Genomic DNA, 50,882 nt, shown 5'->3' with positions numbered 1-50,882 from the left:
GTGGGGGGGGGTTGCCGGCCAATCGGGTTTATTCACAAAAAAAATCTTTTCACCGTCCCGCCCCGTCGGCCACAACCCCCGCTCCCACATTTGTTTTGTGTTGTTTTTTCATTGTGTGAAAAAGGAGATCCAGCTTGTCCTCTCCCATCCCGGTCACGATCCTCAGCGGCTTCCTCGGCGCTGGCAAGACCACCCTGTTGCGTCACCTGCTCAAGGCCGAGCACGGCCTGAAGATTGCCGTGATCGAGAACGAATTCAGCGACGCCGGTATCGACACCCAGTTGTTGGGCGATGAACCGGTGCAAGTGATGACGCTCTCCAACGGCTGCGTCTGCTGCACCATCCATACAGACCTGACCAAAGCGCTTTATCTGTTGCTCGAGCGTCTGGACCAGGGCGACATCGCCTTCGACCGTCTGGTGATCGAGTGCACCGGCCTGGCCGACCCGGCGCCCGTGGCGCAAACCTTTTTCATCGACGAAGAATTGCGCGAGCGCTATATCCTCGACGGCATCATCACGCTGGTCGATGCGGCGCATGCCGACTTGCACCTGACCCAGACCATCGCCCAGGCGCAGATCGGTTTCGCCGACCGCTTGCTGGTGAGCAAGCGCGATCTGGTGGACGAGCTGACCTTCACCGCGTTGAGCGAACGCCTGACCCGCATCAACCGTCGCGCCCCGATCCGCGTGGTCGACCATGGCAAGATCGACCTGGCCGAATTGCTCGACGTGCGCGGTTTCAATCTCAACGCCGACCTCGGTGGCGGGGTGAGTTTGCGACCGGTCAGCCAGGCACCGTCCATCGACCGCATTTCCAGCCTGGTGCTGCGCACTGAAAAGCCGCTGGATATCGACAGACTCAGCGAGTTCATGAACGAGCTGCTGGAGGAGCATGGCAAGCAGTTGCTGCGCTACAAAGGTGTGTTGAACATCCTCGGCGAACCGCGGCGCATGGTGTTCCAGGGTGTCTTGAAGCTTTATGGATTCGACTGGGATACCGAATGGGCCGACGATGAAACCCGCGAAAGCGTGATCGTGTTCATTGCTGATGATTTGCCGGAAGAAAAGATTCGAGAGGGGTTTGCGCGGGTGGCGGCGGTCTGAAGTTTTATGGCGTCTGTGAGGGCGCCATCGCGGGCAAGCCCGGCTCCCACAGGTTTCTGGTTGAACACAAAGTCTGTGCTTACCCTCGAACACTGTGGGAGCGGGCTTGCCCGCGATGCAATCTAGCCAGCAACACAATGTTCACGGGGTGTACTGAGCAGTGTCTGCTCCAGATGATCCAGATGCCGGTTTATCAGCATGACCGCTGTCGCAGCATTTCCACGTTCAACAGCATCAGCAATCGCCAAATGCTCCTGCCACGCGCAACAACTGTGCGTCTGCTCCTCACACTGTGCAATCGCCAATGAGGTCAGCGGCACCAGGCTGCCAAGAAAATGCGCCAGCGGTGCATTTCCAGCCATTTCGGCCAACTGCAAATGGAACTCTCCCGACAAACGAATTGCCCGGCCGCGCTCAGCGCATTCACGCTCGTTATCGACTAGCGTCCGCAGTTGCTTCAGGTCTTGCGCGCAGGGTTGCTGACACGCCAGCCGCACCAGCATGATCTCGGCGAGCCGCCGGGCATGCAGTGTCTGCCGGGTCTGCTCGGCATCAAGTTCGGCGACGCGGGGACGATGGTTGACTCGAAGGAGGATGATTTGCTGATGGGACAGTCGCGTCAGTACATCGCGCACATCGCTGCGTCGAGCACCGAACATCTGCGTCAGACTTTCTTCCGTAAAGCGGCTGGCCGAATGGATGCGCTGGTCGAAAATGGCATCGAGGATCCGCGAATACAGATCATCCACCGAAGGGCGGATGGGCAGGGTAACGAGTGTTTGTGGCGAGGCGAAGCCGGTCATGGCCAATCTCCAGTTCGAAGAGGTTTCAACTGCCGAGGTTGTCTTCCGGAATGTTCAGTTCGATGCCCATGCGCTGGCCTTCGCGCAAAATGTGCCGACGCATCTCGGCACTGGCCTGGGCGCTGTTCTTGCTGCGGATCGCGCGCACCACGGCCTCGTTTTCTTCAAGGCGTTCAGCCAGATGCTCCGGGGAGTTGCGCAACACTTCGGCGCTTTGCTTGAGGGCATTGCTGGTTTGCTGGACCACGCTCTGGAAGATCGGGTTCGAGGTCAGGGTGAACAATTCCTCGTGGAAGGCGATGTAGGCGCTGACTCCGGCTTCACTATCGCCAGCCTCCAGGGCTTCGCGCATGTCCATCAGGGTCAGGCGCAGTTGCCCGACTTCCTTGCTGCTGATGGACTGCGCCACGAGGCCGACGATGAATGGTTCGAGGGTGTAGCGCAGTTGCAGCACATCTTCGAGGCTGGCGCCGGCCACGGCGCTGTCATGGCTGGCGTTGTCGCTGAGCTGCGCGTCGAGCACCACAACGCCTTTGCCCGGCATTGAACGCACGAGGCCGAGGGTTTCCAGCACGATCACCGCTTCGCGCAGGCTCGGGCGGCTGATGCCCAGTTGTTCGGCCAGTTCACGCTGGCCCGGCAGCATGTCGCCGGAGCGCCACTGCCCCCTGGCCAAAGCGGCCCGAAGTTTTTCTACCACTGAGTTGACGACGGTTGATGAGGTAATCACTTGTTCGCTCCGTGAGCCGTGCCTGCGGGTCGGCAGGCACGGCGGTCATTCAGAATTCTTTGGCTGCCGCTTGAGCAACCGGTTTTCGTGGCTGGAAGGTATAACCCGCCTGGCCGGAAAGCACCTTGTTCGCCCGTTGTACATCGATGTCCTTTTCCCACCGTGCGATGGCGACGGTCGCTACGCAGTTGCCGATCAGGTTGGTCAGTGCCCGGCCGATGCCCATGAACCAGTCCACGGCCAGCACCAGCACCAGACCCACCACCGGAATTGCCGGAATGGCGGTCAGGGTGGCCGCCAGAATCACCAGCGCCGAGCCCGGAATACCGTGGGCACCCTTGGAGGTGATCAACGATACCAACAGAATCGTCAGCAGGTCGGTCATGGCCAGCGGCGTGCCGGTGGCGTTGGCGATGAACACGATGGCCAGGGTCAGGTAGATCGAGAAACCGTCGAGGTTGAACGAGTAACCCGTTGGAATCACCAGGCCGACTGTCGAACTGCCGATGCCCAGATGCTCGAGCTTGCGCATGATTTGTGGCAGAACGGCATCGGACGAAGCGGTGCCCATGACGATGAGCAGTTCCTCGCGAAGGTATTTGAGCAATGGCCACATCTTCAAGCCAGAGAGACGCATCACCAGGCCGAGAATCAGGGCAACGAAGGCCACACAGGTCAGGTAGAACAAGCCGACCAGGCTGCCCAGGTGTTGCAGCGAGTCCAGGCCATATTTGCTGGTGGTGAAGGCGATCGCGCCGAATACACCGATCGGTGCCAGTCGCACGATCATGCCCATGATGCGGAAGATCACGTGGCTGAGTTCATTGATCAGCCGCGAAATACCCGATGCCGCCTCGCCCACCAGATTCAGTGCACTGCCGAACAACACTGAAAACAGCAGGACCTGCAGGATATTGTTATCGGCAAAGGCGCCGATCACCGACGTCGGAATCAGGTCCATCAGGAACTGTGTGGTGGTGTGCATGTGCTGGCCGCGCTGGGCAATGTCGCCCATGTCGGCAGCGGAAAGCTGTTCCAGGTGAATGTTCGCGCCACTGCCGATACCGGTGCTGAAGGCGAACACCAGGCCGATCACCAGGGCGATGGTGGTCAGCACTTCAAAGTAGATCACCGATTTTAGGCCGATGCGCCCGACCTTTTTCAGGTCGCCGGCACCGCTGATGCCGCTGACCACCACGCAGAACACGATCAGGCCGATGAGCATTTTGATCAGCTTGATAAAACCGTCACCGAGCGGCTTGAGCTGAGCGGAGTATTCGGGAAGGGTCAGTCCGCAGACGATGCCGAGCACCAGTCCGAGAACCACTTGGAGGAAGATTGAACGCGAGCACCATCTGAGCATGGGAGGAATCCTGGTCGGTGTCCTGGCTGCCGTGCGCAAGGCGCATCGACTTCAGGACTTAATTATTGTGGTCTTACCGGTATGTCCAGTGCAGGCGCAGTCTAGGCGCTATTTTTAGATGTTCGCAAGTAAAAATTAGAAAATTGGCATGACCGGTCTTACCAGTTGTGCTGATCCTGTAGGAGCGAGCGTGCTCGCGAAGGTCGTCAACGATAACGAGTGCTTGCTGGATCAACGCATCATCATTGAAATCATCGCGAGCAAGCTCGCTCCTGCAGAAGCATTTCACGGGCGAAAAAAAACCGGCCATCTCTGGCCGGTTTCTCATGACTGCGGTTTAGCGGGGCTGATTAAGCGCCGTATACCGGCAGCTTCTTGCAGATAGCCTTTACCTTCTCACGAACGGCATCGATCACCGCTTCGTTGTTCAGGTCAGCCAGGATGTCGCAGATCCAGCCGGCCAGTTCCTTGCACTCTGCTTCCTTGAAGCCGCGAGTGGTCACAGCCGGGGTGCCGAAGCGCAGACCGGAGGTGACGAACGGGGAGCGTGGGTCGTTTGGCACGGAGTTCTTGTTCACGGTGATGAACGCTTTGCCCAGAGCGGCATCGGCGTCTTTACCGGAGATTTCCTGCTTGATCAGCGACAGCAGGAACAGGTGGTTCTCAGTACCGCCCGACACTACGTCGAAGCCGCGCTCGATGAACACGCTGGCCATGGCCTGGGCGTTCTTCACCACTTGTTGCTGGTAAGCCTTGAACTCAGGCTGCAGCGCTTCCTTGAAGCAGATCGCCTTGGCCGCGATCACGTGCTCCAGCGGGCCGCCCTGGGCGCCCGGGAATACCGCGGAGTTCAGCTTCTTCTCGATGTCGGCGTTGGCGCGAGCCAGGATCAGGCCGCCACGTGGACCGCGCAGGGTCTTGTGGGTGGTGGTGGTCACGACGTCGGCGAATGGAACCGGGTTCGGGTAGACGCCAGCGGCGACCAGACCGGCTACGTGAGCCATGTCGACGAACAGGTAAGCGCCAACCTTGTCAGCGATTGCACGGAAGCGCGGGAAGTCGAGGATCTGCGAGTAGGCAGAGAAGCCAGCCACGATCATTTTCGGCTTGTGCTCAACGGCCAGGCGCTCGACTTCGTCGTAGTCGATCAGGCCGTTGGCGTCGATGCCGTACTGGATGGCGTTGTACAGCTTGCCGGAGGACGAAACGCTGGCGCCGTGGGTCAGGTGACCGCCGTGGGCCAGGCTCATGCCCAGGATGGTGTCGCCAGCCGACAGCAGGGCCAGGTAAACGGCGCTGTTGGCTTGCGAGCCAGCGTGTGGCTGAACGTTGGCGTAGTCGGCACCGAACAACTCTTTGGCGCGATCGATAGCCAACTGCTCGACGACGTCTACGTACTCGCAACCACCGTAGTAGCGCTTGCCCGGGTAGCCTTCGGCGTACTTGTTGGTCAAGACCGAGCCTTGAGCTTCCATCACCGCAGGGCTGGTGTAGTTTTCCGAAGCGATCAGCTCAATGTGCTCTTCCTGGCGCTGAGCTTCTTGCTCCATGGCGGCAAAGAGATCGGCGTCGTACTTGGCAATAGTCAAATCACGGCTGAACATGGCGGTCCTCAAGGATCGGGGGCGGAAAAGGGGGGCATTCTAACCCAATGGGTTTTAGATGGCATATGAAACGGCATCATGTCGCAGACAAGTGGTGTTCATGCGGGGATTAGCGGTGATCGTGCCGGTCTCTTCGCGAGCAAGCCCGCTCCCACAGGGGAATGCATTCCAAAATGTGGGAGCGGGCTTGCTCGCGAAGGCGTCATCTGCGGCGCTGCAAAACCTCAGTCAAACATGAACAGCGCATCATTACTGAACTGCCCTTCGAACCGGCCTGCCGGCATCGGACGGCCGAACAGGTAACCCTGCACCTCGTCGCAACCGTGCTCCCTCAGGAAATCAAGCTGCTCGTGGGTTTCCACGCCTTCGGCGATCACCGCCAGGTTCAGGCTGTGGGCCATGGCAATGATCGCCCGGGCGATCTGCGCATCCTGTTCACCCGACGGCAGGCCGTCGACGAAAGTGCGGTCGATCTTCAGTACGTCGATCGGGAACTGCTTGAGGTAGTTGAGCGATGAGTAACCGGTACCGAAATCGTCGACCGCAATGCTCAGGCCGAGGTTTTTCAGGCCATCGAGTATCTGCATCGCCTCGCAGACTTCGCGCATCAGGATACTTTCGGTGAGTTCCAGTTCCAGGCACGCCGGCGGCAGGCCGGTTTCCTTGAGGATGGTGGCGATTCGCGTGCCGAGCTGGCCGTCGGAGAACTGCCGCGCCGAGATGTTCACCGACACCTTCGGCACCCGTACCCTGGCCTGATGCCAGGCCTTGAGCTGGCGGCAGGCTTCGCTGATCACCCAGTCGCCGACATCCACCACCAGCCCGAGCTCTTCGAGCACTGGAATGAAATCCCCCGGCGGCACCAGCCCGCGGCGTGGATGGCGCCAGCGCAACAGTGCCTCGGCACCGGTCAGGCGCTTGCCGTCGCCGCTGAACTGCGGTTGGTAATACAGTACGAATTCGTTCTGTTCCAGGGCATGGCGCAAGTCGCTTTCCAGCTCCAGGCGTTCCAGCGCACTGGCGTTCATGTCCGCCTGATAGAACTGGAAGTTGTTCTTGCCACGCTCCTTGGCGTGGTACATCGCGGTGTCGGCATTCTTCATCAATTGGCTGAGTTCGTTGCCGTCCTGCGGGCTCAGGGCGATGCCGATACTGGCCGTGACGAAGAACTCGCGGCCTTCAAGCACAAACGGTTTCACCAGGCTGGCGAGAATCTGTTCGGCCACATGAATGGCCCGGTTCAGGGCGATTTCACGGTTGGCCCGCGGTTGCAGGAGCAAGGTGAATTCGTCCCCGCCCATGCGCGCCACGGTGTCGTCATCGTCGACGCAACCGAGCAGGCGCGCGGCCATTTCCTTGAGCATGCGGTCGCCGGCGGCGTGGCCCAGGGAGTCGTTGATCGGCTTGAAGCGGTCGAGATCGAGGAACATCAGCACCACCCACGACTTCTGCCGTTCGGCCGATTGCAGTGCCGTGTGCAGGCGATCCTGGAACAGCGTGCGGTTGGGCAGGTGGGTCAGGGCATCGTAGTAGGCGAGGCGGTGAATCCGCTGCTCGCTGGCCTTGCGCTCGCTGATGTCACTGAAGAAACACACATAACTGGCCAGGTCGCCTTCGTCGTCGAGTACCGCGGTGATCCCGACCCAGGCCGGGTAGTGCTCGCCGTTGCGGCGCTTGAGCCAGACTTCGCCTTCCCAGGTGCTGTGCTGGCCCAATTGCTTGAGCACGTAACGCAGATGGGTATCCTGCTGCTCGTCGACGGTCAGCATGTTCGGCAACTGGTCGAGGACCTGCTCCACGGCATAACCGCTGACACGGCTGAAGGCTTCGTTGGCCTGGACGATGTAGCCGGCCGGGTCGGTGATCAGGATCGCCGAGGTCGAGTGTTCGAATACCGTGGCGGCCATGCGCAAGTCTTTTTCGGCCCGACGTTGCTGGCTGATGTCGCGACCGACGCCGAGCACGCCTTCGAACGTGCCGTGATCGTCCCAGACCAATACCAGGCGCAGCTCGATCGGGATCTTGCGCCCGTCGGCCCGCAGGCAATCGAACAGGAACAGTTGGGTTTGCACCTGGCAGCGCAACAGCGCCAGTTGGTCCGGCTGATCCAGCGCTTTGCTGACCCGGTCCATCAGGTGGTAGATGCCGGTCAGTTGTTGCGGGTTGGCAATGGTCGATTGCCAGCCATTCTGGAAAATCCACTCGGCGTTGTAGCCCAGCACGGCTTGCACCGAAGGGCTGACGTAATTGAGGTTAAGGCGGTTGTCGGTGGAGAAAATCACGTCGCTGATGCTTTCGGCGAGCATCCGGTAGCGCTGCTCGCTGTCGCGCAGCGATTCGCTTGCTTCGATCTGGTCGGTGATGTCCTTGGCCACGCCGATGATCCGCGTGACCTGATCCTCCTTGTCCCGCGCCAGTGCCTGTTCGCGAATCTCGAAGCGTCGCCACTGGCCGTCCCGATGGCGGAAGCGCAACTGGCACTGCATCAACTGGCGATAACCGGTCTGGCGCTGGACCTGGCGGGAGCGATGGTAATAGTCGGCGTCTTCGGGATGCAGGAGGATTTCCCAGAAGTATTCACCCATCTGCTGCAGTTCAGTGCGGTTGTAACCCAGGGTCTGGCCCAGGTGGTGGTTGCTGAAGATCATGCGCTGGCTGATCACGTCCTGCACATACAGGTGATCCGGCACCGTGCGCACCACATCCGACCAGAACCCTTCACGCTCCTGCAATGACAATTCGATGAGCTTGCGGCTGGTGATGTCGGTGATGCTCAGGATCACCGCGTCATAGTCGTCCGGGGTTTGCGGCAGGCGCAGCACCAGCCACAGGTGCTGGTCGCGACCGCTGGCGTCCTGGAGCTTGATTTCCAGCTCCAGCTGTTGCTGCCGATTGAGCATCGCGTCGAGCACCTGGTTGCCGATGGCGGTGCCGTCCTGCGGATTGCCGTCGACCAGCAGTTTCCAGGCGTTGTCGGTGCTATCGACATTAAGCAGTTGCAGCGCGACCTGGTTGACCTCGGTGATCCGCAGTTCGTTCAGCAATTGACGGCGTTGCTCCGGGATCGCCAGCCATGCTTGCAGTTGCTCGCTGCCCTGCAGCTGTGCCTTGTCGAAAAAGACCTTGAGCCCTGACATGTCGAGCACGCACAAAGCCACGCCGGTGCCTTCGAATATGTCCTGATAACGCCGGCGGCCTTCATTCAACTGGCGCTGACGTCGGCGCATGTTCAGCAAGGCAAGAAACGGCAGCATGGAAAACGCCAGGCCCAGCAGGCATTTGCCGATGAACGCCGGTAGCAGTTGCTCCAGCACGCGCTGACGGTCGAACAAGCCGCGCAATTGCCAATCGCTGCTGCTCAGCGGAACCGTCAGCACGCTGTTGGCGATGTCGTCGGCGGTCAGCGTCCCCGGGGTGACCGAGGGCAACGCTTCGTCACGGCTGACGATCTGATGATTGACACGGTTTTCCACCAGCCACATCGGACGGTCCACGGCCTCGCCTTGCTTGGTCAAGGACGAAAAGAAGGTGGGAGTCAGACGCAAGGCCCAATAGCCTCGGGAGCTGCCGCTGGCCTGATGCAACAATAGATGCACCACGGAACCGTCGGTGGCATTGCTGAAGTAGTGCGCCTGGGCGTGGCTGCGGCGTACCAGTTCACCCAGGTAGTGGCTGTCATCGCTATCGGGAGCGCTGTCACTGATGACTTTTCCGGAGGGGCTGAGCAAAGCCAGGCTGCGCAGATCAGGCAGTGACTGTTGCAGCTTGCGCAGCAGGGCCTGCAGCTCATCGGCGTCCTGCGGTTGTTCGACGATCGGCAACAGATTGAGGGCGATCTGCGCGTTGAGTGCCATGTTCAGGCTGACCTGCGCGGCCAGATCGGCGGTGTAGTCGATGGTGTACTGGCGCTGGTTCTTCTGGGTTTCCCGCAGTTGGTCGAGCAACTGCCAGAACAGCAGGGCCAGCAGCAATAGTGCAAGTGTCGCCAAGGTGCCCTTCAAAGTCCCGAGCAGGGGGGAGCCGGGCGTTGTGGCCGGCGCACTGGAAGTCAGAGGCGGGGGGACATTGGACAAGCTGTAATCCTGCGGTTTGGCTGGACCGACGCGACGTGCACTATAAGCCGGACGCCCGAAGGGCGGCTAGCATGCCTTGAGTTGTGGCGAAGTGCCAGCCCCTGTCCGTCGGCTGGACTGCCACTGGTCATTCAGGTAGCTTTGCCGGTTACGCGGGGGCCCAGACACTGCTAAAACTACTGCTCTCGGAAATACTGCGTTGAAAACAGGCTCGGACTGCTCATTTACAACTCGTAAACTCCGCGTCCTCGCCTGTTTTCGCCTTGTCTTTCCTTCGCTCATTACGTTTTAACAGCGTCTGGACCAGCTCCTAGACTCAGACTTTTTTCAGCGCGCACGTTTTGATCCCTTCAAGCGAGCGACGCGCACGGTCTGGCCGGGCATTGCCTGCGCTCCAATCATTCATCAGTCACTGACCCTAGGTTCTCCATGGCTCAATACGTATTCACCATGCATCGGCTGGGCAAAGTTGTTCCGCCGAAGCGGGAAATCCTGAAAAACATTTCTCTGTCGTTCTTCCCCGGCGCCAAGATCGGCGTACTCGGCCTCAACGGTTCGGGTAAGTCCACGCTGTTGAAAATCATGGCCGGCGTCGATACCGAATTCGAAGGCGAAGCCCGCCCAATGCCGGAGCTGAACATCGGCTACCTGCCGCAGGAACCGATCCTGGACCCGACCAAGACCGTGCGTGAAGTGGTCGAGGAAGCGGTCAGCGTGATCAAGGACGCCCAGGCGCGTCTGGACGAGGTCTACGCGGCCTACGCCGACCCGGATGCCGACTTCGACAAGCTGGCGGCCGAGCAGGCCAAGCTCGAAGCCATCCTGCAAGCCAGCGACGGCCACAACCTGGAGCGTCAACTGGAAGTCGCCGCCGATGCGCTGCGTCTGCCAGCCTGGGATGCCAGGGTCGAACACCTTTCCGGTGGTGAAAAGCGTCGTGTGGCCCTGTGCCGTCTGCTGCTGTCCGCCCCGGACATGCTGCTGCTCGACGAACCGACCAACCACCTGGACGCCGACTCCGTTGCGTGGCTTGAGCACTTCCTGCACGACTTCCCGGGCACTGTGGTAGCGATCACGCACGACCGTTACTTCCTGGACAACGTTGCCGGCTGGATTCTGGAACTCGACCGCGGCGCGGGCATTCCGTACGAAGGCAACTATTCGGGTTGGCTGGAAGCCAAGTCCGATCGTCTGGCTGCCGAATCCAAGCAGCAGTCGGCCCACGAAAAAGCCATGAAGGAAGAACTGGAGTGGGTGCGCAAAGGCGCCAAGGCCCGCCAGTCCAAATCCAAGGCTCGTCTGCAACGCTTCGAAGAAATGCAATCGCAGGAATTCCAGAAACGCAGCGAAACCAACGAGATTTATATCCCGGCCGGTCCGCGCCTGGGCGACAAGGTCATCGAGTTCAAGAACGTCACCAAGGGCTACGGCGACCGCGTGCTGATCGACAACCTGTCGTTCTCCATGCCTAAAGGCGCCATCGTCGGCGTGATCGGCGGTAACGGTGCCGGTAAGTCGACCCTGTTCCGCATGCTGATGGGCAAGGAAACTCCGGATTCGGGCAGCATCGAAGTCGGTGAAACCGTGCAGCTTGCGTGTGTGGATCAGAGCCGCGAAGACCTGGACGGCAGCAAGACCGTGTTCCAGCAGATCTCCGACGGTTCCGACCAGATCCGCATCGGCAACTACGAGATCCCGTCGCGTACCTACGTCGGTCGCTTCAACTTCAAGGGCGGCGATCAGCAGAAGTTCGTCAAGGACCTGTCCGGTGGTGAGCGTGGTCGCTTGCACCTGGCCCTGACCTTGAAAGAGGGCGGCAACGTCCTGCTGCTCGACGAACCGTCCAACGACCTCGACGTTGAAACCCTGCGTTCCCTGGAAGAAGCCCTGCTGGACTTCCCGGGCGCCGCCATTGTGATCTCCCACGACCGGTGGTTCCTTGACCGCGTCGCGACGCACATCCTGGCGTACGAAGACGACTCGCAAGCGGTGTTCTTCGAAGGCAACTACACCGAGTACGAAGCCGACCGCAGAAAGCGCCTCGGCGAAGCGGCTGCCCAGCCGCATCGTGTACGCCACAAGAAACTGGCCTGATTTCGGGTTGGTTGCATAAAGAGCGGAGCCTTCGGGCTCCGTTTTTTTATGCCTGTGTTTTTTCAATGACGCCGAGTCGCGCCATTCGCGAGCAAGCCCGCTCCCACAGTAGAACGCATTTCAAATGTGGGAGCGGGCTTGCTCGCGAAGGCGGTGTTTCTAATGGTGCAAGACTTGAATTGTTGATCCCTGTTCAGGTGCAAAAATGGTCAAGAAACCGGAGTTATTTATATCCTGTGCACCATTTAATTTCATAAGTGCGACATTTTGCGCTGTTCTTGTGCGCAAGTCGTTTGTTACAGTCCGGCTCAATCTCTTACAACGACAATCAATTTGCCGAGACTTTTCCATGATCGAATCCGTCGAATCCTTCCTTGCCCGCCTGAAAAATCGCGATCCGGACCAGCCTGAATTCCACCAGGCCGTGGAAGAAGTACTACGCAGTCTATGGCCGTTTCTTGAGGCCAACCCGCATTACCTGAGCTCGGGCATTCTGGAACGCATCTGCGAGCCGGAGCGGGCGGTAGTGTTCCGCGTGTCGTGGGTCGACGATCAGGGCAAGGTCCAGGTCAATCGCGGATTCCGCATCCAGATGAACAGCGCCATCGGCCCGTACAAGGGCGGCCTGCGTTTCCACCCGTCGGTGAACATGGGCGTACTGAAATTCCTCGCCTTCGAACAGACCTTCAAGAACTCCCTGACTTCATTGCCCATGGGGGGCGGCAAGGGCGGTTCGGACTTCGATCCGAAGGGCAAAAGCGATGCCGAAGTCATGCGCTTCTGCCAGGCCTTCATGAGCGAGCTGTACCGCCACATCGGTGCAGACGTTGACGTGCCGGCCGGGGACATCGGCGTCGGTGCGCGGGAGATCGGTTTCCTGTTCGGCCAGTACAAGCGCCTGAGCAACCAGTTCACCAGTGTGCTGACAGGCAAAGGCCCAAGCTACGGCGGCAGCCTGATTCGCCCTGAAGCCACCGGTTTCGGTTGCGTGTACTTCGCCGAAGAAATGCTCAAGCGCCGTGATCAGACCGTTGAAGGCAAGCGCGTGGCAATCTCCGGTTCCGGCAACGTTGCCCAGTACGCAGCACGCAAGGTGATGGACCTGGGTGGCAAAGTGATTTCCCTGTCCGACTCCGAAGGCACGCTGTATTGCGAAGCTGGCCTGAGTGAAGATCAGTGGCTGGCGTTGCTGGATCTGAAAAACGTCAAACGCGGGCGGATCAGCGAATTGGCGGCGGCGTTCGGCCTGGAGTTTCGCGCCGGCCAGCACCCATGGACGCTGCCGTGCGACATCGCGCTGCCATGCGCCACGCAGAACGAACTCGATGCCGAAGCTGCGCACACTCTGCTGCGTAACGGCTGCGTATGCGTGGCCGAAGGCGCGAACATGCCGACCACGCTGGAGGCTGTGGATATCTTCGTCGAGGCCGGCATTCTGTTTGCCCCGGGCAAGGCATCCAACGCCGGTGGCGTGGCGGTGAGCGGTCTGGAGATGTCGCAGAACGCCATGCGTTTGCTGTGGACCTCCGGTGAGGTGGACAGCAAGCTGCACGCGATCATGCAGTCGATCCATCACGCCTGTGTGCACTACGGTGAAGAGAACGGACGTATCAACTATGTCAAAGGCGCGAACATCGCAGGCTTCGTCAAAGTCGCCGATGCAATGTTGGCCCAAGGTGTGGTTTAAGACGGTTCGATGCGGATCACTTCAATCACTTGATCGCCAACAGGGCGCTGCCAGAGCACTTCATCGTTGAGTCGTGCGCCGAACAGCGCCCGGCCCAGCGGTGAACCCCAGTTGATCAGGCCGTGGGCGGCATCGGCCTGATCTTCGCCCACCAGTTGTACCCGGCGTTCGGTGTTGTGTTCATCGGCATAGGTCACCCAACTGCCGAACTGCACTTTCTCGGTCGAAGTCGCGGCGGGTACCACCTGGGCGCTGCCCAGGCGCTGCTTGAAGTAACGCAAATCACGTTCGAGATCCACCAGGCGCTGCTTGTCGGCCTCGTCGCCCTTTGCCGATTGTTCAGTGTGCAGGGCTTGCAGTTCGGCGACTTTAGCCTGCAACAGGCTGAGGCCTTGCGGCGTGACGTAATTGGGCTGCGCGCTGACCTGCCGTTCGACAGGCTGATCGGTTTGCGCAGCGGCGTTATCTTCATGGACGAAGGCACGGCTCATGGAATTCTCCCGGCATAGGGTTTGGATCATGGTCGCAGGCATCTGGTTTCACTGGATGTCTGAAAGCGACTTACGGCGAGTGATAGGCCCGGGCCTGTCACTCGCCACATTTCGAACTCCCATGCCCCAACGGCCCATAAGGAAAGTCTAGAAGCCGGCTCGCCAGGATGGTGTGCAAGGGCGGTGAAAAATCCACTCAACACCGCGTACCGCTTGTAGGAGCGAGCTTGCTCGCTCCCTCCCACAGGGGCGGTGGGTGTGTATCAGGTCAGTAGTGATACCACTTCAGCTCAAGCATCACTTCGTTCTCGGGCGTCGCCAGATGGCTGAACTCGCGCCGGGCACTCAAGCGCAGTCCGAGATTGCGGGACATTTCCCATTGCTGATTCAGGCTCAGGCTACGACGCACTTCGCCATTGGTGAAGAAATCACCCTTGGCTTCCAGGCTCAGGTTGCCCACCGGGTTTTTCCACAGCACACCACTGTTGAAGCCAGCGGCCGGCGCGATGAAGGCGGCGAAGTCGTTGTTGTGTTCGATACGCACAGTGCCCAGGGCAAATCCGAGCAGGTCATCGCCCAGTTGCCAGGTCCCACCGCCACCGCCGTTGACGTGGCTGACCAGGGTCTGGTCATCGTGCTTGCCCGGCACCCGCTCCAGACCACCGGTGACTTGCCATGACAGTGGTTGCAGCAATTGGTTGCGCGGGGTCAGGGAGCGAATGGTCGCCAGGTCCAGTTGCTGTACTTGCCAGTCATTGCCTTCGTACTGGCGCAGTTTCAATTGCAGGATTTCGATCTGCGCGCCCAGTGGAAAGCTTTCGCTGTTGTCATTGAGGTCGTGATAAGCCATGCGCAAGCCGTACTCGCCAAAGGCTCTGTCACCCCGGGTGCCGAGGCCGAGCTGCCAGGTACGGGACTCGTGACCGTCTTCAGGCAGGCCGGGTTGCGCGATGTCCAGCTCCGGCGCCGGGTTCTGGTTGATTGCCCGCAGCAGTTCGAAGCTGCGCTGGGCGCGCGCCGGGTCGCGTTCCTGGCCATTGGCGCGGTAACGCTCCAGTCGATAGGCCGCATCGATGATCAGCGCCTGGCGCTCGCGGGGTTGTGCCTTGAACGCCGGATCCTGCAATCGCTTCTGATCGGCGCTGACTTTCAACACCCATTGCTGCTCTTCAGGGTTGAGCGGCTCGGCGCGACTGAGCAACTCGCGCTCCCGGGACGGACGATACTGGATGGATTCCACCAGCCCGGCATTTTTCACCGCTTTGACGGTGTCGGTCGGGATGGCCGTGAGTGGAAATTGCCCGGTCAGGCGCAAGCTCGGGCGGGCTACTTGCAGCAGTTCCAGTAAACGGTATGAGCAGTTTTCGTCGAAGAAGAAATAGTCGAACCTGATCTGCTTCAGCTCCCAGACGTGCTCGACCATGCGCTCGGTTTCCTGCCGGGTCAGGTTCAGCCGGTATTCCCACAGGTCGCGGTTTTCCAGGCTGCGGTATTCCGAGAGTTTTTCCTGGTAGGGCACCATCGCGAACAAGCCGGGGTAACCGCCCATCAGGCCTTTCCAGGCATAGAGGATGCTGTTGTCCGAGCCCTCGATGTAGGCGCCGAAGTTGATCGCGTAACTGAGCAGCGAAGTCTTGTCGCTCTTCACTTCGGCCTGGTCGATGCGCAGCAGGGTGTGGCCAAACATCGAGGACGGGCTGTTCAGGTAGGCTGCCGGGAAGATCATCACCGCACTGTCCGGTGAGACGTCCTTGAACCATTGCCTGAACCCGGCGCAGTCCGGCGTCGGCAGGCCGGTCAGGCCGAGCTGTTCTTTCAGCCAGCGGGTGCGGGCAGGGTAGACGCATTGAGCGTGCGTTTCACCGGCACTGGCCGGGGCGTACAAGGCCTGTACCGTCGCCGCCAGTTCATGGTCGGGATGTTCATTGCCGTCAGCGGCGAGGAAGAATCTCCTGTCGCTGACATAGCTGCGCCAGCCGCCGAGCTTGGCGGTTTCGTAATGGCCCAGGGATATCCAGAAAGGGTCGTTGGCCAGTTGCTGCAAACGTTGCGGGTCGATTTGAGGCGCGGCGGACAGCGGGGCGCAGACACACAGCGCCAGCCAGGCAAGGCGTTTGAGCATAGGTGGCAACTTAAACAGGAAAAAATGAAGACCCAACGAGGTGGATGTCTTTTACCTGTAGGAGCTGGCTTGCCAGCGATGGTCGTTAACGATAACGCGTGTCTACTGGATAAACACAGCGCCTTTGAAACCATCGCTGGCAAGCCAGCTCCTACAGTAGTCAGCAACATTACCCGGAGTGGGGCAGGTCCAAAAAACAAAACCCGCTTCCCGAGAGAAGCGGGGCGAGTCGAGCTTATGCCTGGGTGGCGTACTTGGCCAGTCGAGGGTCGTTCTTCAGGACGGCGAGGGTATTGGTATGCACGTCTTCGGCAGTCACGTCAGCCTTGTTGAAGATCTGCTGGAAGTGCTCGTGGGTGACGGCGGCGAAGTGCGCACGGTCTTCCGGCGCCACGCCCAGTACCACGGCGTAGGTGGTCAGCGCTTCGCCCTGACCTTTGGCCATGTCTTCGGACAGCTCGTTCATCATGCCATTCATGGCAAACCAGGATTTGCCGCCATAGGTCAGCGACGCATTGGTCGCGCAACCGTTGGTGCCGGAGGTCATGCCGAAGGTTGCGTTGCCGGAGGTGCCGTTGGTGGTGGATGCCAGGAAGTGAGCCGGAGTGCCACGCTGGCCTTCGAACAGCATGTTGCCCCAACCGCAATCCGGGCCGCCTGGCGCCTGAGCCATGGCGTTGATGGATACAGCGGTGAAGAGAGTACCGAGAAGAATCCGTTTCATAGCTTTGTTCTCTTTAGGTGCCTACCAATGGACATGGGTCTGGCCCGTCTGGTGCCAGTGGGCCGGTCATTAGTCCAGCCGCGCAGTCTGGAGTTTAGGCACGATCACGAGGTTCCGTTATTTTTTGCAGAACATTCATGGGAAACGGTGGCGAAAGCCCGGCCCGCCTGGGGTTGGCGGATTGACGCTGCTCCGGCCAGCGGTGCTCCTTGCCAGTCGGGCATGGGCGGCGCCAGAATGCTGCCATCTGCCCCGCCTGATTGTTAAGGAAGCCCGATGCCTGATCCTGTTGCTGCCAGCTTGCGTCTAGCGCCCGAAGCGCTGACCCGTCCGTTTTCCGCTGAACAGTTCAGCTTCTCTACCACCAATGATCTGGAGCCCTTTCGCGGTGTGCTTGGCCAGGAACGTGCGGTCGAAGCCTTGCAGTTCGGTGTGGCCATGCCACGCCCCGGTTACAACGTATTCGTCATGGGCGAGCCCGGCACTGGCCGGTTCTCGTTCGTCAAACGCTACCTCAAGGCCGAAGGCAAGCGCCTGCAGACCCCGGCGGACTGGGTCTACGTCAACAATTTCGATGAGCCTCGCGAGCCGCGCGCACTGGAACTGCCGTCGGGCACCGCCGGTGCCTTCATCGGTGACATCAACGGCTTGATCGACAACCTGCTGGCGACGTTTCCGGCAGTCTTCGAGCATCCGTCCTACCAGCAGAAGAAAAGCAGCATCGACCGCGCCTTCAACCAGCGCTACGACAAGGCCCTGGACGTCATCGAGCGTCTGGCGCTGGAAAAGGACGTCGCGCTGTACCGCGACGCGAGCAATATCGCCTTCACCCCGATGGGCGACGGCAAAGCGTTGGACGAAGCTGAGTTCGCCCAGTTGCCGGAAGCCGAGCGTGAGCGCTTTCACGAGGATATTTCGGCTCTGGAGGAGCGCCTGAACGAGGAGCTCGCCAGCCTGCCGCAATGGAAGCGTGAGTCGAGCAACCAGTTGCGTCATCTGAACGAAGAAACCATCACCCTGGCCTTGCAGCCATTGTTGTCGCCATTGTCGGAGAAATACGCCGAGAACGCGGCGGTTTGCGGTTATCTGCAAGCCATGCAGGTGTACTTGCTCAAGACCGTGGTCGAGCAACTGGTGGACGACAGCAAGACTGACGCTGTCGCCCGCAAGTTGCTGGAGGAACAATACGCGCCAAGTCTGGTGGTCGGTCACTCGGCCAGCGGCGGTGCGCCCGTGGTGTTCGAGCCGCACCCGACCTACGAAAACCTCTTCGGTCGTATCGAATACAGCACCGACCAGGGTGCGCTGTATACCACTTACCGCCAGCTGCGGCCGGGAGCCTTGCACCGGGCCAACGGTGGGTTCCTGATCCTTGAAGCGGACAAGATGCTCAGCGAGCCGTTCGTGTGGGACGCGCTGAAACGCGCCCTGCAATCGCGCAAGCTGAAAATGGAATCACCGCTGGGTGAGCTGGGCCGCCTGGCCACCGTGACCCTGACTCCGCAACACATCCCGTTGCAGGTCAAAGTAATCATCATCGGTGCCCGTCAGCTGTATTACACGCTGCAAGACCTTGATCCGGACTTCCAGGAGATGTTCCGCGTCCTGGTGGATTTCGACGAAGATATCCCGATGGTCGACGAGAGCCTGGAGCAGTTCGCCCAGTTGCTCAAAACCCGTACTTCCGAAGAAGGCATGGCACCGCTGACCGCCGATGCAGTGGCACGTCTGGCGACTTACAGTGCCCGTCTGGCGGAGCACCAGGGGCGCTTGTCAGCGCGTATCGGTGACTTGTTCCAACTGGTCAGCGAGGCGGACTTCATCCGCCATCTGGCCGGCGATGAAAGGACCGACGCGGGACATATCGAGCGTGCGCTCAAGGCCAAGGCCACGCGGACCGGGCGGGTTTCGGCGCGGATTCTCGACGACATGCTGGCCGGGATCATCCTGATCGATACCGCTGGTGCGGCGGTCGGCAAGTGCAATGGCTTGACCGTGCTGGAAGTCGGCGACTCGGCCTTTGGTATACCGGCGCGGATTTCCGCCACGGTGTACCCGGGCGGCAGCGGCATCGTCGACATCGAGCGCGAGGTCAACCTCGGCCAGCCGATCCACTCCAAAGGCGTGATGATCCTTACCGGTTATCTGGGCAGCCGTTACGCCCAAGAGTTTCCGCTGGCAATCTCCGCGAGCATCGCCCTGGAGCAATCCTACGGTTATGTCGATGGCGACAGTGCTTCCCTGGGCGAGGCCTGCACCCTGATCTCGGCCTTGTCGAAAACCCCGCTCAAGCAGTGTTTTGCCATCACCGGTTCGATCAACCAGTTCGGCGAAGTGCAGGCGGTCGGTGGAGTCAACGAGAAGATCGAGGGCTTCTTCCGTCTGTGTGAAGCCCGTGGGTTGACCGGTGAGCAGGGGGCAATCATTCCTCACGCCAACGTCGCCACGCTGATGCTCGACGAGAAGGTGCTGGCGGCGGTGCGTGCGGGGCAGTTCCATGTCTATGCGGTCCGTCAGGCCGACGAAGCCTTGAGTTTGCTGGTTGGCGAGCCGGCCGGCGAACCGGACGAGAATGGCGAATTCCCTGAAGGCAGCGTGAACGCGCGGGTCGTGGAGCGACTGCGGGTTATCGCGGAAATGATCAGTGAAGATGATCTGAAAGAAGCCGAGAAGGAGTTGGCGCAAGAGGCTTTGGCGGAAACCAAGCCGGCTTGATGCAGTAACCCATGTGGGAGCGGGCTTGCTCCGGGCGGCGTTCCGACGAAAGCGTCGGAACATTCAACATTTATGTTGGCTGATTGACCGCTTTCGCGAGCAAACCCGCTCCCACATTTGCTTGTGTGAATAACTGGAAAAGCGTCGTCGAAATGACGTCAATATTCACGCTATGACCATTCGGCGCCTTTCGGTCTCGCGTGGCCTGTAAGCCAGACTTTTCTTCTATTCTCTGCTCAGGGATATCGAGAGTAATCACAGGATCGAAACAGCCTTCCCGAGGGGGCTGAATACCGGATCTACCGAGGGTCGCCGCCATGTCGCGCAACCTCTGCCTCACCCGTCAATGCCTGGGCCTTGTGACCCGTATCGAATGTGCCATCCGTCCATTGGCGGGAGATACGGGCATGTGGACTCTGCTGTTCGCCGCTGGAATGGCCGGCGAACAACCTTCGGCCATCAAGGCCCAAGGCCCGTTTCACGGGCCGGTCGTCGCTGAATCAATCCTCGACACCATCGTTGAAAGCCTGACCCTGCACGGCTACGAGTTGGCCGACGATCCGCAAATCTGGTGCCTGCACCTGCAAGCCCAACTGCGGGAAATCAATGGTGGTCGCTGCCGAAACATGGGCGGTTTCGAGTTTCACCCCGAGCACTGAGTCGCACTATTGATCAAGGCGCATCATGTCGGCCTTTTCGAGTTTGACCTCGAAACCATATTGCACGGTGGCGAGGTCAGTGCGCTGATAGGTTTCCAGGCGCGCAGGCTGCCCGTAGAAGTAATGCACGATAAACTGCGCCGGACCTTGTGCGCTCGCGCCATGGCTGACCGATAGAATCTCCTTCAAGTAATTGCCGCTGTCGTCCTTGGCGAAAAAGCGCCAGTCCTGGGCGGGAAATGCTTTCAGATCCACCACCAGCGCATTGTCTTTGAGTCCAAGGCCTTTGGGCAGTTGACGGGCATCCACGGTTTTTTTGTCGACCGTGGCCAGGAACAGCGGCATCGAGCCCACTGCATAGGCCGGCGTTTGCGGAAACAGATTCAGATCGTAAGTGATGGTGCCGCGCAGGGGATCGACCTGGTACGCCTCAGGCGGCAGTTCGATCGGCTCGTCGCGATTGCCGCGAGCGTCTTCGGTGAAGAAGCTCACCGGGCTTTCTCCGGGGTTGAACGATGTGCCAAGCAGTTCATCGTTGAAGCTGCGCAGATGAGTGAATTCGATTCTTGCAGCACTGGGGTCGTCGACCGACTGACTGATGCTGACGTTCTTTTTCAGTTGATCCTCAGTCAGCGTTGCCCCTTTCAGCCAGCTCGCCGCCTGGTCGTCATAGACCACCACGGACAGGTTCAAGGGCTGGATGGTCTTGTCCGTGGTAATGGCATCAAAGCGCCGAATCGGCAGGTCGAGGTCCTTTCGGGTGACGGTGACGGCAGAAAAATCCAGCATGCTGACTTCGAGGGTTTCGATGGTCCCGTTGAAGTACACCTTCGAATAATGTCGAGTCTGCTGTTTCTCAAAGTTGCGTTGTTCTTCGTCGAGCTGTTTTTCCAGGGACTCGCTCCAGCTCTTTTGCTGCTGCATCTTGGCCAGCTGTTGCTGATAGAAGGCAATCTGTACCGCTGTTTCGTTGATTGAGCCGGCGCGCGTGATGAATTGCCCGGTGCTGTCCCTGGCCTGAACGATCAGCGGCTTCAGCGGTGTTTCACTGACTTCGGGAGCCAGCGGCGCGCTGTTGTTGTATTCGACTTCCGCGTAGTTGTTCGTCAATGTGAGCAGGGTGACACTCAGGTTGTCATTGGTGCGAGTCTGGCCCACGTCCTTTTTCGTCAGGTCGAAGCTGTAGAGGCGGCGTGGCGCGATGACTTCGACTTTGCCTTGCAGGCTCACCGGTTGCGGTTGCTGCTTTCTGTCGATGTCGAGGCCTTCGATGAAGGGGTAGGCCACGGTCAGGTCATCGGGGTTGGTCAGGTTGGAGCTCGATGGGCTGAGTTGAATGCCGGGGTCGGTTTCCGACCATTCCGGCTGGAATGGAATCACCCGTTTATTGCTCAGGGTGACCGACTGCCATTCCAGGCCATGGGGAAACAAAAACGCGGCAGGAATGCTGAACGTGAACGGGAACACCGGTTGCAGATCGATCAGGTAGTCGGAACCGGAGTCCTTTTGCAACACGAACAACCCGTTGATATAGGTGTCGACCAGGGCCTGCGGGGTCGGGTAGTGCTTGAGCATGGCGAGGGCGTCTTCGCCGTATTCGGTTTCCACCGGTTTACTGTCGAGCTTGAGTCGTGCGCGCTCGAGCAGCAGCAGTGAGCCGCCCAGCTCCGACACGGCGTCCTTGAGTTTCGGATCCTGGATGGCGTCCAGCGACTTTTCGAACTGCGCGGTTTTTTCTTCGAGGCTGACCTGGCGTTTTTCATCGCTGGGTGAGCAGCCGCTTAGCAGCAGCACCAGGCAAATACCGGCACTCGTCAAAGGCAATCGCACACCCATTTCCAGTCTTCCTGTCCGACATTACTGAGCAGTCAATGATTTGGACACTAGCAGAAAAACCTTGATACACAGGCGCAGGTGGCGGATTTTTCGACGGTTTCTGGCTATGGACGGGCGGCTGGTATACTCGCGGCCATTTCCAATCCAACGTGTGAGATTCAATGGAACGCTTTATCGAAAATACAATGTACGCCTCGCGCTGGCTGCTGGCGCCGATCTATTTCGGCCTGTCCCTCGGGTTGCTGGCGCTGGCGCTGAAATTCTTCCAGGAAGTCTTCCACGTCATCCCGAACGTGTTTTCGATGGCTGAGTCGGATTTGATCCTGGTGCTGCTGTCGCTGATCGACATGGCGCTGGTGGGCGGATTGCTGGTGATGGTGATGATTTCCGGCTACGAGAACTTCGTCTCGCAACTGGACATCGACGATAGCAAGGAAAAGCTCAACTGGCTGGGCACCATGGACTCTTCGTCGCTGAAAATGAAGGTGGCTGCGTCGATCGTGGCGATCTCGTCCATTCACCTGCTGCGCATCTTCATGGACGCCAAGAACGTCGATCCTGAACATCTGCAGTGGTATGTGATCATCCACATGACCTTCGTGGTCTCGGCATTCGCCATGGGTTACCTGGATAAAGTCACCAAGCACTGATCCATTGCCGGCCCCATGAAACACGCCGCCCGTCTGTTGCAAAACAGACGGGCGGCGTCGTTTGTGGCTTGTGCTTTGATGCGCCGAAGCCTATCCCTGTAAAGAGGCTCGCTACTGCGTGAGGTGCGCTCATGAACCTGCAAGAGTTGAATGCGTATGCCGTCGCCGGGAAGGTCGATGAGCTGAACCTGATCTCCATGGAGGGAGGCATTTACTTGCTTGAGGCGCGTATGCACGGAGCGGCGTATCCCTTGAACGATGCGCCAGGTCACACGATGCAGTTGCGCTCAGTGGAGCATGCCCGTGATGTGCTGCGCTCCTTTCCCAAGTTGCACTTCAACCTTGTGCACACGGTCGTGCATGACGAGATGTGCGGGCTGGTTGCCGATGTGGAGGAAAACCTGAAGGTGCCGATCGCCTGAGGTCCCTCATCAATGACGTGACATCTGTGCTAGTCTGCTGGCCCTTTTGGTTCCGGGCGCTCCGGGACGCGCTGTGCACGCATGGCAAGTTCCCGAGCCGTCCGCACAGCGGAGCAGTGTCATGTCCGAAGTAAATCTGTCCACCGACGAAACCCGCGTCAGCTACGGTATTGGCCGTCAGCTGGGCGACCAGCTGCGCGACAACCCGCCACCGGGCGTAAGCCTGGACGCGATCCTGGCAGGTCTGACCGACGCATTCGCCGGCAAGCCAAGCCGTGTGGGTCAGGAAGAAATGTCCGCCAGCTTCAAAGTCATCCGCGAAATCATGCAGGCCGAAGCTGCAGCCAAGGCTGAAGCGGCTGCTGGCGAAGGCCTGGCTTTCCTGGCTGAAAACGCCAAGCGTGAAGGCATCACCACTCTGGCTTCCGGCCTGCAGTTCGAAGTCCTGACCGCTGGTGAAGGCGCCAAGCCATCCCGTGAAGACTCCGTGCGTACTCACTACCACGGCACCCTGATCGACGGCACTGTGTTCGACAGCTCCTACGAGCGTGGCCAGCCTGCAGAATTCCCGGTCGGTGGCGTGATCGCCGGCTGGACCGAAGCCCTGCAACTGATGAACGCCGGCAGCAAATGGCGCCTGTATGTGCCGAGCGAACTGGCTTACGGCGCTCAAGGCGTTGGCAGCATCCCGCCGCACAGCGTACTGGTGTTCGACGTCGAACTGCTCGACGTTCTGTAAGACCCGCTGATTACCTGTAGGAGCGAGCTTGCTCGCGATGGGCGCAAACGATAACGCGACCATCCTGAATGAACGCGGTGTCTTCGAGTTCTTCGCGAGCAAGCTCGCTCCTACAAAGTTTTGTAGCGTTTTTCATATTTCAATCTTGTGGTGCAGTTCGCTGTGCGGGCGCAACGCCCGGGCATAGCAGAACAGAAACAGGTTTCTCACCACTTCCTTGAGCACCATCGGCTCGCTGGAACTCAAACCATTGAGATCCAGATCACCCTGATCCTGCAGCTCGCTCAAGGCTTCCTCTTCCAGTACGGCACAGACTTCCCCGGTTTCCCGATGCAGGATCCTGAGGTAAGGATGTGGGCGGTCCAGCCAGGCATCGATCAAATAAGTCATGTTTCTCATCTCCACTGAGGGTTTTATGAGAATAATTCCTATTCGCAAAATAGCAAGGGCCTATTGGCGGTTTGCGCCTTTTTCCGGGTAAAGATTGCGTCAGGTCAAAACGACTGGCGTTTGGCTATTGCGAGGGGTTATTGGGTGAAGCGGGGGAGGGTGAGGCGCCATCCCGCGCCGGGCGCGGGATGGAGACAGCAGGTTCAGACTTTTCTGACGAACTCGGACTTGAGTTTCATCGGGCCGATACCGTCGATCTTGCAATCGATGTCGTGATCGCCATCGCACAGGCGGATGTTCTTGACCTTGGTGCCGACCTTGACCACCAAAGACGTACCCTTGACCTTGAGGTCCTTGATCACGGTGATGGTATCGCCGTCCTGCAGGACATTGCCGACCGAATCCTTTTTCACAGCGTCATCGGACGCCGCTTCGGCTTCACCGTTGGCGGACCATTCGTGGGCGCACTCGGGGCAGATCAGCTGGGCGCCGTCTTCATAGGTGTATTCGGAATTGCATTTTGGGCAGGGTGGCAGCGTGCTCACTAAGGCTCCTTGGATTCAGGATCGCTAAAAAGCGCACATTATATAGGGTTTTAGGCGGAGAGGGGGCGGTGCGGGAAAACCTGTAGGAGCAGCCGGTCGACGCTCGATTGCTCGCGATGGACTCAAGATCGCAGCGGGATGCCAGGTTTCCCGTGTCATCGTTGGCGACCATCGCGAGCAAGCTCGCTCCTACAGATGTCTTTTAGTGCGTGCGCGCGACCGCGAACTCACTCAATTCGACCAGTGCATCGCGGTACTCGCTGGCTGGCAGCACGTCGAGGCACTTGATCGCACGGGCTACGTAGTCGCGAGCCAGTTTTGCGGTGTACTCCAGCGAGCCCGAGGCTTCTACGGCTTCGCGGATGCTTTCCAGGTCTTCGATGCCGCCTTTCTGGATCGCTTTGCGTACCAGGGCGGCCTGCTCCGGCGTACCTTCACGCATGGTGTAGATCAGCGGCAGGGTCGGCTTGCCTTCGGCCAGATCGTCACCGACGTTCTTGCCCAGGGTTTCGGCGTCGCCTTTGTAATCAAGCAGGTCGTCGACCAGTTGGAAGGCCACTCCCAGGTGATCGCCGAATGTACGCAGGGCTTCGGCCTGCTCCGGCGTGGCTTCGCACAGGGCGGCGGCACTATGGGTCGAGGCTTCGAAGAGCATCGCGGTCTTGCCGCGGATGACCTCCATGTAGGTTTCTTCGGTGGTGCTGGCGTCACGCACCTTCGACAGCTGCAACACTTCGCCTTCGGCGATGATGCGCGTGGCTTGCGAAAGGATCTTCATCACTGGCATGGAGCCCAGCTCGACCATCATTTCGAAGGAGCGCGAATACAGGAAATCACCGACCAGCACGCTTGGCGCGTTGCCCCACATGGCGTTGGCAGTCGAGCGTCCCCGGCGCATGCCGGACATGTCGACCACGTCGTCATGCAGCAGGGTAGCGGTGTGCAGGAACTCGATGGTGGCGGCCAGCAGGCGCAGGTCGTCACCTTCACGGCCCAGAGCCTTGCCACACAGCAACACCAATAAAGGACGCAGGCGTTTGCCGCCGGCCGAGGTAATGTAATCGCCGATTTTCGATACCAGCGGCACTCGGGAAGTCAGCTGCTTCTTGATGATGCCGTCGACGGCGCTAAAATCGTCCGCGACCGCGCGGTAGAAGGCTTGGGGTTGCATCAGCGACAGTCGCTCCAGAAGGGTTGCGCGGCATGCTAGGACCCACGCCTGCAGGTGTCAAGGCGCGATGGACGGCCTCTTGCAAGGCTAGCGTGGCTTGCGTACAATCGCGCACCCTGAACTTCCTGGGCAGCACCTGCCTTACGCAATTGCAAGCGGGCCTCCAGCCCCATGCAGCCATGCCAGCCAATACCTCTTCTTATAAAGAGCTGGGTGAGCAGGATTATCGGAGAAATACCATGTCTTATGCAGTAATCGTTACTGGCGGCAAGCAGTACAAAGTCGCCCCAGGTGAATACCTGAAGATCGAAAAACTGGAAGTCGCTACCGGCGAATCCGTTACCTTTGATCGCGTTCTGTTGGTTGCCAACGGTGACGACGTGAATATCGGCGCTCCAGTTGTTGCTGGCGCTACCGTTGTGGCTGAAGTGATCTCCCAAGGTCGTCACGATAAAGTCCGCATCATCAAGTTCCGTCGCCGTAAGCACCACATGAAGCGTATGGGCCACCGCCAGTGGTACACCGAGATCAAAATCACCGGTATTCAGGCTTAATTTCAGCCTAATTCCTCACTAGGAGAATTGAACTCATGGCACACAAAAAAGCTGGTGGTAGTACCCGTAACGGTCGCGACTCAGAAGCCAAACGCCTTGGCGTGAAGATGTATGGCGGCCAGGCTATCAAGGCAGGCAACATCATCGTGCGTCAGCGCGGCACCCAATTCCACGCTGGCTACGGCGTTGGCATGGGTAAAGATCACACCCTCTTCGCTAAAGTCGAAGGCGTGATCAAGTTCGAAGTAAAAGGCGCCTTCGGTCGTCGTTACGTGAGCGTAGTCGCAGCTTAATTGCGCGATCGCTGGAAAAGCCCTGTCTCGCGACGGGGCTTTTTCGTTTGTGGGGTGAGTCTCTTGCAAAGCTGTTTGCATGGGCTGTCGGCGTACGATGTAGGTGTCGTGGTTTGGGGTCGCTGCGCTCATTTTTGCAAGAGTCTTATGTCTTGATTGTTTTTCGGCTCGTCCGTATGGCGAGAGGCGTTTGTTATGAAGTTTGTTGATGAAGTATCGATTCGAGTAAAGGCCGGTGATGGCGGCAATGGCTGCATGAGTTTCCGTCGCGAAAAATTCATCGAAAACGGCGGTCCTAACGGTGGTGATGGTGGTGATGGCGGTTCCATCTACATGATGGCCGACGAAAACCTCAATACCCTGGTGGACTACCGTTACACCCGGCACTTCGATGCCGAGCGTGGCTCCAACGGCGGCAGCACCGACTGCACCGGCAAGAAGGGCGAGGACCTGATCCTGCGTGTACCGGTTGGTACCACGGTGATCGACTCTGCCACTCAGGAAGTGATCGGCGACCTGACCAAGGCTGGCCAGAAACTGCTGGTGGCACACGGCGGCTGGCACGGCCTGGGCAACACCCGTTTCAAATCCAGTACCAACCGTGCTCCGCGTCAGACTACGCCAGGCAAGCCGGGCGAGCAGCGTGACCTGAAGCTGGAAATGAAAGTGCTCGCGGACGTCGGTCTGCTGGGCTTGCCGAACGCCGGTAAAAGTACCTTTATCCGTTCGGTATCGGCCGCCAAGCCGAAAGTCGCCGACTACCCGTTCACCACGCTGGTGCCGAACCTGGGTGTGGTCAGTGTCGATCGCTGGAAGAGCTTCGTGGTCGCGGACATTCCGGGCCTGATCGAAGGTGCTTCCGACGGCGCGGGCCTGGGGATTCGCTTCCTCAAGCACTTGTCGCGTACTCGTCTGCTGTTGCACCTCGTCGACATGGCGCCGCTGGATGAAACCAGTGCCCCGGACGCCGCAGAAGTCATCGTCAGTGAGTTGACCAAGTTCAGCCCGTCCCTGGCGGAGCGTGATCGCTGGCTGATCCTGAACAAGTGCGACCAGATTCTTGATGAAGAGCACGATGCTCGCGTCAAGGAAATCGTCGATCGCCTGGAGTGGACCGGTCCGGTCTACGTGATCTCGGCCATTGCCAAGCAGAACACCGAGCGCCTGTGCCACGACATCATGCGTTACCTGGAAGATCGCGCCGATCGCCTGGCTAACGATCCGGCCTACAAGGAAGAGTTGGCCGAGCTCGATCAGCGCATCGAAGATGAAGCCCGTGCCCAGTTGCAGGCGCTGGACGACCAGCGTGCCCTGCGTCGCAGCGGCGTGAAGTCGGTCCACGACATCGGCGACGATGATTGGGACGAAGAAGATGTGGATGACGAAGACGGTCCGGAAATCATTTACGTGCGTGACTGATTCGTTGCGATAAACTTAAGCGCCGCTCAATCGAGCGGCGTTTTGGTATCTGGAAATCGATCGTTGGTCACGAATAACCACGAATAATGTCACGGGCAGTGCTAGGTCGTGCTGCCCTCAAGCTAAGGTTGAAGATGATGCGGAGCAAGGTGACAGGTGCGCAGCGTTGGGTCGTGAAGATCGGCAGCGCTTTGCTGACGGCGGACGGCAAGGGCCTGGATCGCGCGGCAATGGGTGTCTGGGTTGAGCAGATGGTGGCCTTGCATGAGGCGGGTGTCGAGCTGGTGCTGGTGTCCTCCGGGGCGGTGGCGGCCGGTATGAGCCGTTTGGGCTGGACCTCGCGACCCAGTGCGATGCACGAGCTTCAGGCCGCTGCTGCAATCGGCCAGATGGGGCTGGTGCAGGCCTGGGAGTCGAGCTTTGCCAAGCATGGCCGGCATACCGCGCAGATTCTCCTGACCCATGACGACCTGTCCGACCGCAAGCGCTACCTGAATGCCCGCAGTACCTTGCGTGCGCTGGTCGAGCTCAAAGTCATTCCGGTGATCAACGAGAACGACACTGTAGTCACCGACGAAATCCGTTTTGGCGACAACGATACCCTGGCGGCACTGGTGGCGAATCTGGTCGAGGCGGATTTGCTGGTGATTCTGACGGATCGCGACGGCATGTTCGACGCTGATCCGCGCAACAATCCGGATGCCCAGCTGATTTACGAGGCGCGTGCCGATGATCCGGCGCTTGATGCGGTGGCTGGCGGTACGGGTGGGGCGCTGGGGCGTGGCGGCATGCAGACCAAGTTGCGCGCTGCGCGTCTGGCGGCGCGTTCCGGTGCTCACACCATCATCGTCGGTGGGCGGCTTGAGCGCGTACTGGATCGCCTCAAGGCGGGCGAGCGCATCGGCACTCTGCTCTCGCCGGAGCGTGGCATGCTGGCGGCGCGCAAGCAGTGGCTGGCTGGTCATCTGCAAACCCGTGGCACCCTGGTGCTGGATGCCGGTGCCGTGACCGCGTTGTCCCAGGGCAACAAAAGCTTGCTGCCAGTTGGGGTCAAGTTGGTGCAGGGCAGCTTCCGTCGTGGTGAGATGGTGGTCTGCGTGGCGCCGGACGGTCGCGAGATTGCCCGTGGCCTGGCCAACTACAGTGCGCTGGAAGCGCAAAAAATCATCGGTCAGTCGTCCGATGCGATTGTCGGTCTGTTGGGTTACATGGCGGAACCGGAGCTGGTTCACCGCGATAACCTGATTCTGGTCTGAAGGAATACCTGAATGCGTGTGGCAAAAGGATTGTTGGGGCTGTTGCTGGCGATGCCGCTGCTGGCTTCGGCTGAAGAGATCGGTCAGGTGTCGACGGTGTTCAAGTTCGTTGGGCCAAATGACCGGATTGTGGTCGAGGCCTTTGACGATCCCAAGGTCGACGGTGTGACCTGCTACCTGTCGCGCGCCAAGACGGGTGGTGTGAAGGGTGGTCTGGGGTTGGCCGAGGATCGTGCCGAAGCGTCCATCGCTTGCCGCCAGGTCGGGCCTATCAGCTTCAAGGGTGAGCTCAAGGATGGCGACGAGGTGTTCAAGGAGCGTACGTCCCTGGTGTTCAAGACCATGCAGGTGGTGCGCTTTCTCGACAAGAAGCGCAATACGCTGGTGTACCTGGTGTATAGCGATCGCTTGATCGAGGGTAGTCCGCAGAATGCGGTGACGGCGATTCCGATCTTGCCGTGGGCGAACGCTCAGTAAAGCTACGAAGATCGCCAGTGTAGGAGCGAGCTTGCTCGCGAAGATCTCCATGACGCCGCGTTTCTTCGGGAGACGCGCTTTATCGTTGACGACATTCGCGAGCAAGCTCGCTCCTACAAATCGCAGGCAATAAAAAACCGACCCTGAGGTCGGTTTTTTAATGAGCGGGTCGCTTAGGCAGCAGCGGCAACGTTCAGGGCCTTGACGTGGCCATTCAGGCGGCTCTTATGACGAGCGGCCTTGTTCTTGTGGATGATGCCTTTATCGGCCATACGGTCGATAACTGGCACAGCCAGAACGTAAGCGGCTTGAGCTTTGGCAGCGTCTTTTGCGTCGATGGCCTTAACTACATTCTTGATGTAGGTACGAACCATGGAACGCAGGCTGGCGTTGTGGCTGCGACGCTTCTCAGCCTGTTTTGCACGTTTTTTGGCGGAAGGTGAGTTGGCCACCGTCGAGCTCCTCGAAAGACTTTTTAGGAAATAGCAAACAAAATAGGCCGCGAATCATGCCGATGAGTTGATGTGTTGTCAAGGGCGGTTGATGCGTTCCGCTGAGTGGTCGATCTAAAGAGGCGGGATATTTATTTCCGGCGCTTGACCTGTAAACTCGCGAGCTTTGGCTCTGTGCTGTTGCGGCGCGGAGTATCGCATAAGTGGGCGCGTAGTTCGCCTGCTGTTTATCGACAGGCACAAACTCTTTCCATGAATCTGCTCAAATCGTTGGCCGCCGTCAGCTCTATCACGATGCTTTCCCGGATTTTGGGGTTTGTTCGAGACACCCTCATCGCACGCGCATTTGGCGCGGGAATGGCGACTGACGCCTTCTTTATCGCCTTCAAATTGCCCAATCTGCTGCGGCGGATCTTTGCCGAAGGGGCGTTTTCCCAAGCGTTCGTGCCGATTCTTGCAGAATACAAAAGCCAGAAGGGCGAAGAGGCGACGCGAACCTTCATCGCTTATGTCTCGGGCCTGCTGACGCTGGTGCTGGCGCTGGTCACGGTATTGGGCATGATCGCTGCGCCGTGGGTCATCTGGGTGACCGCGCCGGGTTTCACCAACACCCCGGAAAAATTCGAACTGACCTCCAGTCTGTTGCGGGTGACCTTTCCATACATTCTGCTGATTTCCCTGTCGTCGCTGGCCGGTGCAATCCTCAATACCTGGAACCGCTTTTCGGTGCCAGCCTTCGTGCCGACCCTGCTGAACGTCAGCATGATCATTTTTTCGGTGTTTTTGACGCCGTACTTCGATCCGCCCGTGATGGCGCTTGGCTGGGCGGTACTGGTCGGCGGCCTGGCGCAGTTGCTCTATCAACTGCCGCATCTGAAAAAGATCGGCATGCTGGTGCTGCCGCGCCTGAACCTGCGCGACACGGGGGTCTGGCGGGTGATGAAACAAATGCTGCCGGCAATCCTCGGTGTCTCGGTGAGCCAGATTTCGCTGATCATCAACACCATCTTCGCTTCGTTCCTGGTCGCAGGTTCCGTGTCCTGGATGTATTACGCCGACCGATTGATGGAGCTGCCGTCCGGCGTGCTGGGCGTGGCGCTGGGGACGATTCTGTTGCCGACCCTGGCCAAGACCTACGCCAACAAGGATCGTCACGAATACTCGCGCATCCTCGATTGGGGCCTGCGTCTGTGCTTCGTGCTGGTATTGCCTTGCGCCCTGGCGCTGGGGATTCTGGCCGAGCCGTTGACGGTTTCGCTGTTCCAGTACGGTCAGTTCGATGCCCATGATGCGGCCATGACCCAGCGCGCGTTGATCGCCTATTCCGTCGGTTTGCTCGGGATTATCGTGATCAAAGTGCTGGCGCCGGGCTTTTATGCGCAACAAAACATCCGTACACCGGTAAAAATTGCGATTTTCACCCTGGTGGTGACCCAGCTGTTCAACTTGATGCTGATCGGACCGCTGGCTCACGCGGGCCTGGCCTTGGCGATCAGCGCCGGTGCCTGCCTCAATGCCGGATTGCTGTTCTATCAACTGCGCAAGCAGCAGATGTACCAGCCGCAGCCGGGCTGGGCGAAGTTCGCGCTCAAGCTGGTGGTCGCGGTGGCAGTGATGTCCGCGGTACTGTTGGGGGTGATGCATTTCATGCCGGCCTGGGATCAAGGGCATATGCTCGAGCGCTTCTTGCGTCTGGGGGCGTTGGTGGCGGCGGGTGTGGTGGCTTATTTCGGCATGTTAGTGTTGATGGGCTTCCGTTTGCGCGACTTCAATCGCAAGGCGCTGGGCTGAGGTTCTGGCCTCGATAAACACGGGCGAGCCGGCGGTTTTGTCGGCTCGATCACTTTGGGTTACGGTGTTGCCTGTCGTCGGCCGCCGGGTGTGGTTATAATCGACCACTTTATGAGCAAGAAGCGCGTTATGCAGCTGGTTCGAGGCCTCCAAAATCTGCGCCCCCAGCATCGGGGCTGTGTCGCCACTATTGGCAACTTTGACGGTGTACACCGTGGCCACCAGGCTATCCTGGCGCGCCTGCGTGAGCGTGCGCTCGAGTTGGGCGTGCCCAGTTGCGTGGTGATTTTCGAGCCGCAACCGCGAGAGTTCTTTGCTCCGGAGACTGCGCCGGCCCGTTTGGCCCGTCTGCGGGACAAGCTGCAATTGTTGGCTGCCGAAGGCGTCGACCGTGTTCTGTGCCTGGCTTTCAACCAGCGCCTGAGCAAGCTCAGCGCCAGCGAGTTCGTCGATACCATTCTGGTGGATGGCCTTGGCGTCCAGCACCTGGAGGTCGGTGATGACTTCCGTTTCGGCTGTGACCGCGCGGGGGATTTCGATTTCCTGCAACAGGCTGGCATCCTTCAGGGGTTTACCGTCGAAGCGGCGCAAACCGTCGAACTCGATGGCATCCGGGTCAGCAGCACGCAGGTGCGCAATGCCCTGGCCGCCGCGGATTTCGCATTGGCCGAACGCTTGCTTGGGCGGCCGTACCGGATCGCCGGTCGCGTATTGCATGGCCAGAAGCTCGCTCGGCAGTTGGGTACGCCCACCGCCAACATACAACTCAAGCGTCGTCGCGTGCCGTTCACCGGGGTTTACCAGGTGGATATCGAGATCGACGGCAAGACCTGGCCCGGCGTCGCCAATATCGGCGTGCGGCCCACGGTTCAAGGTGATGGCAAAGCCCACCTGGAAGTGCATCTTTTAGATTTTGCCGGCGATCTGTATGACCGGCGTTTAACGGTGGTTTTCCACCACAAGCTGCGTGAAGAGCAGCGTTTCGCCTCTCTGGAGGCGCTGAAAACGGCGATCAACGCGGATGTCGCCGCCGCCCGTGCACTAGCCGCACCTAGCGCCCATCGCTAATGAAGAGCCTTAAATGACCGACTATAAAGCCACGCTAAACCTTCCGGACACCGCCTTCCCAATGAAGGCCGGCCTGCCTCAGCGCGAACCGCAGATTCTGCAGCGCTGGGACAGCATTGGCCTGTACGGAAAGTTGCGCGAGATTGGCAAGGATCGTCCGAAGTTCGTCCTGCACGACGGTCCTCCGTACGCCAACGGCACGATTCACATCGGTCATGCGCTGAACAAGATTCTCAAGGACATGATCATCCGCTCGAAGACCCTGTCGGGCTTCGACGCGCCTTATGTTCCGGGCTGGGACTGCCACGGCCTGCCGATCGAGCACAAGGTCGAAGTGACCCACGGCAAGAACCTGGGCGCGGACAAGACCCGCGAACTGTGCCGCGCGTACGCCACCGAGCAGATCGAAGGCCAGAAATCCGAATTCATCCGTCTGGGCGTGTTGGGCGACTTCGCCAACCCGTACAAGACCATGGACTTCAAGAACGAGGCCGGCGAAATCCGCGCCTTGGCCGAGATCGTCAAGGGTGGCTTCGTGTTCAAGGGCTTGAAGCCTGTGAACTGGTGCTTCGACTGCGGTTCGGCCCTGGCCGAAGCGGAAGTCGAGTACGAGAACAAGAAGTCCTCGACCATTGACGTGGCGTTCCCGATTGTCGATGAAGCCAAGCTCGCGGCCGCGTTCGGCCTGCCATCGCTGGCCAAGCCTGCTTCGATCGTGATCTGGACCACCACCCCGTGGACCATTCCGGCCAACCAGGCGCTGAACGTTCACCCGGAGTTCAACTACGCCCTGGTCGACGTTGGCGACAAGCTGCTGGTGTTGGCTGAAGAGCTGGTCGAGTCGTGTCTGGCGCGCTATTCGCTGGAAGGCTCGGTGATCGCTACCGCCAACGGTTCGGCGCTGGAACTGATCAACTTCCGTCACCCGTTCTACGACCGCCTGTCGCCGGTATACCTGGCCGACTACGTTGAACTGGGCGCCGGCACCGGTGTGGTTCACTCCTCTCCGGCCTACGGCGTGGACGACTTCGTGACCTGCAAGAAATACGGCATGGTCAACGATGACATCCTCAACCCGGTACAAAGCAACGGCGTTTACGTACCGTCGCTGGAGTTCTTCGGCGGCCAGTTCATCTGGAAGGCCAACCCGGCCATCGTCGACAAACTGACCGAAGTCGGTGCGCTGCTGCACACCACCGTCATCGAACACAGCTACATGCACTGCTGGCGCCACAAGACCCCGCTGATCTACCGCGCCACCGCGCAGTGGTTCATTGGCATGGACAAAGAGCCAGTCAGCGGCGACACCCTGCGTGTACGTTCGCTCAAAGCCATCGAGGAAACCAAGTTCGTTCCGGCCTGGGGCCAGGCGCGCCTGCACTCGATGATCGCCAACCGTCCGGACTGGTGCATTTCCCGTCAGCGCAACTGGGGCGTGCCGATCCCGTTCTTCCTGAACAAGGAAAGCGGCGAACTGCACCCACGCACCGTCGAGCTGATGGAAGAAGTTGCCAAGCGCGTTGAAGTCGAAGGCATCGAAGCCTGGTTCAAGCTGGATGTCGCCGAACTGCTGGGCGATGAAGCACCGCAGTACGACAAGATCAGCGACACCCTGGACGTCTGGTTCGACTCGGGGACCACCCACTGGCACGTCCTGCGCGGTTCGCACCCGATGGGCCACGAAACCGGTCCGCGCGCCGACCTGTACCTGGAAGGCTCGGACCAGCACCGTGGCTGGTTCCACTCGTCGCTGCTGACCGGTTGCGCCATCGACAACCACGCACCGTATCGCGAACTGCTGACTCACGGCTTCACCGTCGACGAGTCCGGCCGCAAGATGTCCAAGTCCCTGGGCAACGTGATCGCGCCGCAGAAAGTCAACGACACCCTGGGCGCCGACATCATGCGTCTGTGGGTCGCCTCGACCGATTACTCGGGTGAAATGGCGGTTTCCGAGCAGATCCTGCAGCGCAGTGCGGACGCCTACCGGCGTATCCGTAACACCGCGCGCTTCCTGCTTTCGAACCTGACCGGCTTCAACCCGGCCACCGACCTGCTGCCGGCCGAAGAAATGCTGGCACTGGACCGTTGGGCCGTGGACCGTACCCTGCTGCTGCAACGCGAGCTGCAAGAGCACTACGGCGAATACCGCTTCTGGAACGTGTACTCGAAGATCCACAACTTCTGCGTGCAGGAGCTGGGCGGCTTCTATCTCGACATCATCAAGGATCGCCAGTACACCACTGGCGCCGACAGCAAGGCCCGCCGTTCGTGCCAGACCGCGCTGTTCCACATCTCCGAAGCGCTGGTGCGCTGGATCGCGCCGATCCTGGCGTTCACCGCCGACGAACTGTGGCAGTACCTGCCGGGCGAGCGTAACGAGTCCGTCATGCTCAACACCTGGTACGAAGGCCTGAGCGAACTGCCGGAAGGCTTCGAGCTGGATCGCGCGTACTGGGACCGGATCATGGCGGTCAAGGTCGCGGTCAACAAGGAAATGGAAATCCAGCGTGCGGCCAAGGCTGTCGGTGGCAACCTGCAAGCCGAAGTGACGCTGTTCGCCGAAGACGCGCTGACCGCCGACCTGGCCAAACTCAGCAACGAACTGCGCTTCGTGCTGATCACTTCGACCGCCAGCGTTGCACCATTGGTGCAGGCACCGGCCGATGCCGTGGTCACTGAAGTCAGCGGCCTGAAGCTGAAGATCGTCAAGTCGAGCCACGCCAAGTGCGCCCGTTGCTGGCACTGCCGCGAAGACGTCGGCGTGAACCCGGAGCATCCGGAAATCTGCGGCCGTTGCGTGGATAACATCAGCGGCGCTGGCGAGGTCCGTCACTATGCCTAATGCCGTTGGCCGTTTCGGACGGCTGAGCTGGCTCTGGTTGAGTTTGCTGGTCCTGGTCATCGACCAGGCCAGCAAGTTCTACTTCGAAGGCAAGCTCCAGATGTACCAGCAGATCGTAATCATCCCCGATTACTTCAGCTGGACCCTGGCCTACAACACTGGCGCGGCGTTCAGCTTCCTGGCTGACAGCTCCGGCTGGCAGCGCTGGCTGTTCGCGTTGATCGCTGTCGTGGTCAGTGCGGTGCTGGTGGTGTGGCTCAAGCGTCTGGGGCGTAACGAGACCTGGCTGGCGGTTGCGCTGGCACTGGTGCTCGGCGGCGCGCTGGGCAATCTGTATGACCGCATTGCCCTGGGCCATGTGATCGATTTCATTCTGGTGCATTGGCAGAACCGCTGGTATTTCCCGGCGTTCAACTTTGCCGACAGTGCTATCACTGTAGGCGCTGTCATGCTGGCACTGGATATGTTCAAAAGTAAAAAGACCGGAGAAACCGTTCATGACTGAACAGGTATTGGCTGAGCAACGCATCGGCCAGAACACGGAAGTCACCTTGCATTTCGCATTGCGCCTGGAGAACGGCGACACGGTGGACAGCACCTTCGACAAAGCCCCGGCGACCTTCAAGGTCGGTGACGGCAACCTGTTGCCAGGTTTCGAAGTAGCTCTGTTCGGTTTCAAGGCCGGTGACAAGCGTACACTGAGCATCGAGCCGGAAAACGCTTTCGGCCAGCCTAACCCGCAAAACGTGCAGGTCATCCCGCGCTCGCAGTTCCAGGACATGGAGCTGTCGCCTGGCTTGCTGGTGATCTTCAACGATGCGGCCAATACCGAGTTGCCGGGCGTGGTCAAAGAGTTCGACGATGCGCAAGTGACCGTCGACTTCAACCACCCGCTGGCGGGCAAGACGCTCACCTTTGATGTGGAAATCATTTCCGTCAAAGCGTTGTAACTGCTTTTCTGTAGGAGCGAGCTCGCTCGCGATGATCGTTAACGAATGCGCGTTCTTCTGGAAGAACGCGTTGTCCTTTAGTTTTTCGCGAGCAAGCTCGCTCCTACAGGGCAAGACACGAGGCTCAGCATGCAAATCAAACTCGCCAATCCCCGTGGCTTCTGCGCCGGTGTGGACCGGGCGATCGAAATCGTCAACCGCGCCCTGGAAGTCTTCGGGCCGCCGATCTACGTGCGCCATGAAGTGGTCCACAACAAATTTGTCGTCGAAGACCTGCGCTCCCGTGGTGCAGTTTTCGTCGAAGAACTGGATCAGGTGCCGGACGACGTCATCGTGATCTTCAGTGCCCACGGCGTGTCCCAGGCCGTGCGCAGCGAAGCGGCTGGCCGTGGACTGAAAGTGTTCGACGCCACCTGCCCGCTGGTCACCAAGGTCCACATCGAGGTGGCGCGCTACAGCCGTGACGGTCGTGAATGCATTCTCATCGGCCACGCCGGTCACCCGGAAGTCGAAGGCACCATGGGCCAGTACGATGCCAGCAATGGCGGCGCGATCTACCTGGTCGAAGACGAGAAAGATGTCGCGGCGTTGCAGGTGAACAACCCTGAAAAGCTCGCCTTCGTGACCCAGACAACCTTGTCGATGGACGACACCAGTCGTGTTATCGACGCCCTGCGTTTACGCTTCCCAGCCATCGGTGGACCGCGCAAGGACGACATTTGCTACGCCACGCAAAACCGTCAGGACGCGGTCAAGCAACTGGCCGACGAGTGCGACGTGGTGCTGGTGGTCGGCAGCCCGAACAGCTCCAACTCCAATCGCCTGCGCGAATTGGCAGAACGCATGTCCACTCCGGCCTACCTGATCGACGGTGCCGAAGACCTGCAAAAGAGCTGGTTCGACGGTGTCGAGCGTATCGGTATCACCGCTGGCGCCTCCGCCCCGGAAGTCCTGGTGCGCGGAGTGATCGAGCAGTTGCAGGCCTGGGGTGCCACTGGTGCCGATGAACTGGCCGGTCGCGAGGAGAACATCACGTTCTCGATGCCTAAAGAACTGCGCGTTCGCTCGTTGCTCTGAGTTTCTTCCTTTCTTCGCATAATGCCTGCTCAGCCTTGTCGCTGCGCAGGCTGACGCGACCGGTCCGAGCCAACACCACTTGATGCTGGCTCACCGGTTCGCGGACTTTGCAAACGTGTAATGTCCCTCCAAACAGTGGTTCACCCTGACCTCTGAATCGTATAAAGCTTTCGACCGGACCGTTCCCCACAATCGGCACGCGTGCGCCGCTCTGGCGTTCGGCCAACAGTGGGTTGGCGCTGTCCATATCCCCCTTGCCGCTGATATCCAGAATGATCCGCCAGCCCTGGCTCCAGTCGCCATTGATGCCGTGAATCACCACGGCCTGGTTGCGGACGATGGCTTCGGTTCGGGCGGTGCGAATACCGCTGAAAAGAGCCTGTGCCGCTTGCTCTCTCTGGTTTGACTCGATCAGCGTTGCGAACGCCGGACTGACCAGTTGCAGAACAATTCCTGTAATTGCCAGTCCCATGAGCAGTTCGATCAGGCTGAAGCCGTGTTGCCGCATGACATCTCCCTCCGTGGCGTGCTGTGGCTCGCGCAATCCCTGCGCGAGAAATGGCATCACATACGTAGCGCATCACTCGAATTGTGCCGCGCAAGAGCAGGTATAGCCGAAGGAAACAGAAGGCCCCGATGGATCATCGTACAAAAGGTTTCACGTTGATCGAGTTATTGGTCGCGATCGCGATCCTCCTGATTCTGCTGACTCTGGCTGTCCCGGCGTTTACCCGCTCGATGCAAACGACGAGGGCTGATACTGAAATCGCTGACCTGCGACGAGCCCTGAATTTTGCCCGACTCGAGGCCATCGATCGGGGCAATACCACACGGGTGCGTCCGACGGCAGGAGGGGATGCCTGGAGTGGGGAGCTGGCGGTTTACGACGGTACTGGCGCTTTAGCCAAAGTATTGCGGGTTGTTCCGGCGATGAGCAGCGGCGCAACTCTGGCGCTAACCTCGGGCGTGACTGCCATCGATTTCAACAGTACGGGCGGATTGTCATCACCGTCCTCAGAGGTGGTGATCAGCTATGGGCGGGGAGCTCAAAGCCGGACGCTGAAAGTGTGTTTGAACGGACGAATTCTATTGGGCGGAAGTTGCGGATGAGGATAGGAAACCAAGGCCCGCAGGAGGGCATGACGCTGGTCGAAGTCCTGGTGGCATTAGTCATTCTGGGAGTGGGGTTGTTGGGGGCCGCGGCGTTTCAGCTCAATGCGCTGAAGTATACGGACAGTGCGCGCATGACCAGTCAGGCCAGTTTTATCGCCTACGACATGATGGACCGCATTCGCGCCAACGCCGCAGCGGACTACACCATCGCGCCGCCAGCTACGGGCAATCCGGGTGTTGCCCGGGATCAGGACCTGTTTGACTTCAATACCAACATTGTCAGCTCACTCGGCGCCACCGCGACGGGCAGTGTCACCGTCAATCAGCAGGTGTACACCATCACGATTACCTGGGACGACTCACGGGCTGCGAACGCTGCCGACTCGCGGCGCAGCTTCGTCCTGAGCAGCCGCACGGCCATTGACCCGGTGGTGACCCCGTGAGTCGCCGCAGCGCAGGCTTTGGCCTGGTCGAGTTGCTGATCGCCCTGGTGTTGAGCCTGATCGTGGTACTGGGCGTGGTGCAGGTTTTCATCGCGGCCAAGAACACTTATCTCAGCCAGAATGCGGCCGCGAACATGCAGGAGGACGCACGTTTCGTGTTGAGCAAAATGCTTCAGGAAATCCGCATGGTCGGGATGTTCGGTTGCCTGGAAACGATCATTGATTCAAGTACGAAGGGTGATTTCCATGCCAGTCGGCTAACGCCGATCCGCTGGGACAATGGCAGTCGCAGTTTGACGCTGGTTACGGCGGATATCGGCGGCAATGGCGGCAAACCGGACTGGACCGTGCTTTCCGATTGTCGAAACAATTCGACGGCCTACAGCGACAGCCCGACTCCGGTGGCAGGGCAACTGGTTTTTCCGATACGGCAACTGACTTACAGCTTCAGCAACAACCAGCTGCTTATGAGGGGCGGGAGTGCAGCACCACAGGTATTGGTGAACAACGTAAGCGCTTTTGACGTGAGCTTCGGCCTGGCCAGCACTGCCACTGATCTGGCTGCTTCCCGTTACAGCAGCAACCCACCGAACCCTGCGCTGATTCGTAGCGTTCGCCTGAGCCTGACGCTCATCGATCCGAACCATCGGGTGAGCGATCAAACCTTCAACGCAGTGGCCGCCCTGCGCAACCGCTTGCCATGAGGGAATGCCGATGAACCGTTTTCCCATGGCGTATTACACCCAGCGCGGCATGGCACTGCTGGTCAGTCTGGTGTTCTTGCTCTTGCTGACGCTGATCGGTCTTTCATCGATGCAAAGCGCCACCCTGCAGGAAAAAATGGCCGGTAGCGTCGCCTTGCGCAACCAGTCGTTTCAGAGTGCCGAAGCCGCCTTGAGGGTGGGCGAGAGTGCAGTGCAACGGGACAGTTATGCACTACCCGTTTGTAGCGGCATCGTTCAATGTGCACCACCGTCCGAGTCCTCGACAATCACCGCTGCCGGTTTCAGCGCCGCGTCCGGAGTGACCTGGATTGCATCAGGCAACGGCTTTTATGGCGTGCAAAACATCGGTGTCAGCCGAGATGCGGTGAATGTGCCGATCAATACCCCGGCGACGTTGTATCGGGTAACGGCAGTAGGCATCGCGGGTCATTCGCGCAGTGTGGTGGAGAGCATCTATGCGAAGTACTGAGCGATATATCCGGCGGTGGTCACAACTGTTCGGTGTTGTAGCCGCGCTGAACCTGTCGATGGCGGCGCACGCTGCCACGCCACCGGATTCGCCGGCACTGAACCGGCCAACCTGTCTGGCGAATGGCAACTGGTACGGGTTCTACCACAGCAATCAGGGATTGAATGCCGTCTGCTTGAGGCTGCCCGATGCGATCAGCGTTAAGATGCTCGACAGCAACGACGATGGCGTGGTCGACAGCATCGACAGGCTGTCCGATGGCGTGATCTTTGTTGGAGAGCATTCGACCCAGGACGTCAGCGACAATGGCGGGGCCGTGAACGATTCCACTGGCGACGATACTCCGGGAATGGAAAAATCCGGCGGTAGCCGTCGCATCATGTGGCGACAAATACAGTAAGTGAGAGTTGAGGCATGCGTAGTACCAACCGCGGTTTTACCCTGATCGAAATCATGATCGTGATTGCGATCATCGGGATGGTCATGACCATTGCTGCCCCGAGTTTCACCGAGTACCTGAACAAGGGCCGTCGCGCAGAAGTGGCGGGTCTGCTCTCGGAGCAGGCGCAGATCCTGGAGCGCTTCTACTCGCAGAAAAATGTCTACACCAATGCGGCGGGCCTCAGTGCCGGCAATGATTACTACAGCATCACACCGACCCTGACCGACCAGGCCTTTCTGCTGACGGCGGTGCGCAAGGCTGACTCGAGCATGGCCACTGACAAGTGCGGTGACCTGACCATCACCAACACGGGTGTCCTCGGAATGGTCAACGCAAAATCCGGCCTGACCAGCAAAGACTGCTGGGGGCGCTGAGTTTCCTTTTCGGGTGTCCTTTACATCCTCTGTCTATTTAACGATTGGATCAGAACATGACCAGGCAACAGCAAGTGGTGATTGTCGGCGGCGGAGTGATTGGTTTGCTGACGGCCTTCAATCTCGCCTCCGAAGTGCAAAGCGTTGTGCTGCTGGATCGCTCGAACGTCGGCCAGGAATCGTCCTGGGCCGGCGGCGGCATCGTTTCGCCGCTTTACCCATGGCGCTACAGCCCGGCGGTCACTGCGCTGGCTCACTGGTCCCAGGACTTTTATCCACAACTGGGCGAGCGCTTGTTTGCCGCTACCGGCGTTGATCCTGAGGTGCACACCACCGGTCTGTACTGGCTGGATCTGGATGACGAGGCTGAAGCGCTGGCCTGGGCTGTCCGGGAACATCGTCCGTTGAGTGCGGTGGATATTTCGGTAGTGCACGACGCCGTGCCGGTACTGGGCGCTGGTTTTTCCCGGGCGATCTACATGGCCGACGTTGCCAACGTGCGCAATCCACGTCTGGTGAAGTCACTCAAGGCCGCGTTGCTGGCGCTGCCGAACGTGACGATCCATGAGCAGTGCGAAGTCAGCGGGTTCGTTCGTGACGGCAACAAAGTGGTCGGCGTGCAGACCTCCACAGGTACTGTCCTGGGCGATCAAGTCGTCCTGACGGCGGGGGCCTGGAGCGGTGAACTGCTCAAGCATCTTGACCTGACGCTGCCGGTCGAGCCGGTGAAAGGGCAGATGATTCTCTACAAGTGTGCGGCGGATTTCCTGCCGAGCATGGTCCTGGCCAAGGGACGCTACGCGATTCCCCGGCGCGATGGGCACATACTGATTGGCAGTACGCTGGAGCATGAAGGCTTTGACAAGACGCCGACCGGGTCGGCACTGGAAAGCCTGAAGGCGTCCGCGGTGGAATTGATCCCGGCGCTGGCCGATGCCGAAGTGGTGGGGCATTGGGCCGGATTGCGCCCGGGATCTCCCGAGGGCATTCCATATATCGGCCCGGTGCCGGGGTTTGACGGGCTCTGGCTCAACTGCGGGCACTACCGTAACGGGCTGGTGCTGGCGCCGGCGTCATGCCAGTTGTTTGCCGATGTGATGCTGGGCCGGGCGCCAATTATCGATCCGGCGCCTTACGCGCCTGCCGGGCGGCTCAATCCAGTCCCAGCTTCTTGAGCCGGTAACGCATCGACCTGAATGACAGATTCAACCGCTGAGCCGCCGCCGTGCGGTTCCAGCGGGTTTCCTCCAGGGCCTGGAGCAGCAGTTGGCGTTCGACGTTTTCCAGGTAGGTTTGCAGATTGTCGATCCGGGTCAGGTCCGGCAGGCCACCTTCAGCCCCACAATTGCCTTCGGCCAGGCGCAGGTCGCCGGCTTCGATCTGATTGTTCTCACACAGGGTGTGCGCCCGCTCGAGCATGTTTTCCAGTTCCCGCACATTGCCCGGGAAGCGATAGTTTTTCAGCGCATCGAGGGCTTGGGGGTGGAGTCTCGCCGCAGGTTGACCGGTATCGGCGGCCAGGCGCTTGAGCATGTGGCTGGCCAACATTTCAATGTCATCACGACGCTCGCGCAGGGGCGGCACCCGGAGTTCGATCACGTTCAAGCGGTAGTAAAGGTCATGGCGAAATCGCCCGGCGGCGACTTCGGCACCAAGGTCCTTGTGTGTGGCGCAGAGAATGCGCACATCCACCGCCACTTCCTGCTGCCCGCCGACGCTGCGTACGGCTTTTTCCTGAATCGCGCGCAGCAGTTTGACCTGCATTGCCAGCGGCAGGTCAGCCACTTCGTCGAGGAGCAGGGTGCCGCCGTGAGCGGTCTGGAACAGACCGGGTTTGTCTTCGATGGCGCCGCTGAAACTGCCTTTGCGGTGGCCGAAAAACTCGCTCTCCAACAGTTCCGAAGGAATCGCCGCGCAGTTGATCGGAATGAACGGCTGATTGGCGCGGGGGCTTTGATCATGGATCAGGCGCGCGACCAGTTCCTTGCCGCTGCCGGATTCTCCGCTGATGTATACCGTCGCATGGCTGCTGGCCAGTTTGGTGATGTGTTTACGCAGGCTGCGCATGGGCAATGAGTCGCCCAGCAAGCGACGATCGATGCCAACCCCGCGGGCAGGAAGCAGCAGGGCGCTGGTGACCAGTTCACGCAGGCGGGTAAGGTCCACCGGTTTGGTCAAGAAGTCGAATGCCCCGGCCTTGAGCACATCGATCGCGGTTTCTAGACTGGCATAGGCGGTGATCATCGCCACCTGGACCTGAGGATGACGTTGCTGGATGTGCTGCACCAGCTCCAGACCGGTACCATCCGATAATTGCATGTCGGTCAGGCATAAATCGAAGCTTTCGCGTTTCAGCAGGGATTGCGCTTCGCCGATGTTGCGGGCGTTGAACGTCTCCAGTTTCATCCTTCCCAGGGTGATTTCCAGGAGTTCGCGTATGTCCGGTTCGTCATCGACGATCAAGACTTTTTGTCGTGGTCTCGTGTTCAACGTGGGTTCCGTCCGTGAGCAAAGGTCATGCAAAAGCAGCCGCGTTCCTGGCGTGCCTTGAAGTCTAGGCGGGACAGAATGCTTTCGCCCGGCTCGCCGGACAGATATGGCCCCGGGCCCTTGATTTGAGGGGCGGGGGCTTCGTTATCGAGTATTTCCAGTGATTTCAGATCGAGCCGTAGCGGCGACATTTGCTCGCGGCGTTGCAGCTGCAGGACGTTTTCGATTACCCGGTTCATTCGCAGAGAGTGGCCTTGAATAATCTGCGTCAGACGTCGATCGACGCCTTTCAGTTCCTTGGGTGCACGCGATAGTCCTCAATCGGCCGTCATTTCGGGTGAGGTGTCAGCGGCCGCTGGAGTCCTTGTCTTGCTCGAGATGAGCCTGGCTGCAATACCACCGTTGGTCGAGGCTCAGCGCGCGGTCACGGGGCAGGTGAACGCCGCAATGGGCGCAACGGACCATGGGCGCCGCTTCCCGTTCGGCAGGGGGCCTGGGGGTGGAAGCCTGCCCCTTGAACTTGCGCCAGAACCATACTGCAGCGGCAATCAGGGCGATCCAGAACAATAAACGAAGCATGGTGAGCTGCTTTTCTGCGGATGATCCGGCAGTTTAGCCAAGGACCTGTCAGGCGCACAGTGCAATAAATCGCTGAAATAAAAAAGGGAGACTCGAAAGTCTCCCTTTTTGCACAACCCGAGTGTCAGTCGAACACGCCGAAGGTCATGTAGCTGAACCACGAACGGTCGCTGTTGTTGCCTTGCGCTTCGTGATCTTCTTCTTCGATCGCGTCGCCATTGGTGTCTTTAGGCCTTAGTTCGGCCGGGATTGCATCCTTGGCGTCCTGGAACTGCTTCTGCACGTCCTGGTTGGCGCGGGTTTCGCCCGGTGGCAGCGGCGGACGGGACTCGATCAGGCCCAGGGTCGCCTTGCTCAGCCATGAACGGTTGTCGGCTTCGGCCACGGTCGGCACGAACTGACCGTCCACCAGTGTCGGGTGGTTCGGGTAGTTGAGCTTCAGGGTTTCCAGGCTGGTGGCAGCCAGATCGTCCAGGTGCAGGCGCTGGTAGGCCTCGGTCATCACCGCCAGGCCGTCGCCGACCGAAGGGGTTTCCTGGAAGTTTTCCACCACGTAACGACCGCGGTTCGCGGCGGCGACATAGGCCTGACGGGTCAGGTAGTAGTCGGCCACGTGAATTTCGTAGGCCGCCAGCAGGTTGCGCAGATAAATCATGCGCTGTTTGGCGTCTGGCGCGTAGCGGCTGTTCGGGAAGCGGCTGGTCAGCTGGGCGAACTCGTTGTAGGAGTCGCGGGCGGCGCCCGGGTCACGCTTGGTCATGTCCAGAGGCAGGAAACGCGCCAGCAGGCCGACGTCCTGGTCGAAAGAAGTCAGGCCCTTGAGGTAGTAGGCGTAATCGACGTTCGGATGCTGTGGGTGCAGGCGAATGAAGCGTTCCGCAGCGGACTTGGCCGCTTCTGGCTCGGTGTTCTTGTAGTTCGCGTAGATGAGTTCGAGTTGCGCCTGATCGGCATAACGACCGAACGGATAACGCGACTCCAGAGCCTTCAGCTTGGCGATGGCGCTGGTGTAGCTACTGTTGTCCAGGTCATTTTGAGCTTGTTGGTACAGCTCGACTTCACTGAGGTTTTCGTCTACGACTTCCTTCGATGAGCAAGCAGCGGTCAATGCGAGGATGGCGATCAGCAGCAGGTGTTTCACTTGCATGGCGGCTTGCGTCCCTATGACGGCCGCTGTCTTGGGCGTGGCCGTCCTGTTATGATGAGTGCCCCGTTGAATAGCCTCGGGGCAAAAGACGCCGTATTTAACCACAAGCGCGCAGCCGAAACCAAAGGCTGTGCCGACGCCTAGTCTGAGCATGTCCGATAAAATTGAACTCCGCGCAGAGGTGCCGTCCGAATTGGGCGGCCAACGCCTCGATCAAGTCGCCGCACAATTATTCGCTGAGCACTCGCGCTCGCGCCTTTCCGCCTGGATCAAAGACGGCCGCCTGACTGTGGATGGGGCGGTTATCCGCCCGCGAGACATCGTCCATGGCGGCGCCATCCTTGAGCTGACTGCCGAGCAGGAAGCTCAGGGCGAATGGGTCGCTCAAGACATTGCCCTGGACATCGTCTACGAAGACGACGACATCCTGGTGATCAACAAGCCTGCGGGCCTGGTGGTGCACCCGGCTGCCGGTCACGCCGACGGCACCTTGCTCAACGCCTTGCTGCACCATGTGCCGGACATCATCAATGTGCCCCGCGCCGGTATCGTGCATCGCCTGGACAAGGACACCACCGGTCTGATGGTGGTGGCCAAGACCATTCAAGCGCAGACGCAGCTGGTTACACAGTTGCAGAGCCGCAGCGTCAGCCGGATCTACGAGTGCATCGTGATTGGTGTGGTGACAGCCGGTGGCAAGATCAATGCGCCCATCGGTCGTCACGGCCAGCAGCGCCAGCGCATGGCCGTGATGGAAGGTGGCAAGCAAGCCGTCAGCCATTACCGCGTACTCGAGCGCTTCCGCTCCCACACCCACGTGCGGGTGAAGCTGGAAACCGGTCGAACGCACCAGATTCGCGTGCACATGGCGCACATTAACTACCCGTTGGTCGGAGATCCCGCCTACGGTGGTCGCTTCCGCATTCCGCCGGCCGCCAACCCGACCATGGTCGAATCCCTGAAAAACTTCCCGCGTCAGGCGCTGCATGCGCGTTTCCTGGAACTGGATCATCCGACCACCGGTAAGCGCATGAGCTGGGAATCGCCGTTGCCGGAAGACTTCGTCTGGCTGCTGACCCTGCTCAAGCAAGACCGTGAGGCGTTCATCGGATGAGTGACTGGCTGATTCCTGACTGGCCCGCGCCGGCCGGGGTAAAAGCCTGTGTTACCACCCGTGCGGGCGGCGTCAGTGTGGCGCCGTTCGACAGCCTCAACCTCGGCGATCACGTCGACGACCGCCCTGAAGCGGTTGCCGAGAATCGCCGTCGTCTTACCGATCATTTCTCCATTCAACCGGCCTGGCTGCAGCAGGTCCACGGCATTGCCGTGGCCCATGCCGACCCAAGCCAGGTGGTCACTGCCGATGCCAGTTGGACATCGACCCCCGGCATTGCCTGTGCGGCGATGACGGCCGATTGCCTGCCGGCATTGTTTTGCGACCGTGCCGGCACTCGCGTTGCTGCAGCCCATGCCGGTTGGCGCGGGTTGGCGGCGGGCGTGCTGGAAGCCACCCTCGACAGTCTGGCGGTTCCCCCTGCCGAGGTACTGGTCTGGCTCGGTCCGGCCATTGGTCCACAAGCGTTTGAAGTTGGCCCCGAAGTGCGCGAAACCTTCGTGCAGCAACTGCCTCAAGCCGCAGAAGCCTTCGTGCCAAGTCAAAACCCCGGCAAGTTCATGGCCGACATCTATATGCTGGCGCGTTTGCGTCTGGCGGCCTGCGGTGTCACGGCAGTCTATGGTGGCGGATTTTGCACCGTGACCGACCCACGCTTCTTTTCTTATCGCCGTGCGCCCCGCACCGGCCGATTCGCCTCCCTTATCTGGCTTGAACGCTAAACTCCTCTGACCTGCGTCAACGTCACGACGCTTGAAACTCCCAGAATCGACCGCATCTATTGTGTTATCTGGCAGGTTTCTTCATTCAGGATGTTTTATAGGTCCGGCCTGCTCAAAAGGAAGGTGACCCATGCGTATAGACCGTTTAACCAGCAAATTGCAGTTAGCGTTGTCCGATGCCCAATCCCTGGCTGTCGGCCACGATCATCCGGCCATTGAACCGGCGCATTTGATGCAAGCCTTGCTCGAACAGCAGGGCGGCTCGATCAAGCCCCTGCTGATGCAGGTGGGCTTCGACGTCAACAGCCTGCGTAAAGAGCTGACCAAAGAGCTCGACCAGCTACCGAAAATCCAGAACCCGACCGGTGACGTGAATATGTCGCAGGATCTGGCGCGCCTGCTCAACCAGGCCGATCGTCTGGCTCAGCAGAAGGGCGACCAATTCATCTCCAGCGAGCTGGTGCTGCTCGCCGCCATGGACGAGAACAGCAAGCTCGGCAAACTGTTGCTCGGCCAGGGCGTGAGCAAGAAAGCCCTGGAAAATGCGATCAACAACCTGCGCGGCGGCGAGGCCGTCAACGACCCTAACCACGAAGAGTCCCGTCAGGCCCTGGATAAATACACTGTGGACCTGACCAAGCGCGCCGAAGACGGCAAGCTCGATCCGGTGATCGGCCGTGACGATGAAATTCGCCGGACCATCCAGGTGCTGCAACGTCGTACCAAGAACAATCCGGTGCTGATCGGTGAACCTGGCGTGGGTAAAACTGCCATCGCCGAAGGCCTGGCCCAGCGCATCATCAACGGCGAAGTGCCGGATGGCCTCAAGGGCAAGCGCCTGTTGTCCCTGGACATGGGAGCGCTGATTGCCGGTGCCAAGTATCGCGGTGAGTTTGAAGAGCGGCTCAAGGCGTTGCTCAATGAACTGTCGAAGCAGGAAGGGCAGATCATTCTGTTCATCGACGAACTGCACACCATGGTCGGCGCCGGCAAGGGCGAAGGCTCGATGGATGCGGGCAACATGCTCAAGCCGGCCCTGGCCCGCGGTGAGCTGCACTGCGTGGGCGCCACGACGCTCAACGAGTACCGCCAATACATAGAGAAGGACGCCGCTCTCGAGCGACGTTTCCAGAAAGTGCTGGTGGATGAACCGAGCGAAGAAGACACCATCGCCATCCTGCGTGGCCTCAAGGAGCGCTATGAGGTTCACCACAAGGTGGCGATCACCGACGGCGCGATCATTGCCGCGGCCAAACTCAGTCATCGTTACATCACTGACCGGCAGTTGCCGGACAAAGCCATCGACCTGATCGATGAAGCTGCCAGCCGCATCCGCATGGAGATCGACTCCAAGCCGGAAGTGCTGGACCGTCTGGAGCGTCGCCTTATTCAGTTGAAGGTGGAATCCCAGGCGCTGAAGAAAGAAAGCGACGACGCGGCGAAGAAGCGTCTGGAAAAACTGCAGGACGAAATCGCCCGGCATGAGCGTGAGTACTCGGATCTCGAAGAGATCTGGAATTCGGAAAAAGCTGAAGTCCAGGGTTCTGCGCAGATCCAGCAGAAAATCGAACAGTCCCGTCAGGAGCTGGAAGCGGCCCGCCGCAAAGGCGACCTGAACCGCATGGCCGAGTTGCAGTACGGGGTGATCCCGGACCTGGAGCGCAGCCTGCAAATGGTCGACCAGCATGGCAAAAGCGAGAACCAGTTGCTGCGCAGCAAGGTGACTGAGGAAGAAATCGCCGAAGTCGTATCGAAGTGGACCGGTATTCCAGTGTCGAAGATGCTCGAAGGCGAGCGCGAAAAACTGATGAAGATGGAAAGCCTGTTGCACCAGCGTGTGATCGGCCAGGATGAAGCGGTAGTCGCGGTTTCCAACGCAGTGCGGCGTTCCCGTGCCGGGTTGTCCGACCCGAATCGCCCGAGCGGCTCGTTCATGTTCCTCGGCCCGACCGGTGTCGGTAAAACCGAGCTGTGCAAGGCGCTGGCCGAATTCCTCTTTGATACCGAAGAGGCGATGGTGCGGATCGACATGTCCGAGTTCATGGAGAAACATTCCGTGGCTCGCCTGATCGGTGCGCCACCGGGCTACGTGGGGTATGAAGAGGGCGGTTACCTGACCGAGGCGGTGCGTCGCAAGCCGTATTCGGTGATCCTGATGGATGAGGTCGAGAAAGCGCACCCGGATGTGTTCAACATCTTGCTGCAAGTGCTCGAAGACGGTCGTCTGACCGATAGCCATGGCCGCACGGTGGACTTCAAGAACACCGTGATTGTCATGACCTCCAACTTGGGCTCGGTACAGATCCAGGAACTGGTCGGTGATCGTGAGGCGCAGCGTGCAGCGGTGATGGATGCGATTTCCAGCCACTTCCGACCGGAGTTCATCAACCGGGTCGACGAAGTGGTGATTTTCGAGCCGTTGGCGCGGGATCAGATCGCCGGCATTACCGAGATCCAGTTGGGTCGTCTGCGCAGCCGCCTGACCGAACGGGAGCTGAAGCTTGAACTCAGCCCTGAAGCCATGGACAAGCTGATCGCAGTCGGTTACGACCCGGTGTACGGCGCACGGCCGCTCAAACGAGCGATCCAGCGCTGGATCGAGAATCCGCTGGCGCAGCTGATCCTGTCCGGTCGGTTCATGCCGGGCGATACCGCTCATGGCGTGGTGGAAAGCGACGAAATCGTCTTCGTCTGATCCAGATCGGCAACAAAATTGAAAAGGCCTCGCATTGCGAGGCCTTTTTTTCATTAGGCTGTTGAACTCAAAGGAAAAGGCTTGTAAAGTGCGCCCCGCAGTAAGTCACCCGCCAGGGTTTCCGCTCCCCAAGCAGGAATCCAAAATAAGTTGCAAATCATTAACTTGAAAGCAATTTAGGGGGTTGACAGAGGTTCTGAAGATTGTAGAATAGCGCGCCTCAGACACACGAACGCAGCGATGCAAACGGGTTGAAGAGAACGCAGTAAAGCTTCAAAGTTGTAAATTGAAATGTGTAGTTCCGTGATAGCTCAGTCGGTAGAGCAAATGACTGTTAATCATTGGGTCCCAGGTTCGAGTCCTGGTCACGGAGCCAATTTCAAACCGGGGTATAGCGCAGTCCGGTAGCGCGCCTGCTTTGGGAGCAGGATGTCAGGAGTTCGAATCCCCTTACCCCGACCAT

Annotated in this window: 46 protein-coding genes, 2 tRNA genes and 1 pseudogene; 31 read left to right on the top strand and 18 right to left on the bottom strand. The window is 59.5% G+C overall.

Annotated elements, in window-relative coordinates:
* Nucleotides 1-134 precede the first annotated feature (134 nt).
* On the top strand, nt 135-1,106 hold the full coding sequence (gene yjiA / locus ACCD00_RS17115) for a GTPase (protein ID WP_413426271.1): 972 nt from the start codon (nt 135-137) through the stop codon (nt 1,104-1,106).
* Between the two features lie 122 nt (nt 1,107-1,228).
* Here the strand turns inward: yjiA and ACCD00_RS17110 are convergent, their stop codons facing one another.
* From ACCD00_RS17110 to ACCD00_RS17090, 5 genes are all read right to left on the bottom strand, one after another.
* A complete protein-coding gene (locus ACCD00_RS17110; protein WP_413426269.1) occupies nt 1,229-1,909 on the bottom strand; it encodes a GntR family transcriptional regulator in 681 nt (226 codons plus the stop codon).
* 25 nt (nt 1,910-1,934) lie between these two features.
* Nucleotides 1,935-2,639: a FadR/GntR family transcriptional regulator gene (locus tag ACCD00_RS17105; protein ID WP_057400500.1), complete on the bottom strand. Its 705-nt coding sequence runs from the start codon at nt 2,637-2,639 to the stop codon at nt 1,935-1,937.
* 49 nt (nt 2,640-2,688) lie between these two features.
* Nucleotides 2,689-4,002 (bottom strand): C4-dicarboxylate transporter DctA, encoded by a 1,314-nt coding sequence (locus ACCD00_RS17100; protein ID WP_322614913.1) that lies wholly within the window; start codon nt 4,000-4,002, stop codon nt 2,689-2,691.
* Between the two features lie 350 nt (nt 4,003-4,352).
* Nucleotides 4,353-5,606: a serine hydroxymethyltransferase gene (glyA, locus tag ACCD00_RS17095; protein ID WP_008022534.1), complete on the bottom strand. Its 1,254-nt coding sequence runs from the start codon at nt 5,604-5,606 to the stop codon at nt 4,353-4,355.
* Nucleotides 5,607-5,830: 224 nt separating this feature from the next.
* Entirely contained in the window at nt 5,831-9,679 is a 3,849-nt protein-coding gene (locus ACCD00_RS17090) for an EAL domain-containing protein (protein WP_413426266.1), read from the bottom strand.
* A 429-nt stretch (nt 9,680-10,108) separates the two neighbouring features.
* Here ACCD00_RS17090 and ettA point away from each other — a divergent pair, with 429 nt between their 5' ends.
* Both ettA and gdhA read left to right on the top strand, forming a co-directional pair.
* The gene (ettA, locus tag ACCD00_RS17085) at nt 10,109-11,773 is read left to right on the top strand and encodes an energy-dependent translational throttle protein EttA (protein ID WP_111288331.1); all 1,665 of its coding nucleotides are present in this window, start codon (nt 10,109-10,111) and stop codon (nt 11,771-11,773) included.
* Between the two features lie 349 nt (nt 11,774-12,122).
* Nucleotides 12,123-13,460, top strand: a complete 1,338-nt coding sequence (gene gdhA, locus ACCD00_RS17080; RefSeq protein ID WP_413426264.1) for an NADP-specific glutamate dehydrogenase — start codon at nt 12,123-12,125, stop codon at nt 13,458-13,460.
* Here the strand turns inward: gdhA and ACCD00_RS17075 are convergent.
* The 3 genes from ACCD00_RS17075 to ACCD00_RS17065 form a co-directional block, all read right to left on the bottom strand.
* Nucleotides 13,457-13,951 (bottom strand): GreA/GreB family elongation factor, encoded by a 495-nt coding sequence (locus tag ACCD00_RS17075; RefSeq protein ID WP_413426262.1) that lies wholly within the window; start codon nt 13,949-13,951, stop codon nt 13,457-13,459. The genes gdhA and ACCD00_RS17075 overlap by 4 nt on opposite strands.
* A 268-nt stretch (nt 13,952-14,219) precedes the next feature.
* On the bottom strand, nt 14,220-16,073 hold the full coding sequence (locus tag ACCD00_RS17070) for a DUF4105 domain-containing protein (RefSeq protein ID WP_413426260.1): 1,854 nt from the start codon (nt 16,071-16,073) through the stop codon (nt 14,220-14,222).
* A gap of 235 nt (nt 16,074-16,308) precedes the next feature.
* Nucleotides 16,309-16,797, bottom strand: a complete 489-nt coding sequence (locus ACCD00_RS17065) for a DUF3015 domain-containing protein (protein ID WP_413426258.1) — start codon at nt 16,795-16,797, stop codon at nt 16,309-16,311.
* A gap of 276 nt (nt 16,798-17,073) precedes the next feature.
* On the opposite strand from ACCD00_RS17065, the gene ACCD00_RS17060 reads away from it, so the two are divergent.
* Together ACCD00_RS17060 and ACCD00_RS17055 are read left to right on the top strand one after the other, a co-directional pair.
* A complete protein-coding gene (locus ACCD00_RS17060; protein ID WP_413426256.1) occupies nt 17,074-19,512 on the top strand; it encodes a Lon protease family protein in 2,439 nt (812 codons plus the stop codon).
* Between the two features lie 317 nt (nt 19,513-19,829).
* Complete coding sequence (locus ACCD00_RS17055) at nt 19,830-20,171, top strand: hypothetical protein (RefSeq protein WP_008022519.1); 342 nt, start codon at nt 19,830-19,832, stop codon at nt 20,169-20,171.
* A gap of 6 nt (nt 20,172-20,177) precedes the next feature.
* Here the strand turns inward: ACCD00_RS17055 and ACCD00_RS17050 are convergent, their stop codons facing one another.
* Entirely contained in the window at nt 20,178-22,007 is a 1,830-nt protein-coding gene (locus ACCD00_RS17050) for a hypothetical protein (protein ID WP_413426254.1), read from the bottom strand.
* Nucleotides 22,008-22,168: 161 nt separating this feature from the next.
* On the opposite strand from ACCD00_RS17050, the gene ACCD00_RS17045 reads away from it, so the two are divergent.
* From ACCD00_RS17045 to ACCD00_RS17035, 3 genes are all read left to right on the top strand, one after another.
* A complete protein-coding gene (locus ACCD00_RS17045; protein WP_007990463.1) occupies nt 22,169-22,657 on the top strand; it encodes a TIGR00645 family protein in 489 nt (162 codons plus the stop codon).
* 131 nt (nt 22,658-22,788) lie between these two features.
* Complete coding sequence (locus ACCD00_RS17040) at nt 22,789-23,079, top strand: DUF6482 family protein (RefSeq protein WP_413426251.1); 291 nt, start codon at nt 22,789-22,791, stop codon at nt 23,077-23,079.
* Between the two features lie 121 nt (nt 23,080-23,200).
* A complete protein-coding gene (locus ACCD00_RS17035; RefSeq protein WP_008022510.1) occupies nt 23,201-23,818 on the top strand; it encodes an FKBP-type peptidyl-prolyl cis-trans isomerase in 618 nt (205 codons plus the stop codon).
* 132 nt (nt 23,819-23,950) lie between these two features.
* Here the strand turns inward: ACCD00_RS17035 and ACCD00_RS17030 are convergent, their stop codons facing one another.
* From ACCD00_RS17030 to ACCD00_RS17020, 3 genes are all read right to left on the bottom strand, one after another.
* Nucleotides 23,951-24,208, bottom strand: a complete 258-nt coding sequence (locus tag ACCD00_RS17030) for a hypothetical protein (protein ID WP_413426249.1) — start codon at nt 24,206-24,208, stop codon at nt 23,951-23,953.
* A 203-nt stretch (nt 24,209-24,411) separates the two neighbouring features.
* On the bottom strand, nt 24,412-24,753 hold the full coding sequence (locus ACCD00_RS17025; RefSeq protein WP_008022504.1) for a zinc ribbon domain-containing protein YjdM: 342 nt from the start codon (nt 24,751-24,753) through the stop codon (nt 24,412-24,414).
* Nucleotides 24,754-24,955: 202 nt separating this feature from the next.
* Complete coding sequence (locus tag ACCD00_RS17020; protein ID WP_413426247.1) at nt 24,956-25,924, bottom strand: polyprenyl synthetase family protein; 969 nt, start codon at nt 25,922-25,924, stop codon at nt 24,956-24,958.
* A 239-nt stretch (nt 25,925-26,163) separates the two neighbouring features.
* Here ACCD00_RS17020 and rplU point away from each other — a divergent pair, with 239 nt between their 5' ends.
* From rplU to ACCD00_RS16995, 5 genes are all read left to right on the top strand, one after another.
* Nucleotides 26,164-26,478 (top strand): 50S ribosomal protein L21, encoded by a 315-nt coding sequence (gene rplU, locus ACCD00_RS17015; RefSeq protein ID WP_007950961.1) that lies wholly within the window; start codon nt 26,164-26,166, stop codon nt 26,476-26,478.
* 35 nt (nt 26,479-26,513) lie between these two features.
* Nucleotides 26,514-26,771, top strand: a complete 258-nt coding sequence (gene rpmA / locus ACCD00_RS17010) for a 50S ribosomal protein L27 (RefSeq protein WP_003281574.1) — start codon at nt 26,514-26,516, stop codon at nt 26,769-26,771.
* A gap of 195 nt (nt 26,772-26,966) precedes the next feature.
* Complete coding sequence (cgtA, locus tag ACCD00_RS17005; protein WP_007970919.1) at nt 26,967-28,190, top strand: Obg family GTPase CgtA; 1,224 nt, start codon at nt 26,967-26,969, stop codon at nt 28,188-28,190.
* A gap of 137 nt (nt 28,191-28,327) precedes the next feature.
* The gene (gene proB, locus ACCD00_RS17000; protein WP_413426277.1) at nt 28,328-29,446 is read left to right on the top strand and encodes a glutamate 5-kinase; all 1,119 of its coding nucleotides are present in this window, start codon (nt 28,328-28,330) and stop codon (nt 29,444-29,446) included.
* Between the two features lie 12 nt (nt 29,447-29,458).
* Nucleotides 29,459-29,923 (top strand): CreA family protein, encoded by a 465-nt coding sequence (locus ACCD00_RS16995; RefSeq protein ID WP_413426243.1) that lies wholly within the window; start codon nt 29,459-29,461, stop codon nt 29,921-29,923.
* A gap of 173 nt (nt 29,924-30,096) precedes the next feature.
* Here ACCD00_RS16995 and rpsT read toward each other — a convergent pair whose 3' ends face one another.
* Nucleotides 30,097-30,375 carry a 30S ribosomal protein S20 gene (rpsT, locus tag ACCD00_RS16990; RefSeq protein ID WP_007970922.1) on the bottom strand — a complete coding sequence of 93 codons (279 nt, stop codon included), beginning with the start codon at nt 30,373-30,375 and terminating at the stop codon, nt 30,097-30,099.
* A gap of 252 nt (nt 30,376-30,627) precedes the next feature.
* Here rpsT and murJ point away from each other — a divergent pair, with 252 nt between their 5' ends.
* The 6 genes from murJ (at nt 30,628) to ispH (ending at nt 38,106) form a co-directional block, all read left to right on the top strand.
* Nucleotides 30,628-32,166 (top strand): murein biosynthesis integral membrane protein MurJ, encoded by a 1,539-nt coding sequence (gene murJ, locus ACCD00_RS16985; RefSeq protein ID WP_413426241.1) that lies wholly within the window; start codon nt 30,628-30,630, stop codon nt 32,164-32,166.
* Nucleotides 32,167-32,295: 129 nt separating this feature from the next.
* Nucleotides 32,296-33,234: a bifunctional riboflavin kinase/FAD synthetase gene (gene ribF / locus ACCD00_RS16980; RefSeq protein WP_413426239.1), complete on the top strand. Its 939-nt coding sequence runs from the start codon at nt 32,296-32,298 to the stop codon at nt 33,232-33,234.
* Between the two features lie 13 nt (nt 33,235-33,247).
* Nucleotides 33,248-36,079 carry an isoleucine--tRNA ligase gene (gene ileS, locus ACCD00_RS16975; protein ID WP_413426237.1) on the top strand — a complete coding sequence of 944 codons (2,832 nt, stop codon included), beginning with the start codon at nt 33,248-33,250 and terminating at the stop codon, nt 36,077-36,079.
* Nucleotides 36,072-36,584, top strand: coding sequence for a signal peptidase II (gene lspA / locus ACCD00_RS16970; RefSeq protein ID WP_007970932.1), 513 nt, complete (start codon nt 36,072-36,074; stop codon nt 36,582-36,584). Before ileS ends, lspA begins: the two co-directional genes overlap by 8 nt.
* Nucleotides 36,585-36,591: 7 nt before the next feature.
* Nucleotides 36,592-37,029, top strand: coding sequence for an FKBP-type peptidyl-prolyl cis-trans isomerase (gene fkpB / locus ACCD00_RS16965; RefSeq protein ID WP_413426275.1), 438 nt, complete (start codon nt 36,592-36,594; stop codon nt 37,027-37,029).
* 129 nt (nt 37,030-37,158) lie between these two features.
* Nucleotides 37,159-38,106 (top strand): 4-hydroxy-3-methylbut-2-enyl diphosphate reductase, encoded by a 948-nt coding sequence (gene ispH, locus ACCD00_RS16960; RefSeq protein ID WP_413426235.1) that lies wholly within the window; start codon nt 37,159-37,161, stop codon nt 38,104-38,106.
* Here the strand turns inward: ispH and ACCD00_RS16955 are convergent.
* A complete protein-coding gene (locus ACCD00_RS16955; RefSeq protein ID WP_413426273.1) occupies nt 38,075-38,614 on the bottom strand; it encodes a GspH/FimT family pseudopilin in 540 nt (179 codons plus the stop codon). The genes ispH and ACCD00_RS16955 overlap by 32 nt on opposite strands.
* 128 nt (nt 38,615-38,742) lie before the next feature.
* Between ACCD00_RS16955 and ACCD00_RS16950 the strand changes: the two genes are divergently transcribed.
* From ACCD00_RS16950 to thiO, 7 genes are read left to right on the top strand one after another with little or no spacing between them, the layout of a single operon-like run.
* A complete protein-coding gene (locus tag ACCD00_RS16950) occupies nt 38,743-39,216 on the top strand; it encodes a GspH/FimT family pseudopilin (RefSeq protein WP_413426233.1) in 474 nt (157 codons plus the stop codon).
* Nucleotides 39,213-39,662, top strand: a complete 450-nt coding sequence (gene pilV, locus ACCD00_RS16945) for a type IV pilus modification protein PilV (protein WP_413426231.1) — start codon at nt 39,213-39,215, stop codon at nt 39,660-39,662. Before ACCD00_RS16950 ends, pilV begins: the two co-directional genes overlap by 4 nt.
* On the top strand, nt 39,659-40,366 hold the full coding sequence (locus ACCD00_RS16940) for a PilW family protein (RefSeq protein WP_413426229.1): 708 nt from the start codon (nt 39,659-39,661) through the stop codon (nt 40,364-40,366). The genes pilV and ACCD00_RS16940 overlap by 4 nt, the downstream gene beginning before the upstream one ends.
* Before the next feature lie 10 nt (nt 40,367-40,376).
* Nucleotides 40,377-40,856 carry a PilX N-terminal domain-containing pilus assembly protein gene (locus ACCD00_RS16935; protein ID WP_413426227.1) on the top strand — a complete coding sequence of 160 codons (480 nt, stop codon included), beginning with the start codon at nt 40,377-40,379 and terminating at the stop codon, nt 40,854-40,856.
* On the top strand, nt 40,843-41,256 hold the full coding sequence (locus tag ACCD00_RS16930; RefSeq protein WP_413426225.1) for a hypothetical protein: 414 nt from the start codon (nt 40,843-40,845) through the stop codon (nt 41,254-41,256). Before ACCD00_RS16935 ends, ACCD00_RS16930 begins: the two co-directional genes overlap by 14 nt.
* 14 nt (nt 41,257-41,270) lie before the next feature.
* Nucleotides 41,271-41,672 (top strand): type IV pilin protein, encoded by a 402-nt coding sequence (locus ACCD00_RS16925; RefSeq protein WP_413426223.1) that lies wholly within the window; start codon nt 41,271-41,273, stop codon nt 41,670-41,672.
* Nucleotides 41,673-41,728: 56 nt separating this feature from the next.
* Complete coding sequence (gene thiO / locus ACCD00_RS16920) at nt 41,729-42,847, top strand: glycine oxidase ThiO (protein WP_413426221.1); 1,119 nt, start codon at nt 41,729-41,731, stop codon at nt 42,845-42,847.
* Here thiO and ACCD00_RS16915 read toward each other — a convergent pair.
* The 4 genes and pseudogenes from ACCD00_RS16915 to ACCD00_RS16900 form a co-directional block, all read right to left on the bottom strand.
* The gene (locus ACCD00_RS16915; RefSeq protein WP_413426219.1) at nt 42,825-44,162 is read right to left on the bottom strand and encodes a sigma-54-dependent transcriptional regulator; all 1,338 of its coding nucleotides are present in this window, start codon (nt 44,160-44,162) and stop codon (nt 42,825-42,827) included. The genes thiO and ACCD00_RS16915 overlap by 23 nt on opposite strands.
* Nucleotides 44,159-44,476 (bottom strand): annotated as a pseudogene (locus tag ACCD00_RS16910) (hypothetical protein); the annotation flags it as partial. The pseudogene ACCD00_RS16910 and the gene ACCD00_RS16915, both read right to left, overlap by 4 nt.
* Before the next feature lie 31 nt (nt 44,477-44,507).
* Entirely contained in the window at nt 44,508-44,741 is a 234-nt protein-coding gene (locus ACCD00_RS16905) for a PP0621 family protein (RefSeq protein ID WP_413426217.1), read from the bottom strand.
* A 124-nt stretch (nt 44,742-44,865) separates the two neighbouring features.
* On the bottom strand, nt 44,866-45,888 hold the full coding sequence (locus tag ACCD00_RS16900; RefSeq protein WP_413426215.1) for an outer membrane protein assembly factor BamD: 1,023 nt from the start codon (nt 45,886-45,888) through the stop codon (nt 44,866-44,868).
* Between the two features lie 151 nt (nt 45,889-46,039).
* On the opposite strand from ACCD00_RS16900, the gene rluD reads away from it, so the two are divergent.
* From rluD to ACCD00_RS16875, 5 genes are all read left to right on the top strand, one after another.
* Nucleotides 46,040-47,002 (top strand): 23S rRNA pseudouridine(1911/1915/1917) synthase RluD, encoded by a 963-nt coding sequence (gene rluD, locus ACCD00_RS16895; RefSeq protein ID WP_007990414.1) that lies wholly within the window; start codon nt 46,040-46,042, stop codon nt 47,000-47,002.
* A complete protein-coding gene (gene pgeF / locus ACCD00_RS16890; RefSeq protein WP_413426213.1) occupies nt 46,999-47,724 on the top strand; it encodes a peptidoglycan editing factor PgeF in 726 nt (241 codons plus the stop codon). Before rluD ends, pgeF begins: the two co-directional genes overlap by 4 nt.
* A gap of 130 nt (nt 47,725-47,854) precedes the next feature.
* Nucleotides 47,855-50,419: an ATP-dependent chaperone ClpB gene (clpB, locus tag ACCD00_RS16885; RefSeq protein WP_413426211.1), complete on the top strand. Its 2,565-nt coding sequence runs from the start codon at nt 47,855-47,857 to the stop codon at nt 50,417-50,419.
* A gap of 300 nt (nt 50,420-50,719) precedes the next feature.
* Nucleotides 50,720-50,795 (top strand) — tRNA-Asn (locus tag ACCD00_RS16880).
* A gap of 9 nt (nt 50,796-50,804) precedes the next feature.
* A tRNA-Pro gene (locus tag ACCD00_RS16875) sits at nt 50,805-50,881 on the top strand.
* The last annotated feature ends 1 nt before the right edge of the window (nt 50,882 follow it).

It is taken from the genome of Pseudomonas sp. Pseusp3, from assembly GCF_047304225.1.
In the GTDB taxonomy this organism is placed as follows: domain Bacteria; phylum Pseudomonadota; class Gammaproteobacteria; order Pseudomonadales; family Pseudomonadaceae; genus Aquipseudomonas; species Aquipseudomonas fluorescens_CD.
This window is presented reverse-complemented; position numbering and strand designations above follow the sequence as displayed.

Coding starts and splice junctions, on each gene's coding strand:
- ACCD00_RS17110 (WP_413426269.1), bottom strand. CDS start 1,909: ATGACCGGCTTCGCCTCGCCACAAACACTCGTTACCCTGCCCATCCGC.
- ACCD00_RS17100 (WP_322614913.1), bottom strand. CDS start 4,002: ATGCTCAGATGGTGCTCGCGTTCAATCTTCCTCCAAGTGGTTCTCGGA.
- glyA (WP_008022534.1), bottom strand. CDS start 5,606: ATGTTCAGCCGTGATTTGACTATTGCCAAGTACGACGCCGATCTCTTT.
- ettA (WP_111288331.1), top strand. CDS start 10,109: ATGGCTCAATACGTATTCACCATGCATCGGCTGGGCAAAGTTGTTCCG.
- gdhA (WP_413426264.1), top strand. CDS start 12,123: ATGATCGAATCCGTCGAATCCTTCCTTGCCCGCCTGAAAAATCGCGAT.
- ACCD00_RS17075 (WP_413426262.1), bottom strand. CDS start 13,951: ATGAGCCGTGCCTTCGTCCATGAAGATAACGCCGCTGCGCAAACCGAT.
- ACCD00_RS17070 (WP_413426260.1), bottom strand. CDS start 16,073: ATGCTCAAACGCCTTGCCTGGCTGGCGCTGTGTGTCTGCGCCCCGCTG.
- ACCD00_RS17065 (WP_413426258.1), bottom strand. CDS start 16,797: ATGAAACGGATTCTTCTCGGTACTCTCTTCACCGCTGTATCCATCAAC.
- ACCD00_RS17060 (WP_413426256.1), top strand. CDS start 17,074: ATGCCTGATCCTGTTGCTGCCAGCTTGCGTCTAGCGCCCGAAGCGCTG.
- ACCD00_RS17055 (WP_008022519.1), top strand. CDS start 19,830: ATGTCGCGCAACCTCTGCCTCACCCGTCAATGCCTGGGCCTTGTGACC.
- ACCD00_RS17050 (WP_413426254.1), bottom strand. CDS start 22,007: ATGGGTGTGCGATTGCCTTTGACGAGTGCCGGTATTTGCCTGGTGCTG.
- ACCD00_RS17045 (WP_007990463.1), top strand. CDS start 22,169: ATGGAACGCTTTATCGAAAATACAATGTACGCCTCGCGCTGGCTGCTG.
- ACCD00_RS17040 (WP_413426251.1), top strand. CDS start 22,789: ATGAACCTGCAAGAGTTGAATGCGTATGCCGTCGCCGGGAAGGTCGAT.
- ACCD00_RS17035 (WP_008022510.1), top strand. CDS start 23,201: ATGTCCGAAGTAAATCTGTCCACCGACGAAACCCGCGTCAGCTACGGT.
- ACCD00_RS17030 (WP_413426249.1), bottom strand. CDS start 24,208: ATGACTTATTTGATCGATGCCTGGCTGGACCGCCCACATCCTTACCTC.
- ACCD00_RS17020 (WP_413426247.1), bottom strand. CDS start 25,924: ATGCAACCCCAAGCCTTCTACCGCGCGGTCGCGGACGATTTTAGCGCC.
- rplU (WP_007950961.1), top strand. CDS start 26,164: ATGTCTTATGCAGTAATCGTTACTGGCGGCAAGCAGTACAAAGTCGCC.
- rpmA (WP_003281574.1), top strand. CDS start 26,514: ATGGCACACAAAAAAGCTGGTGGTAGTACCCGTAACGGTCGCGACTCA.
- cgtA (WP_007970919.1), top strand. CDS start 26,967: ATGAAGTTTGTTGATGAAGTATCGATTCGAGTAAAGGCCGGTGATGGC.
- proB (WP_413426277.1), top strand. CDS start 28,328: ATGCGGAGCAAGGTGACAGGTGCGCAGCGTTGGGTCGTGAAGATCGGC.
- ACCD00_RS16995 (WP_413426243.1), top strand. CDS start 29,459: ATGCGTGTGGCAAAAGGATTGTTGGGGCTGTTGCTGGCGATGCCGCTG.
- murJ (WP_413426241.1), top strand. CDS start 30,628: ATGAATCTGCTCAAATCGTTGGCCGCCGTCAGCTCTATCACGATGCTT.
- ribF (WP_413426239.1), top strand. CDS start 32,296: ATGCAGCTGGTTCGAGGCCTCCAAAATCTGCGCCCCCAGCATCGGGGC.
- ileS (WP_413426237.1), top strand. CDS start 33,248: ATGACCGACTATAAAGCCACGCTAAACCTTCCGGACACCGCCTTCCCA.
- lspA (WP_007970932.1), top strand. CDS start 36,072: ATGCCTAATGCCGTTGGCCGTTTCGGACGGCTGAGCTGGCTCTGGTTG.
- ispH (WP_413426235.1), top strand. CDS start 37,159: ATGCAAATCAAACTCGCCAATCCCCGTGGCTTCTGCGCCGGTGTGGAC.
- ACCD00_RS16955 (WP_413426273.1), bottom strand. CDS start 38,614: ATGCGGCAACACGGCTTCAGCCTGATCGAACTGCTCATGGGACTGGCA.
- ACCD00_RS16950 (WP_413426233.1), top strand. CDS start 38,743: ATGGATCATCGTACAAAAGGTTTCACGTTGATCGAGTTATTGGTCGCG.
- pilV (WP_413426231.1), top strand. CDS start 39,213: ATGAGGATAGGAAACCAAGGCCCGCAGGAGGGCATGACGCTGGTCGAA.
- ACCD00_RS16935 (WP_413426227.1), top strand. CDS start 40,377: ATGAACCGTTTTCCCATGGCGTATTACACCCAGCGCGGCATGGCACTG.
- ACCD00_RS16930 (WP_413426225.1), top strand. CDS start 40,843: ATGCGAAGTACTGAGCGATATATCCGGCGGTGGTCACAACTGTTCGGT.
- ACCD00_RS16925 (WP_413426223.1), top strand. CDS start 41,271: ATGCGTAGTACCAACCGCGGTTTTACCCTGATCGAAATCATGATCGTG.
- thiO (WP_413426221.1), top strand. CDS start 41,729: ATGACCAGGCAACAGCAAGTGGTGATTGTCGGCGGCGGAGTGATTGGT.
- ACCD00_RS16905 (WP_413426217.1), bottom strand. CDS start 44,741: ATGCTTCGTTTATTGTTCTGGATCGCCCTGATTGCCGCTGCAGTATGG.
- ACCD00_RS16900 (WP_413426215.1), bottom strand. CDS start 45,888: ATGCAAGTGAAACACCTGCTGCTGATCGCCATCCTCGCATTGACCGCT.
- rluD (WP_007990414.1), top strand. CDS start 46,040: ATGTCCGATAAAATTGAACTCCGCGCAGAGGTGCCGTCCGAATTGGGC.
- pgeF (WP_413426213.1), top strand. CDS start 46,999: ATGAGTGACTGGCTGATTCCTGACTGGCCCGCGCCGGCCGGGGTAAAA.
- clpB (WP_413426211.1), top strand. CDS start 47,855: ATGCGTATAGACCGTTTAACCAGCAAATTGCAGTTAGCGTTGTCCGAT.